56 protein-coding genes (2 of these 56 running past the window's edge) are annotated in these 56,922 nt (G+C 56.9%); 12 read left to right on the top strand and 44 right to left on the bottom strand.

The window, feature by feature from the left end; all coding sequences use genetic code 11:
- Positions 1-542, top strand: the end of a protein-coding gene (locus AC5JQH_RS13775; RefSeq protein WP_092032933.1) for a glycosyltransferase family 4 protein. Its footprint begins 574 nt before the window's first position; 542 of the gene's 1,116 nt are visible here — the last part of the coding sequence; the start codon falls outside the window, past its left edge; the stop codon is at positions 540-542.
- On the top strand, positions 539-1,594 hold the full coding sequence (locus AC5JQH_RS13770; RefSeq protein WP_092032930.1) for a glycosyltransferase: 1,056 nt from the start codon (positions 539-541) through the stop codon (positions 1,592-1,594). The genes AC5JQH_RS13775 and AC5JQH_RS13770 overlap by 4 nt, the downstream gene beginning before the upstream one ends.
- A gap of 23 nt (positions 1,595-1,617) precedes the next feature.
- Here the strand turns inward: AC5JQH_RS13770 and AC5JQH_RS13765 are convergent, their stop codons facing one another.
- The gene (locus tag AC5JQH_RS13765) at positions 1,618-2,412 is read right to left on the bottom strand and encodes a glycosyltransferase family 2 protein (RefSeq protein ID WP_008170849.1); all 795 of its coding nucleotides are present in this window, start codon (positions 2,410-2,412) and stop codon (positions 1,618-1,620) included.
- Between the two features lie 131 nt (positions 2,413-2,543).
- Between AC5JQH_RS13765 and AC5JQH_RS13760 the strand changes: the two genes are divergently transcribed.
- The 3 genes from AC5JQH_RS13760 to AC5JQH_RS13750 are packed head-to-tail and all read left to right on the top strand — an operon-like array spanning position 2,544 to position 6,870.
- Complete coding sequence (locus tag AC5JQH_RS13760) at positions 2,544-3,965, top strand: mannose-1-phosphate guanylyltransferase/mannose-6-phosphate isomerase (protein ID WP_053114337.1); 1,422 nt, start codon at positions 2,544-2,546, stop codon at positions 3,963-3,965.
- Positions 3,962-4,867, top strand: a complete 906-nt coding sequence (locus tag AC5JQH_RS13755) for a lysophospholipid acyltransferase family protein (RefSeq protein ID WP_008170855.1) — start codon at positions 3,962-3,964, stop codon at positions 4,865-4,867. The genes AC5JQH_RS13760 and AC5JQH_RS13755 overlap by 4 nt, the downstream gene beginning before the upstream one ends.
- The gene (locus AC5JQH_RS13750; RefSeq protein ID WP_286803259.1) at positions 4,861-6,870 is read left to right on the top strand and encodes a glycosyltransferase; all 2,010 of its coding nucleotides are present in this window, start codon (positions 4,861-4,863) and stop codon (positions 6,868-6,870) included. Before AC5JQH_RS13755 ends, AC5JQH_RS13750 begins: the two co-directional genes overlap by 7 nt.
- On the opposite strand, the gene AC5JQH_RS13745 is transcribed toward AC5JQH_RS13750, so the two are convergent.
- The 5 genes from AC5JQH_RS13745 to AC5JQH_RS13725 all read right to left on the bottom strand — a co-directional run bounded on the left by AC5JQH_RS13745 (position 6,829) and on the right by AC5JQH_RS13725 (position 10,822).
- Complete coding sequence (locus tag AC5JQH_RS13745; protein WP_493791487.1) at positions 6,829-7,218, bottom strand: hypothetical protein; 390 nt, start codon at positions 7,216-7,218, stop codon at positions 6,829-6,831. The two genes, AC5JQH_RS13750 and AC5JQH_RS13745, sit on opposite strands and share 42 nt — an antisense overlap.
- Positions 7,219-7,327: 109 nt before the next feature.
- Positions 7,328-7,876: a hypothetical protein gene (locus AC5JQH_RS13740; RefSeq protein ID WP_493791488.1), complete on the bottom strand. Its 549-nt coding sequence runs from the start codon at positions 7,874-7,876 to the stop codon at positions 7,328-7,330.
- 34 nt (positions 7,877-7,910) lie between these two features.
- Positions 7,911-8,990 carry a CDP-glycerol glycerophosphotransferase family protein gene (locus tag AC5JQH_RS13735; protein ID WP_493805687.1) on the bottom strand — a complete coding sequence of 360 codons (1,080 nt, stop codon included), beginning with the start codon at positions 8,988-8,990 and terminating at the stop codon, positions 7,911-7,913.
- Positions 8,991-10,109 carry a glycosyltransferase family 4 protein gene (locus AC5JQH_RS13730; protein WP_493805686.1) on the bottom strand — a complete coding sequence of 373 codons (1,119 nt, stop codon included), beginning with the start codon at positions 10,107-10,109 and terminating at the stop codon, positions 8,991-8,993.
- Entirely contained in the window at positions 10,106-10,822 is a 717-nt protein-coding gene (locus AC5JQH_RS13725; protein ID WP_092032920.1) for a 3-deoxy-D-manno-octulosonic acid kinase, read from the bottom strand. The genes AC5JQH_RS13730 and AC5JQH_RS13725 overlap by 4 nt, the downstream gene beginning before the upstream one ends.
- Positions 10,823-10,979: 157 nt before the next feature.
- On the opposite strand from AC5JQH_RS13725, the gene AC5JQH_RS13720 reads away from it, so the two are divergent.
- The gene (locus AC5JQH_RS13720) at positions 10,980-12,038 is read left to right on the top strand and encodes a glycosyltransferase family 9 protein (protein WP_288367199.1); all 1,059 of its coding nucleotides are present in this window, start codon (positions 10,980-10,982) and stop codon (positions 12,036-12,038) included.
- 23 nt (positions 12,039-12,061) lie between these two features.
- Here AC5JQH_RS13720 and AC5JQH_RS13715 read toward each other — a convergent pair whose 3' ends face one another.
- The 3 genes from AC5JQH_RS13715 to glnE all read right to left on the bottom strand — a co-directional run bounded on the left by AC5JQH_RS13715 (position 12,062) and on the right by glnE (position 16,467).
- Positions 12,062-12,469, bottom strand: a complete 408-nt coding sequence (locus tag AC5JQH_RS13715) for a DUF6165 family protein (RefSeq protein ID WP_008170872.1) — start codon at positions 12,467-12,469, stop codon at positions 12,062-12,064.
- Positions 12,470-12,556: 87 nt separating this feature from the next.
- On the bottom strand, positions 12,557-13,483 hold the full coding sequence (locus AC5JQH_RS13710; protein WP_008170880.1) for a branched-chain amino acid transaminase: 927 nt from the start codon (positions 13,481-13,483) through the stop codon (positions 12,557-12,559).
- A gap of 77 nt (positions 13,484-13,560) precedes the next feature.
- Complete coding sequence (glnE, locus tag AC5JQH_RS13705; RefSeq protein ID WP_008170882.1) at positions 13,561-16,467, bottom strand: bifunctional [glutamate--ammonia ligase]-adenylyl-L-tyrosine phosphorylase/[glutamate--ammonia-ligase] adenylyltransferase; 2,907 nt, start codon at positions 16,465-16,467, stop codon at positions 13,561-13,563.
- Positions 16,468-16,547: 80 nt separating this feature from the next.
- Between glnE and AC5JQH_RS13700 the strand changes: the two genes are divergently transcribed.
- Positions 16,548-17,699 (top strand): ion channel, encoded by a 1,152-nt coding sequence (locus AC5JQH_RS13700; protein ID WP_008170884.1) that lies wholly within the window; start codon positions 16,548-16,550, stop codon positions 17,697-17,699.
- Here the strand turns inward: AC5JQH_RS13700 and AC5JQH_RS13695 are convergent.
- The 6 genes from AC5JQH_RS13695 to typA form a co-directional block, all read right to left on the bottom strand.
- Complete coding sequence (locus AC5JQH_RS13695) at positions 17,693-18,556, bottom strand: CYTH domain-containing protein (RefSeq protein WP_008170885.1); 864 nt, start codon at positions 18,554-18,556, stop codon at positions 17,693-17,695. The genes AC5JQH_RS13700 and AC5JQH_RS13695 overlap by 7 nt on opposite strands.
- 93 nt (positions 18,557-18,649) lie before the next feature.
- Positions 18,650-18,919, bottom strand: a complete 270-nt coding sequence (locus tag AC5JQH_RS13690; RefSeq protein ID WP_008170887.1) for a hypothetical protein — start codon at positions 18,917-18,919, stop codon at positions 18,650-18,652.
- A 25-nt stretch (positions 18,920-18,944) separates the two neighbouring features.
- A complete protein-coding gene (locus AC5JQH_RS13685) occupies positions 18,945-19,067 on the bottom strand; it encodes a hypothetical protein (RefSeq protein WP_008170889.1) in 123 nt (40 codons plus the stop codon).
- A 498-nt stretch (positions 19,068-19,565) separates the two neighbouring features.
- Positions 19,566-20,012 carry a D-aminoacyl-tRNA deacylase gene (gene dtd, locus AC5JQH_RS13680; protein WP_039881843.1) on the bottom strand — a complete coding sequence of 149 codons (447 nt, stop codon included), beginning with the start codon at positions 20,010-20,012 and terminating at the stop codon, positions 19,566-19,568.
- 92 nt (positions 20,013-20,104) lie between these two features.
- Complete coding sequence (gene pip / locus AC5JQH_RS13675) at positions 20,105-21,067, bottom strand: prolyl aminopeptidase (RefSeq protein WP_008170892.1); 963 nt, start codon at positions 21,065-21,067, stop codon at positions 20,105-20,107.
- Between the two features lie 112 nt (positions 21,068-21,179).
- Positions 21,180-22,991: a translational GTPase TypA gene (gene typA / locus AC5JQH_RS13670; protein ID WP_008170894.1), complete on the bottom strand. Its 1,812-nt coding sequence runs from the start codon at positions 22,989-22,991 to the stop codon at positions 21,180-21,182.
- A 560-nt stretch (positions 22,992-23,551) separates the two neighbouring features.
- On the opposite strand from typA, the gene glnA reads away from it, so the two are divergent.
- The 4 genes from glnA to ntrC all read left to right on the top strand — a co-directional run bounded on the left by glnA (position 23,552) and on the right by ntrC (position 28,427).
- A complete protein-coding gene (gene glnA / locus AC5JQH_RS13665; RefSeq protein ID WP_104271624.1) occupies positions 23,552-24,955 on the top strand; it encodes a glutamate--ammonia ligase in 1,404 nt (467 codons plus the stop codon).
- Positions 24,956-25,129: 174 nt separating this feature from the next.
- Positions 25,130-25,654 (top strand): DUF4124 domain-containing protein, encoded by a 525-nt coding sequence (locus tag AC5JQH_RS13660; protein ID WP_493805685.1) that lies wholly within the window; start codon positions 25,130-25,132, stop codon positions 25,652-25,654.
- 254 nt (positions 25,655-25,908) lie between these two features.
- Complete coding sequence (glnL, locus tag AC5JQH_RS13655) at positions 25,909-27,003, top strand: nitrogen regulation protein NR(II) (RefSeq protein WP_493805981.1); 1,095 nt, start codon at positions 25,909-25,911, stop codon at positions 27,001-27,003.
- A complete protein-coding gene (ntrC, locus tag AC5JQH_RS13650) occupies positions 27,000-28,427 on the top strand; it encodes a nitrogen regulation protein NR(I) (RefSeq protein ID WP_008170898.1) in 1,428 nt (475 codons plus the stop codon). The genes glnL and ntrC overlap by 4 nt, the downstream gene beginning before the upstream one ends.
- 61 nt (positions 28,428-28,488) lie before the next feature.
- On the opposite strand, the gene AC5JQH_RS13645 is transcribed toward ntrC, so the two are convergent.
- The 19 genes from AC5JQH_RS13645 to AC5JQH_RS13555 form a co-directional block, all read right to left on the bottom strand.
- Positions 28,489-33,171 carry a LamG-like jellyroll fold domain-containing protein gene (locus AC5JQH_RS13645; RefSeq protein WP_493805684.1) on the bottom strand — a complete coding sequence of 1,561 codons (4,683 nt, stop codon included), beginning with the start codon at positions 33,169-33,171 and terminating at the stop codon, positions 28,489-28,491.
- Positions 33,168-33,581 (bottom strand): hypothetical protein, encoded by a 414-nt coding sequence (locus AC5JQH_RS13640; protein ID WP_008170901.1) that lies wholly within the window; start codon positions 33,579-33,581, stop codon positions 33,168-33,170. The genes AC5JQH_RS13645 and AC5JQH_RS13640 overlap by 4 nt, the downstream gene beginning before the upstream one ends.
- Entirely contained in the window at positions 33,571-34,347 is a 777-nt protein-coding gene (locus tag AC5JQH_RS13635; RefSeq protein WP_008170903.1) for a prepilin-type N-terminal cleavage/methylation domain-containing protein, read from the bottom strand. The genes AC5JQH_RS13640 and AC5JQH_RS13635 overlap by 11 nt, the downstream gene beginning before the upstream one ends.
- Positions 34,347-34,838 carry a type IV pilus modification PilV family protein gene (locus tag AC5JQH_RS13630; RefSeq protein ID WP_008170905.1) on the bottom strand — a complete coding sequence of 164 codons (492 nt, stop codon included), beginning with the start codon at positions 34,836-34,838 and terminating at the stop codon, positions 34,347-34,349. The genes AC5JQH_RS13635 and AC5JQH_RS13630 overlap by 1 nt, the downstream gene beginning before the upstream one ends.
- Positions 34,835-35,299: a type II secretion system protein gene (locus AC5JQH_RS13625; protein ID WP_286811377.1), complete on the bottom strand. Its 465-nt coding sequence runs from the start codon at positions 35,297-35,299 to the stop codon at positions 34,835-34,837. The genes AC5JQH_RS13630 and AC5JQH_RS13625 overlap by 4 nt, the downstream gene beginning before the upstream one ends.
- A gap of 74 nt (positions 35,300-35,373) precedes the next feature.
- Entirely contained in the window at positions 35,374-35,862 is a 489-nt protein-coding gene (locus tag AC5JQH_RS13620; protein WP_286811378.1) for a pilus assembly FimT family protein, read from the bottom strand.
- A 42-nt stretch (positions 35,863-35,904) separates the two neighbouring features.
- Entirely contained in the window at positions 35,905-36,438 is a 534-nt protein-coding gene (locus tag AC5JQH_RS13615) for a type II secretion system protein (RefSeq protein ID WP_286811379.1), read from the bottom strand.
- 36 nt (positions 36,439-36,474) lie between these two features.
- Positions 36,475-37,056, bottom strand: a complete 582-nt coding sequence (locus AC5JQH_RS13610) for a hypothetical protein (protein ID WP_493805683.1) — start codon at positions 37,054-37,056, stop codon at positions 36,475-36,477.
- On the bottom strand, positions 37,057-38,286 hold the full coding sequence (locus AC5JQH_RS13605) for a type II secretion system F family protein (protein WP_273157613.1): 1,230 nt from the start codon (positions 38,284-38,286) through the stop codon (positions 37,057-37,059).
- On the bottom strand, positions 38,286-40,055 hold the full coding sequence (locus tag AC5JQH_RS13600) for a GspE/PulE family protein (RefSeq protein ID WP_273157612.1): 1,770 nt from the start codon (positions 40,053-40,055) through the stop codon (positions 38,286-38,288). Before AC5JQH_RS13600 ends, AC5JQH_RS13605 begins: the two co-directional genes overlap by 1 nt.
- The gene (locus tag AC5JQH_RS13595) at positions 40,055-41,197 is read right to left on the bottom strand and encodes a tetratricopeptide repeat protein (RefSeq protein WP_288367181.1); all 1,143 of its coding nucleotides are present in this window, start codon (positions 41,195-41,197) and stop codon (positions 40,055-40,057) included. The genes AC5JQH_RS13600 and AC5JQH_RS13595 overlap by 1 nt, the downstream gene beginning before the upstream one ends.
- Positions 41,194-42,033 (bottom strand): ExeA family protein, encoded by an 840-nt coding sequence (locus tag AC5JQH_RS13590; protein ID WP_493805682.1) that lies wholly within the window; start codon positions 42,031-42,033, stop codon positions 41,194-41,196. Before AC5JQH_RS13590 ends, AC5JQH_RS13595 begins: the two co-directional genes overlap by 4 nt.
- A 1-nt stretch (position 42,034) precedes the next feature.
- Complete coding sequence (mshL, locus tag AC5JQH_RS13585; RefSeq protein WP_136630014.1) at positions 42,035-43,747, bottom strand: pilus (MSHA type) biogenesis protein MshL; 1,713 nt, start codon at positions 43,745-43,747, stop codon at positions 42,035-42,037.
- A 17-nt stretch (positions 43,748-43,764) separates the two neighbouring features.
- Positions 43,765-44,112, bottom strand: a complete 348-nt coding sequence (locus tag AC5JQH_RS13580) for a hypothetical protein (RefSeq protein ID WP_136630015.1) — start codon at positions 44,110-44,112, stop codon at positions 43,765-43,767.
- A 1-nt stretch (position 44,113) separates the two neighbouring features.
- Entirely contained in the window at positions 44,114-44,794 is a 681-nt protein-coding gene (locus AC5JQH_RS13575; protein WP_136630016.1) for a type II secretion system protein GspM, read from the bottom strand.
- Positions 44,794-45,399, bottom strand: a complete 606-nt coding sequence (locus tag AC5JQH_RS13570) for a PilN domain-containing protein (RefSeq protein WP_273157606.1) — start codon at positions 45,397-45,399, stop codon at positions 44,794-44,796. The genes AC5JQH_RS13575 and AC5JQH_RS13570 overlap by 1 nt, the downstream gene beginning before the upstream one ends.
- Positions 45,396-46,328 carry a type IV pilus biogenesis protein PilM gene (locus tag AC5JQH_RS13565; protein ID WP_227549388.1) on the bottom strand — a complete coding sequence of 311 codons (933 nt, stop codon included), beginning with the start codon at positions 46,326-46,328 and terminating at the stop codon, positions 45,396-45,398. The genes AC5JQH_RS13570 and AC5JQH_RS13565 overlap by 4 nt, the downstream gene beginning before the upstream one ends.
- A 234-nt stretch (positions 46,329-46,562) precedes the next feature.
- Positions 46,563-47,087 carry a single-stranded DNA-binding protein gene (ssb, locus tag AC5JQH_RS13560; protein WP_008174919.1) on the bottom strand — a complete coding sequence of 175 codons (525 nt, stop codon included), beginning with the start codon at positions 47,085-47,087 and terminating at the stop codon, positions 46,563-46,565.
- Positions 47,088-47,144: 57 nt separating this feature from the next.
- Positions 47,145-48,515: an MFS transporter gene (locus AC5JQH_RS13555; protein WP_273157603.1), complete on the bottom strand. Its 1,371-nt coding sequence runs from the start codon at positions 48,513-48,515 to the stop codon at positions 47,145-47,147.
- Positions 48,516-48,700: 185 nt separating this feature from the next.
- On the opposite strand from AC5JQH_RS13555, the gene uvrA reads away from it, so the two are divergent.
- Positions 48,701-51,523 (top strand): excinuclease ABC subunit UvrA, encoded by a 2,823-nt coding sequence (gene uvrA, locus AC5JQH_RS13550; RefSeq protein WP_493791497.1) that lies wholly within the window; start codon positions 48,701-48,703, stop codon positions 51,521-51,523.
- 221 nt (positions 51,524-51,744) lie between these two features.
- Here the strand turns inward: uvrA and rplQ are convergent, their stop codons facing one another.
- The 10 genes from rplQ to rpsE form a co-directional block, all read right to left on the bottom strand.
- The gene (rplQ, locus tag AC5JQH_RS13545; protein ID WP_008174913.1) at positions 51,745-52,143 is read right to left on the bottom strand and encodes a 50S ribosomal protein L17; all 399 of its coding nucleotides are present in this window, start codon (positions 52,141-52,143) and stop codon (positions 51,745-51,747) included.
- 33 nt (positions 52,144-52,176) lie between these two features.
- Positions 52,177-53,181, bottom strand: a complete 1,005-nt coding sequence (locus AC5JQH_RS13540; RefSeq protein ID WP_008174911.1) for a DNA-directed RNA polymerase subunit alpha — start codon at positions 53,179-53,181, stop codon at positions 52,177-52,179.
- 35 nt (positions 53,182-53,216) lie between these two features.
- On the bottom strand, positions 53,217-53,837 hold the full coding sequence (gene rpsD / locus AC5JQH_RS13535) for a 30S ribosomal protein S4 (protein ID WP_053114301.1): 621 nt from the start codon (positions 53,835-53,837) through the stop codon (positions 53,217-53,219).
- Positions 53,838-53,855: 18 nt separating this feature from the next.
- Positions 53,856-54,245 carry a 30S ribosomal protein S11 gene (gene rpsK, locus AC5JQH_RS13530; RefSeq protein WP_007153992.1) on the bottom strand — a complete coding sequence of 130 codons (390 nt, stop codon included), beginning with the start codon at positions 54,243-54,245 and terminating at the stop codon, positions 53,856-53,858.
- A 13-nt stretch (positions 54,246-54,258) separates the two neighbouring features.
- Positions 54,259-54,615, bottom strand: a complete 357-nt coding sequence (rpsM, locus tag AC5JQH_RS13525; RefSeq protein ID WP_008174904.1) for a 30S ribosomal protein S13 — start codon at positions 54,613-54,615, stop codon at positions 54,259-54,261.
- A 140-nt stretch (positions 54,616-54,755) separates the two neighbouring features.
- The gene (rpmJ, locus tag AC5JQH_RS13520) at positions 54,756-54,869 is read right to left on the bottom strand and encodes a 50S ribosomal protein L36 (RefSeq protein ID WP_008174902.1); all 114 of its coding nucleotides are present in this window, start codon (positions 54,867-54,869) and stop codon (positions 54,756-54,758) included.
- A 30-nt stretch (positions 54,870-54,899) separates the two neighbouring features.
- Positions 54,900-56,222: a preprotein translocase subunit SecY gene (secY, locus tag AC5JQH_RS13515; RefSeq protein ID WP_008174899.1), complete on the bottom strand. Its 1,323-nt coding sequence runs from the start codon at positions 56,220-56,222 to the stop codon at positions 54,900-54,902.
- A 17-nt stretch (positions 56,223-56,239) separates the two neighbouring features.
- Entirely contained in the window at positions 56,240-56,674 is a 435-nt protein-coding gene (gene rplO / locus AC5JQH_RS13510; protein ID WP_014575962.1) for a 50S ribosomal protein L15, read from the bottom strand.
- Between the two features lies 1 nt (position 56,675).
- Complete coding sequence (rpmD, locus tag AC5JQH_RS13505; protein WP_012139786.1) at positions 56,676-56,864, bottom strand: 50S ribosomal protein L30; 189 nt, start codon at positions 56,862-56,864, stop codon at positions 56,676-56,678.
- A gap of 4 nt (positions 56,865-56,868) precedes the next feature.
- Positions 56,869-56,922: the final stretch of a 30S ribosomal protein S5 gene (gene rpsE / locus AC5JQH_RS13500; RefSeq protein ID WP_008174892.1), read on the bottom strand. 447 nt of this gene lie beyond the right edge of the window; the window shows 54 of its 501 coding nt (coding positions 448-501); the start codon falls outside the window, past its right edge; the stop codon is at positions 56,869-56,871.

Below are 56,922 nucleotides of genomic sequence, written 5' to 3'. Positions count from 1 at the left end.
TCATCATGATGCCCGGACGGATTTCCCGCTGGAAAGGCCAACTGGATTTCCTGGCCATGATGGCGAAACTGGTGCGGGAGCGGCCCGATTGCCACGGTATTATTGTGGGTGGTGCGGAGCCCGGCAAAGAGCATTTCCTGGATGAACTGGAGAAGGAGCGGTCTCGCCTGGACCTGACCGAAAAGGTCAGCTTCCTGGGCCAGCGAAATGACATGACCAACCTGTATCTGCTCTCCGACGTGGTCTGTCACATGAGCACCAAACCCGAGCCCTTTGGCCGGACAGTGACCGAAGCCCTCGCTTCGGGAACACCGGTCGTGGCCTATAATCGTGGCGGGGCGGCGGAAACACTGCAGGCGTGCTTCCGGGAAGGCCTGGTGGCGCCGGATAACGTGGATGAGTTCGCACAGGCCGTTTCCCGGATGTTGGATGCCGGGCCTCCGGCCATTGAGATCCCCTACCGATTCCGCCTGGAGGCACAGACAGAAGCGAGCCTGGCCGTTTACGAAACGGTGCTGCAGAATACCGCAGGCCGATCATGACCTCACCGCCCCGGTTAACGATCGCCCTTCTGATTGCCACGCCCGGCACAACCTGGGGCGGCATGGAAAAACACACCGCCGATCTGGCGGCCGATCTGGCCAGACGGGGGCATTGCGTCCATGTAGTGGCTCACAAAGACTACCGGGATAAATTCCATTCCGGCATCCACTTTCATGCGCTGCCCGTTCAACTGGGGCGACGGAACCTCTGGCTCCAACTTGCCCTCCGCCGGCGACTTCGAGAAATAGCACCTGATATTCTGCACGCCCAGGGCAACAAGGCTGCGCAGCTCGCGGCGAAAACCGGAAGCCTTGCCCGGGTGCGAATCGGCACGGTGCACGGCACCAAGTCCAGCCATAAGGCCTTTGATCGCCTCGACGAGATCATTGCCGTAAGCCCCAGGATTCTGGCTACTCTGCGACACCCCCGAAAACACCTTATCTACAACGGCGTGGATTCCGGGAGCGAACGAACAACAACAGACGACGGCCCGGAGCTACCGCCGGGAGTCACCAATGTAATCGCCGTCGGACGACTCGAATCCGTCAAAGGTTTTGATGCGCTGATCAGAGCCTGGGCCATGCTCGGCGATTCGGCACATCGCTACCATCTGACCATTTTTGGCGAAGGCAGCCAGCGATCACGGCTTGAGCACTTGATTCGCCAGTTGAAACTGGAAACCTCGGTAACCCTCGCAGGGTTCCGGGAGAATCTGGCGCCCATCTACGACAGGGCCGAATTGACGGTGATCAGCTCCGAACGGGAAGGCTTTCCCTACGTACTGGCGGAGTCCCTTCTCAATGGTTGCCCCGTGGTCTCCACTCCGGTGTCCGGACCGCGGGATATTCTTCCAGAAACGTCTCTCAGTGCAGGCCACCGGGATCAGGACCTTGCCGAACTGATAGCGCGAGCGCTCGCTGATCTGGAGACACTGAAACAGAGTGAGCAGCCCGCAATAGCATTTGCCCGTAAAACTCTCACGATCAACGCCATGGCGGAGCAAACGGAAGCGCTATACCTGAGGGCAATGGGCGAGCAACGAGGCACCTGATGTCCGCTGTATTGGGCTGAGAGCTAGCGTGTATTTTCCCTCTCAAATTCGGATAGCATCTGCATCTCGCGAGCCTTGGCCAGGCGCATGAAATTCCTGTTGGCTGCGGTAATGGCAACGCTCAGACCAAACCAACCGTTCAGGATCTGGCGGTGAAGCAGGTAATATTTCAGGAACTTCAAGGGAAACTCGGCAAACAGGCGGGGGCTGGAAATTCGCCGTCCCTTTGCGGCGATAAAGCGGGCCTGCTCCGTCGACAACTGGCAGTACTTGCGCTCCATCTGCTCCAGAGAAATCAGCGTGCGGTGCAACACATCGCCCTTTAAATCCACAACCCGGCCAGCCTTCACCTGCGGCCGGTCATTGTTGCTGTCTTTTTCGGGCTCAATCACTGCCTTGTTACGATTGTAGAGCCTGAGGATCTTCTTCGATTTATCATGGCGGAACGGATGCCGGGGATCCGGCTGGGACAGCACCCAGCGCATCCGGAATCCCGCAATGGCCGGGTCAATCGGCTTTGAAAACAGGTCCTGGATGTTGGCCACAAGCTCGTCCGACAGCACCTCATCCGCATCCAGGTCCAGCACCCAGTCATTACGACAAAGGCTTGCAGCAAAGGCTTTCTGGCAGGCAAACCCCTGCCAGTCGTTATGAACAAAACGGGCACCCGCCGCTTCAACAATGTCACGGGTTCGGTCAATACTTCCGGAATCGACTACGATAATCTCATCAACCCAGCCGGAAACCTTTGCAAGGGATTCCGGCAATCGCAGTTCTTCATCCTGGGTGATGTAATAAACGGATAACGGTAGCTTCATCAAAATTCCTGGTATCGGACAATCAGTTTACGGACTGGTCAAAACAATATCATGGTTGCCTTATGATAAGATGGCTCGCCTGATTTTGATGTTTTTCTTGGCATTCTTTAACTCAAGCCCGGAGTGTACAGATGATTCACCCCGTCATTATGGCTGGCGGTACCGGCTCACGCCTTTGGCCGATGTCGCGCCAGCTGAATCCGAAGCAGTTCCTGAAACTGACCAACGGCCCCCTGTCGATGTTGCAGGCCACCGTTGCGCGGCTTGAGGGCATGGACGCAGCAAACCCTCTTCTGATCTGCAACGAGGAACACCGGTTCCTGGCTGCGGAACAAATGCGGCAATCCGGCCACGAGGATACGCGGATCATTCTGGAGCCCTGTGGCCGGAATACGGCGCCGGCGATTGCCTTGGCAGCGCTGCAGCTGACCGAGGCTGCAGAAAACGGTGCCGATGATCCCCTGATGCTGGTGCTGGCAGCCGACCACCTGATCAAGGACGTCACCGCCTTTCAGGAAGGGGTGAAGAAAGCCATTCCGCTGGCGCGGGAAGGGAAGCTGGTCACCTTCGGCATTGTCCCGAACCATCCTGAAACTGGCTACGGCTACATTCATCGTGGCACCGAGCTGGGCCCTGACAGCTACCTGGTGGACAAGTTTGTCGAAAAGCCGGACCAGGCGACCGCCAATGGTTACCTCGATTCCGGAGAGTACCTCTGGAACAGCGGAATGTTCCTGTTTGGTGCCCGTCAGTACCTCGAGGAGCTGGAAGCCCATCGCCCTGATATCCTGGCCGCGTGCCGTGCCGCCATCGCAGACACCGCCGATGACCTGCACTTCACGCGAATCAACGCCGAACGCTTCGCCGAATGCCCGTCAGACTCGGTGGACTACGCCGTCATGGAGAAGACCGACAAGGCCGCCGTGGTTTCCCTGGATGCCGGCTGGAGCGATATTGGCTCCTGGTCCGCGCTATGGGAAGTCAGTGACAAGGACGCGGCCGGCAACAGCCTGACCGGCGACGTGATCACCCATAACACCGCCAACACGCTGATCCGTGCCGATAGCCGGCTGGTGGCCACCGTTGGTGTGGACAACCTGGTGGTTATCGAAACCAAGGATGCCCTGCTGGTCGCCCATAAAGACAGTGTTCAGGACGTCAAAACCGTGGTGGAACGGATAAAAACCGATGGCCGCCACGAACACATGAACCATCGGGAAGTCTACCGCCCCTGGGGCGTCTACGATTCCATCGACAACGGTGCCCGCTATCAGGTCAAACGCATCACTGTGAAACCCGGCGCCAAGCTCTCCGTGCAGATGCATCACCATCGCGCCGAGCACTGGATCGTGGTAAGCGGCACGGCCCGGGTCACCAACGGCGAGAAAACCTACCTGGTCACCGAGAACCAGTCCACCTACATTCCGGTTGGTCAGGTGCACTCGTTGGAGAATCCGGGCGTCATCGACCTGGAACTGATCGAAGTTCAGTCCGGCTCTTACCTGGGTGAAGACGACATTGTTCGTTACGAGGATCGGTACGGTAGGAAATGAGCAAGCTCAAGTATTTCATCATCGCCGGGCTGCTCAGGATTGCCGGCTGGCTATCCCTTGCCGGTGCCCAGAGGGTAGGTCGTTTCGTCGGTTATCTGGTATGGCGATTGCCCACCAAATCTCGCCAGGTAACCGACATTAACCTGTCCATTTGCTTCCCCGAACTTTCAGACACCGAACGCGCGGTTATGTCAAAGAGATCCCTGGCCCAGACCGGCATGACCATGCTCGAGGTGCCCTTGATGTGGGAGTGGCCGGTGGAGAAATGCCTTGGCCTGATCCGGGAAACCGAAGGCCTGGATCTTATCGACGAGGCCATGGCCGGCGACAAAGGCCTGATTCTCCTGGCGCCGCACCTCGGTAACTGGGAGCTGGCCGGGTTGTTCTTTTCCTCACGCTACAAAATGGCAGCGCTCTATAGTCCGCCGAATATGCCCGAGTTCGAGGACTACATGATCAAGGTACGCGGGCGACTTGGCTCGGAGCTGGTCCGGGGCGACCGCCGCGGCCTGGCCAGGCTCGCCTCGATTCTTCGGGAAGGCGGGGTTGCCGGAATCCTGCCGGACCAGTCGCCCCGCGGAAAGGGCAACGCCTTTGCGCCTTTCTTCGGCATGGAAGTGAAAACCATGACTCTCGTATCCAAGCTGATTCAGCGCACCGGTGCCAACGTGCTGATTACTTATGCCGAGCGCCTGCCCGACGCTTCCGGGTTCCGGATCGTTGTACGTGAGACCGGCCCGGGCCTCGGTGACAAGGATCCTGTTGCCGCGACCAGTGCCATGAATCAGGCGATTGAGCAATGCGTGCGAGAGATCCCCGAGCAGTATCAATGGGAATACAAGCGTATGCGCCATCGGCCGCCCGGCGAAATCAACCCCTATAATCCGGACCGAGTATGTTGAACCCCAGACTCGCCTTTCATGCGCTGCTGATCATCGGGCTCGGCGGCGCGCTCCTGTCCTCAAGCATCCTGGCCGGCGCGACTCTCTTGCTTGCGATTGCCGGAATGGTGCTCAGTGCCCGCAAATCTTTGTATAAAGACGGCTGGGACAAACCCAAAGAGCTCAGGCTGCTTCACTTTTCCTTCTGGTTCTTCGTGCTGGTGAGTTTTCTGTCCTGGGCCCTTGAAGGGTTTGATTACGAGGGTGGAAAAACCCTTGGCACGCACGCCCGGTTCATCCTGTTCTGGCCCCTGATTGTTGCCATCAGCTATGCAAGGATTGGCGCCCGCACGACTTTCGCCGCCATCGGACTGGTGGCCGTGTCTATCATCGGGATTTTTCTGGTGACCATTGCTGCCCGCCAGGGCGCGCTTGGTCAGGTCTTGAATTCCCGTTTTGGCGGTGGAATCAACCCTATCAGCTTTGGCAATCTCGCCCTCCTGGGGGGCATGTTGACGATCGTCGCTGCCATGTTTTTTGTCCGGGAAAAACGGGGGGGCCTGGCGGTACTGTTTTTTATCGGTGGAACGGCGGCCGTTCTCATTTCCATGTTGTCGGAAACCCGCAGCAATCTGGTCGCTCTACCCTTCCTTCTGATTGCTTTGACACCGCTAGTCGGTAAAAGACTTCGAATTGCCGGATTGATTGTTGTGCCAATGCTCGTCGCCGGCGCGATTATTACCAGCGACCGCATGTCCAGCTCGCTCAATGGACTGCTGCATGATGGCCAACTGGACTCCGGCATGGAAATTCGCCTGGAGGTCTGGGGGCAGGCGCTGAATATGCTCAGAGAAAGCCCCTGGTCGGGCGCTGGCCTTGGTGGCTATACCCACCGCATAGAATCGGAAGTTGCCGCGGGCAATCTGCCAGAGCATTTCCTGGACTGTTGCACGGGGCATGCGCATAACGATCTGCTGAACAATGCCGCAACAAGCGGTATTCCCGGCATTCTCAGCTGGGCCCTGCTTATTTTCATTCCGCTGGCCATCTTTGGCAGAAACCTGTCCAGCCCCCACGCAGCCACGGCGCACCTTGCGGCGGCTGGCTGCATGGTATCCCTTGGATACTTTTTCTTTGGCCTGACCGAAGCCACCTTCAATCGGACTTTGTTCCTCACCTTCTATCTGCTGGCTGTTAGCTCCATCGCCTCGGCCATGTTTACAGAGTTGAGTGCGTCCTATGTTCGAAACAGGGCCCGCAAGGTGTCTGCCACTATCATCACGAAAAACGAAGAAGACCACATCACCGACTGCTTGAAGTCCGCAAGGCTGGTTGCCGACGAAATTATCGTTCTGGATAGCGGCAGTACTGACAGAACGGTGGAACTGGCCAGAGAGCTGGCAGATGTTGTCGAAGTCACAGACTGGCCTGGCTTTGGCATCCAGAAACAGCGAGCTCTCGAGAAAGCGACAGGAGAGTGGGTGCTGTCACTGGATGCCGATGAGCGTGTCACACCGGAGCTGGCAAGGGAGATCAACGATCACCTGGCCGATCCCGACGCGGACGCCTACAAGCTTCCCTGGGCAGTAACGATTTACGGCAGCCGCCTGGATTTCGGACGCAGCGGCCGAGCCCCGCTCCGGCTGTTCCGTCGCGAGGGAGTAAGCTTTTCGGACGCCCTCGTACACGAGCGGATACTGATTCCGTCCGGACGCAAGATCAAAACCCTGAGGGGCCGCCTGACACACTATACACACAGGGATTTCGGCCACTCGCTGGAAAAAAGCGCCAAGTACGCCTGGCTTGGCTCACTGGAGAAACATCGCAAAGGCAAGAAGACCCGCACCATGATCTACCCCACCCTGCGGGGCCTGATGACGTTCGTGCAGGTGTACTTTATTCGGTTCGGGTTTCTGGACGGTGCTGTGGGCTATCTTACCGCTGTGACGTACGCACAGGTGACTTTCAACAAGTATGCCGGGTTATGGACTCTGGACCGGCCGGCCCGCTTTGAAAAGTCGTGACCCCCGAAGGAGCGTCGTTTCCACGCCGACGCTCCCGAACATACGCCTTAATTCGTCATAGTAAGGGAGCCGGGCGCCCAGAGCGGCATCATCGATCTGGAACACCCGGATTTCCGGGAATATCTTTTTCAGGGTAAACAGAGCGGTTGAAGCAAAGCTGTAGAAAGCGAGATAGATTTCCCCGGACAGAGCCACTTCGACCTCGATCGGACGACCGGCCTGCCGTATCTCGAGCGGAAATTCTGCCAGCAAAGCCTCCAACTCTTCCCGGCTTTCCTTTCGGTGCATGAAGTACACCACGCGGCTATTAGGATGACGTTCCACCACGTGCTGAATCTGCAGTGTCAATTGCTGAGGCCGATCCTCACCACCAAAGGGCTGTCCAAGAAAACCGACCACAGGGGCCTGAGTATTATCACGGTCAGAGGTTTTGAAGGTGCTGCGAAACACCGGAAAATCATGAACCTGTACCTGAACAAGCTCTGAGCTCGGTAGCGGAAAAAAACTTGAAGAAAGCGATCACCTCCGGAACCACGCGATGAATCCGGATTCCCATGGTTCTCAGAAGCCGTTTTTTTGCTGGTGAAATCCGGGAGGCAATACCCTCGTCGTGAATGGCATGGTAGTACGTCACTGTCGCCAGGCCGTCATCCACGAAAATCAGCTGCTCGCTATCGAACCCCCGATAAAATACTTCGTGGATCCAACTGGATTTGTTCCCGATAAATAGCCGTTCAATGTGGCGTCGTGAAAGGCTCTTGGCAACCGCACCCAGACGAAGGTAAAAGGAACTTTTTTTCAGATAGATAGTTTCAATGCCTTGCCAGCCAAGAGCCTCGGCCAGGAAGGCCATCTGTTCCTCGGTCTCCCGGTTATCAGGCCTGGCAATGACAAGAAGTGTTGTTTCAGCGCTGCAGCCATAGAGGTAACGAGCCTCGGAGCAATTGATCAGTTGCAGGGGCGTACTCGCAACAAAGACATTGGTTGGGCTTGCGGCGCTGATCAAATCGTTCGCTTCCTAGTCGGGATCTTCACTTGGTCTACCCTGAGCTTTCCGGTGCCATGCGTGCAAGTTCCTTCCGCAACCGGCGCCGGACTTTCAGTTTGCGCAACAGGTTTATCGGCTTTGGCTTGAGTTGGCTACGCTTGTTGATCAGGAAATCCTCGACCGCATCAAGAACCCGCTTGCTGGAACGACCATCCCGGAAACTGTGCAACTGGTCGCAAAGAGCTCGCGTTTCTGTCATCAGCGGATCGGGATACTGCACCGCCTCTTCCAGAGCTTTCTCAACGCCCGCCACTTCCTGGACATCGATCAGATAAGGCCCCGGCATTTTGGTTCTGAATGTGACCACCGGGCGATCCAGGAACATGAACTCGAACATGATGGACGAGGTGTCGCAGAGCATCACATCAGCCTGCGGCAGCAGAGGCAGCAGATCTTCATCGCTTTCGACAAAGCGAAGGTTCTCGCCGCTCAGATTGCGATACTGATCCACAACCGCCGGATCCATCTTCGGATGAAGCGTTACAATGAACTTCCAGCGACCACTTCTGGAGAGCTCGCCGATCTTCTCCACCAGATCCGGAGCTGACGTAACGGACCGGCTGAACGTTGAAGCGTAAAAAACAACCGGCAACTCATTTTCCAGGCGGTTTCTCTTCCCGATTTCATTCCGCGACAGCAATGAATCGAGCTTTGGCCAGCCTGTGTGAGCAACCCCGAAATGCTGGTACCGCTCGGCCAGTTCACGGAACTTTTCCGTGTCTTTAAGGGCATGCGTACAGTAAAGATCAAACCATCCCCGAATTCGGTAATGGTCGCTTTCATCTTCGCTGCTATGGCCCCGTTTGTTGCGCGCCATGCCATGGAATACCTCAACCTTGATTCCGGGAAAAAAGTAAGGCACCCAATCACCGGGAACGAAGGTCGCATCCGCGTTGTAGTCCATGACCTCTTTTACGGAAACGAGACGGCGCTCATCGGCCTGAAGTGGAGCCGTTGAGCACCCGGCGACGAACCAGGCAGCCTCATCGCCCCGGCGCCGTATCTCTTCCTGCAGCGGTCGCAGTATTGAATAGGAATAGGGTTGGTTTACAAAAAACAGGTACCGGCGCATTCAAGCCCTGCCCGTCAGCGATTTGTATAGCTCACCCGTCTCAGTGACGGTCTGTGAGGTGTGAAAATTCCGGGCTATCCGTTGCCTCGCAGCCTGCCCAAGAGAGGCCGCCAATTCACGATCGCGGTAAAGCCGCTCAATAGCCGCTGAAAGCCCGGGAGCATTTTTCGGTTCAACCACAATACCGCTGACGCCATCTTCCACCAGCTCCGGCATACCGCCAACACTGGTCACTACCGGCGTCACTCCGTAGACCATCGCCTCGATGACGGCACGGGGCAGTCCTTCCCTTTCCTTCGAGGGAAGCACAAACACATCACTGGCCGCCGCTATGGCCGGCGCATCGTTGCGGTAACCTGTAAAGTGAATCCGCTCGGGGTGAGAAGTGGCAGCGGCCTGCGCCTGAATCTCTTCGTTATCAATAACGTCTCCCACCAGCAGCAAATGTATATCTACATCCTCAGGCAGATTATCGATCGCTTCAATCAGGTCATCGAAGCCTTTTCTCGGGGTATTTCTCCCGGTGCAGCACACCACGAAGGCATCTTCCGGAACACCAAACTGTGTCAGGTCGGCCTTGGGCGATTGATACCAGTCCAGGTCGTGCCCTTTGTAGATTCTCTGAAGCTTCCGTTCAGGAATGTGCATCCACAGAAACCGGAGGCTGGCCAGGTAATCCTTGATGGCATCAGCGACACAGACAATCTTGCTGACGCGAGGATGCAGGAAGGTAATCCAGGATTCCGGATTGAGAAAACTGATGTTACCGATCACACCACGATAGGCGACGATCTTGATATCCGTGCCCCGGGAAGCCCGTAATCCGCAGGCCAGGGCCCGGGGATTATAGGCATGTATGACCTCGTAGTTTTTCTTGGCCAGTTGTTGGCGGATGGACTCGGTGCCCTCTTTGTCAAAGCGGTTCTTCAAGGCCATGGGGCAGGCAACCATGCCCTCGTCGACAAGACGCTGATAGTTCCGGCCCTTGGGGTTACACATGACGTCGACGTCGAACCCGGCCTTTCTGAGCCCGATAAAGAGTTCAGTCTCCGGACGATCACAGGCATCCGTAAGACAAAGTATCGACGGAAGCGATCCGCCCTGTTGTGGATTGGTCAAGTGGCCATTCCCCTGTTGTATCCGTTCATGAAATAACTCCAGGCTTTTGCCCGTGCGTCTTCTCCGGCCACCTTTACCAGCGACCGCGAGAAGCGATCAAGATTGGCCTCTTTCCAGCGCGCCGGGGCACTGCCAGTCATCAACCTGCTCTTGTCGAAATCAATCAGAAAGTATTCGTTGCCCCGGACCAGTACATTGAAGCAGTTCAGGTCCGCATGCATGACGCCGGCGTCGTGAAATCGACGAATGGTTTCTCCAATGGACGTCCACGCCTCATTGTCCAGCTCCGAGATAAGGTCAGCCAGGGGCGTGGTATTCTCCAACCGTTCAATGATGATGGCGGCCCGGTACTGAATTGGCGACAGTTTGCGATACCAGGCCGCAACAGGACAGGGTACGGGAAGCCCCTGGCTAACCAGTTTGTTGAGCAACCGGAACTCTGCAAAGGACCGCACATGCTCCTCGCCGGTGAAGGCATAGGCGTATCGCGCAAATTTCGCCATCAACCCGCCCCGGCGATATTCTCGAAGCACCAGTCTGTCCTCTCCGGCCTGCAAAAACCAGGCGCCGCCGCGGCCCCCGCTGCTTACCGGGCGGGCTTGATTGCCCCAAGAGGCGGAATTGAACCAGTCCTCGGTAACCCTGCCCTCGTAATCCGGGTGAATCAGCATTGCCGAAGACCTTTCCCGGATACAGATTTCAGACTCCACCATGCTGGGTCCCCGGTCACCGAAATTGAAAGAAGGCACGTACTACCCACTCACGCCGGGACGGAAACGCGCGAGTAAGTTAGAATGGCGGCCAGTTTACCAATGATTGCCGACAAAGCTCCACAGCACCAGGCCACAACCTGAACCGGATCAATATCTGATGAACTCCATCTGCATTCTTCGCCTGTCCGCCATCGGCGACGTGACTCACGTAACACCTGTCGTGCTGAGCCTCCAGGAGCAGCTTCCCGGCGTGAAGATCACCTGGGTTATCGGCAAGATCGAAGCCAAGCTGGTTGGCGATCTGCCCGGCGTTGAATTCATTATTTTCGACAAAAAGGCCGGTCGCAAAGGCTACGCTGAGCTTCGCAGACAAATGACGGGGCGCAAGTTTGACGCGCTGCTTCACATGCAGGTGGCTTTCCGAGCCAACCTCGCCGCTGCCTGCATTCCGGCCAGAGTCAGGATTGGCTATGACAAGGCCCGCAGCAAGGATCTTCACAGCCTGTTTATCAACCACCGGATCAAACCGGCACCGAAGCAGCACGTGCGAGACTGCCTTGCCAGCTTCCTCGAACCTTTGGACCTCAAGGCCGCGCCGCCGCGCTGGCAGATTCCGTTGAAGGATTCAGACCATGAGTTTGCGCGTGAGCAACTGGCTAATGACCGCAAAAACCTTGTAATAAGTCCGTGTGCCAGCCACACACTGCGTAACTGGCCCGCTGAGCGTTACGCACAGCTGGCCGATCACGCAATTCAGAAGCACGGCATGAAGGTGATTCTGGTGGGCAGCCCCGCCCCGTTCGAGGCAGAGTACTGCGCCGCCATCGAAGCCGCAATGAAGGAAAAAGCGCACAACATCTGCGGCAAGGACACCCTGAAGCAACTGACAGCGTTAATGACCCATGCCGACCTCGTGGTAGCGCCCGATACTGGGCCGGCACATATCGCCAGTGCGGTGGGCACCGATGTCCTTGGGTTGTTTGCCGCAAGCAATCCTTACCGCTCCGGGCCCTATAATTCTCTGGACTGGTGTGTGAACCGGTATCCTGAAGCACTGGAGAAGTTTACCGGCAAAACGGTGGAACAGGCCCGGTGGGGGGCGAAAGCAGAGTTCGAGGGGGCGATGGACCTGATCACGGTTGCAGATGCCACGAATATGCTGGATCGTTGGGTTGAAGTGAACCCGGTGGCCAAAGCTGAAAGCGGGGTCAGATGAAAGCGTTCATCTGACCCAAAATTTCACTTCCGTGCGGTGTAGTCCTGGTAGGACTTCTCTTCCACGAAACGAGACCCCAGGGCCAGGTTGACCTCTTTTTTGATCGCAGCGCGCTTGTCATTGGTGACGTATACAGCGCGTGCCAGCTCAATAAATCTCGCGCCAAAGTCCTGGGCGGCTTCCTGATCCCGAATATCGTCTTCAATCACCCACAGCTCTTCGTTGACCGCTTTCAGCTGCTTGCGGAGATCGGCGATTTCAGCAGCCTTGTCCTTTACTGCCTCGTCCCAGGTAGCGCTCAGCTCATCAAGCTCAAGCCGGACATTCTTGACCTTGGTTTCATCCTTGATGCGCTCGGACTTGATTTCGAGAATGGTGATTTTGTCCAGCACCTCGCCAAAAGATACCGGTACCTTGATAACGTCTGCCATTTGCTCGTCCCGCCAGTAAACAGGGTGTGTTAAACAACAAAGCCGCCGGGCTGAAACAGCAAACGGCGGCCTGCGATTATTCTGGAATCAGCCTTTTACGTGGGTCAGCCAACCGCTGTGCTCAGCCAGCTTACCCTTGACTGCATCAAAGTACATAGCCTGGAGCTTCTCGGTCACCGGGCCACGCTTGCCGGCACCGATCACACGGCCATCCAGTTCGCGGATCGGCAGCACCTCGGCCGCTGTGCCTGTGAAGAAGGCTTCATCGGCGATGTAGACCTCATCGCGGGTAATCCGGCGCTCCTTGATCGGAATGTTGAGCTCACGCGCAAAATCCATGATCGTGGCACGGGTAATACCCTCCAGGCAGGAGGTGAGTTCAGGCGTATGCAGCACACCATCACGCATGATGAAAATGTTTTCTCCGGAGCCTTCGGCAACGTAACCTTCGTTGTCCAGCAGCAGGGCTTCCTCGGCACCACCGGAAATGGCCTCGTTCAGGGCCAGCATCGAGTTAATGTAGTTGCCGTTCGCCTTGGCCTTGCACATGGTGATATTGACGTGGTGGCGCGTGTAGGAGGACGTGCGCACCTTGATCCCCATTTCCTTCGCTTCCGGTGACATGTAGGAAGGCCAGCTCCAGGCCGCAACCATTACGTGCACCTTTAGGTTATCAGCCCTGAGCCCCATACCCTCGGAACCGAGAAACGCCATTGGGCGGAGGTAGGCTTCGTCAAGATTGTTTTCCCGAACCGCCGCACGCTGGGCCTCGTTGATCTCGTCCTTGCTGAACGGCATTTTCATGTTCAGAATGTGGGCGGAACGGAAAAGACGATCCGTGTGCTCTTTCAGGCGGAAAATGGCCGGGCCATTCGCGGTGTTGTAGGCCCGCACACCTTCAAAACAGCCCAGGCCGTAATGCAGGGTGTGAGTAAGGACGTGGGTCTTGGCATCCCGCCAGGGAACCATCTCACCATCCATCCAGATAACGCCATCGCGATCAGCCATCGACATTCTTCATTGCTCCTAAAAAAGCGTTTTTCGAGGGAACCGGCATTCTAGCAGGAAAATCTGCCGGAATTGAATTTGCCTCAGGCCTCAATCATCACTTTTTTCCACATGGCACGGATGTAGTCACGCTCCTCTGTGAAGGCATCGCCATCGACCTGGCTATTGAGGTTCTGGAGCGCCCGTCGGTGGATGGTGGAGCGAAGGGCGATGAAGGTTTCCCTGAGTTTTTCGGCATCTTCCACAGCCATCACCCCGGCGCGCCCCAGCTCCTCCATCTGGCGAATGTTATCGGACCACTGGGTCAGCTCCGGGTGCTCAGCGGACCACGCCAGCATCAGGTACTGGACGATAAACTCGATATCAACGATGCCGCCGGTATCATGCTTGATATGAAACACCTCGTCCTGCCGGCTTTCCGGCGTGGCCAGACTGGCCCGCATCTTCTCCCGCATTTCGACCACTTCGTTCCGGAGTTTCTCACGGTCACGGGGCTGACAAAGGATCTCGTGGCGTATGGATTCAAAAGCTTCAAGGGTCTCCGTGCATCCGGCAACACCCCGGGCCCGGGCAAGCGCCTGATGCTCCCAGGTCCAGGCGTCCTCGCGCTGATATTTTTCGAAGGCCTGCAGAGTACTGACCAGCAGCCCGGAGTTACCGGACGGCCTCAAGCGCATATCAACCTCATAAAGCTGCCCCGAGGGCGTCTGGGTGTTGAGGATGTGGACGATCCTTTGCCCAAGCCGCGTGTAAAAAACCGCATTGTCGATGGGCTTTTCACCGTCGGTGGCCAGCTCCGGATCAGCTTTGTGCACAAACACCAGGTCAAGATCGGAGGTATAGCCCAGTTCGATCCCGCCCAGCTTGCCATAGCCAATGATGGCAAAATCGGTTTCACAGGCGGAGCCATCTTCCCGGCGCGGATAGCCGTGGCGGCTGACCAGGTTGGCGAAGGCTACGTCCACCACATGATCCAGAACAACCTCGGCGATCCAGGTGAGGTAGTCACTGACCTTCATCAACGGCAGAGTACCTTTGAGCTCCGACGCCGCTACCCGCAGGATATGGGCTTTCTTGAAATGCCGCAGTGACTCCATCTGCTCTTCCAGATCCTCAAACGGAATCCGAAGCATCTGCTGGCGCAAATCATCCTGCAATTCTGCTTTCGCGGGTGGGCTGTACAGGCTCTCGGCGTTCAACAGCTCATCCAGCAGGAGCGGTGTTTCCGCCAGCTGCCTGGCAATCCAGGGGCTCTCACTGCACAACCGCACCAGTTGGGTACAGGCGCCCGGATTTTCCAGCAGCAACACCATGTAGGCCGTGCGACGCAGTATGGCTTCCACCAGCTGCAACACCCTGGACAGGGTCTCGGACGGGTTATCAACCTGGGTGAGCGCCTCAAGCAGCATGGGCATGAACTGATTGAGTCGCCGGCGCCCCTGGGTCTGTAGATTCTGAACAGTCCTGTTTTCACGAAGTTCAGCCAGCTCCGCCAACGTAGCACCGGGGTCTTCATAGCCCCGTGATTTGAGCCAGTCGGCGGCGGCCGCCTCTTCCATTTCGGAAAGCCAGAGCTCGAACCACCCTTCTTCGAGGGCCCCCTGCCCCTCATCTTCGTCATCTTCCGTGGTAATAATGTTGGAAAAATGCGTGGCGACCCGCTCCCGGTGTTCTCTGAGGCACTGTTCGCACGCCTGCCAGTTCTCGAAATCCATAATTGTGGCGACCCGTGCCCGGGACAGCTCATCTTCCGGCAGCAACTGGGTTTGCTTGTCTTCCATACCCTGGAGCGCATGCTCCAGGTTTCTGAGAAACACATAGGCGTCGCGAAGCTCACCAACCACCGGCGACGGCAACAGCTCGAGCTCTTCCAGCTCTTTCAGGATGACCAGCAGCTCCCGCTGCTGAAGCTCCCTGTCCCGGCCACCGCGAATGAGCTGGAATGCCTGAACCACAAACTCGATCTCTCGGATACCGCCGCTACCCAGCTTGATATTGTTTTCGAGCCCCTTTCTGCGCACCTCCCGGCCAATCATGGCCTTCATGCTACGCAGGGACTCGAACGCGCTGAAATCGATGTACTTGCGGTACACGAAGGGGCGCAGCGTCTCCATGAGCACCTGACCCGCCCTTTGATCGCCCGCCACCACCCGGGCCTTGACCATGGCGTACCGCTCCCAATCCCGCCCCTGGTCCTGATAGTAGGTTTCCAGAGCAGCAAAACTCAGCGCCAGCGCGCCACTCTGGCCATAAGGCCGGAGACGCATGTCCACCCGGAACACAAAACCATCTGCCGTAATCTGGTCCAGAGCCTGGATCAGCCGCTGGCCAAGGCGAACGAAGAACTGCTGATTATCCAGTGAGCGCCGCCCGCCAACGGTTTCCCCCTTGCTCGGAAAGGCAAAGATAAGATCAATGTCCGAGGAGACGTTCAGCTCCCGACCACCCAGCTTACCCATACCCAGAACCACCATTTTCTGGTCGGTTTCCTGGCCGGTTACCGGGTCAGCCCCTCGAGGCGTACCGTATTGCTCGCAGGCGTCCTGGTATAGCCAGCTGAGCGCTCCATCAATACAGATATCGGCAAATACACTCGTCGCCGACATGGTCTCAGCCAGGTCTGCCCATCGCATCAGATCCCGCCATATAATCCGGAACTGGGTCTCCATGCGGAATTGTCTGAGGGCCGAGTGCAGGCCAGGCTCACCATCAACTTCAGAGAGATACTCTTGCCATCGACTTTCCAGATAATCCGGAGTGGTTGGCTCAGACAACGAACGAGAGGCCATCAATGCCTCTACCTGATCGGCATGGCGTTCCAGAGTCTGGCGAAGGAACAAACTGCGGGAGATCGCCGTAGCCACTAAGGTGTCATCCATACCCTCCGGTGAGGTCAACCAGGCCGGAACCCCTTCCGGGAACACTGATTCCCAGCACCCGGCGACATCATCCGCCAGCGGTTTCGGAAGGCTGTGCCATGGCTCGGACATAATGCAAACCCCTGTCTCTCTGTTATATTTCGGGTACTGTATAACGAACTTACCCGCAACTGAACAGGCCGCAGACACGGATGCAACGAAACCGCCGCCCACTGAATCCGGAGCATCAGCAAACTCACCTGCCCATGGGCGGGATGATTCGGAGCCGGATGAAGCGCCTCTTTGCGATCCTGGGAACACTGCTATTGGTGCAGGTCCTGATCATCTGGGCGGTCGAGGACCTGGAACTATTCGAAGCCGCCTGGCTGACCATGACCACGCTGGTAACGGTCGGCTATGGCGATTACGCACCCCAGACGATGATCGGGCGGTTCAGCACCATTGTGCTGATGTTTATCTCCTCAATTACGCTGCTGACACTGATCGTCAGCGACTATATCGAATACCGGTTCTACCGCCGGGAACGTATTTTGTCGGGAAGGTGGATCTATAAAATGAATAACCACATCATCATCATTAACACGCCCCAGCACGGCGGCGACCAGTATTTTATGAGATTTGCTTCCCAGATTCGGGAGATTCCAGGGTACGAAACCATTCCAATCATGATTCTGACCCGGAAGTTTCCAATGGGGCTACCCACCGAGCTCTCGGACATCGGGGTGGTGCATCACCACGGAGCAGGCTTTGATCCAGAGGCGCTGAAGGCCGTCCATGCAGGCAGCGCGAGGCATATCATTGTGCTGGCCGCAGACGAAGCGGACCCATTTTCAGACAGCCTGACGTTCGATATTGCCCACCGCCTCACAGAAATCAATCTGGGCCATCGCACCATTGTCGAGTGTGTAAACGACCAGAACCGTGGGCGCTTCAAATCCCTCGGAGTGCGCATTGTGCTCCGCCCAGTGAGAACATACCCGGAGATTATGGTTCGTTCTGTGGTTGCACCCGGTTCCGAGAAAGTGCTGGAAGATATGTTCAACTACGAGCATGACCACCCTCATCGTTATGACTTGCAGCTGGACGACCTGAATTGGGCCGACATCGTAAGCGCTCTGGTACGCCATGGCATTGGCACCGCTCTCGCCTACATTGATGAAGATGACGAGGTTATCTGTCATCCGCCAACCAACGAAGAAATCGAAGGCAAGGGGCTGATAGTACTGGTTAAATCTTCTGAAACACCGGAGGTCTCTGTGGTGCAGGAAGCACTGGAGCGGTACCGGGCATTCCTGAAGCAGTGGCGCGCCCATTCCGCGGATCAGGAAACCGGCGATTACTGACCGGCAGTGGCAAGCTGTAACTGGAGGACACCCAACGTCGTGGAGCCTTCAGCGAGATCACGAATTGCAGCGCCCGTGGCCAGATCAGACATCACACACTCCCAGAGTTCACCGCACCCTGCGGCGCCAGCCGCATTTGCGACGCGCGACAGGTCGTATTCCTGTGCAGGAAACGGCTGATCCAGCAACCAACAGACACTCAAGGCCTGAAGGAATTCGGTAATGGAAAGCGCCTCGCTTTTACGCGCCGGCTCCGGGTGATACAGGCCCGCCAGAAAATAGCCCTGCTCGGCCTTACTGACCAGATTCAGGAAAACCGGCACTTCCCTGGCCAGCTCGAGCGCCCAAGCCACCAGCTTGCTGTCGTCCCCACTCTTGAGCTCAAACTCCACCTCGTGGAGCGGCCACCTGGCATCATTGCCGGCCACAGTGCCGGAATCGACTGCTATCTCAATGGAAGTCTGCCCTTCTTCCAGCCAGAGCACCTGGCGCTGAAAGTTGGTTTCAAACACAATCTGGAGCCGGCTGAGGTCCAACCCGGCATTCAGCGGTGTGTCTTCCAGTAACGACAAAGCCAGTTCAGGACTGGATACAGGCCACTCCCACTCCTCGCGTCGGTGGGCGCCATCAACGAATTCGCCCCGGGTTTTCAGGGTCTGGATATAGTCATCACCTGCTTTGCGAACCCTCAGCGCAGCTTTGGCTCGATTCAGATCGGCATTGGGCGTGTCGAAATAGTGATTGATCAGGGATTTGGTTTTTCCAGCTCGGACTTCAGGAAGTGAGGAAAGCCACTTTAAAGCCTGTGCCTGTGCGGCCTCAGAAACACTGAGCTTGATTTCCAGTTCGGTTGCCATGCCAATGCCTTATTTTTCGGGATTCATAAACGCAAAAAACCGGCGACCCTGAGGTCGCCGGTTTTCATACTACAGGATTAGCCGATTGGCTGATCAGAAGTAGTAAACACCACCAACGGAAGCGATAGAACGCTCGCTTTCGTCAGCAACGCCGTATACACCGTCGTCACCGCCACCGAGGTAGCCTTCGAAGTACACATACATGTGGTCAGACAGGTTGTGCAGAGCCTGGAAGGTTACGGTAGAAGTTTCAGTGTCGTTGGCGTCGTCAGCCAGGGGCGAATTCGTGGTCGTGCTAAACACCGATGGTGGAACCGTTGTCAGCGTGCTCAACTTCAGAGCTTCCGCCTTTGACGCTGTCATGGTACAGAACGTACTGGATGTTACCTTACACGGTCGGCATGGAATCCATTTTGGCTGCCAGCTCGGAAGCAGACATGGTTTCCTGGGCCAGCGCGGAGCCAGAGAACGTTGCGACTGCGATAGCAGATGCGAGGAGCGTTTTTTTCATGTTGCGCCTTCCTTTTTGAGTTAACTCAGGTTTTAGCGACGGGTTCTTATCCCGATTTTGTAAGGCTTCACCAGTCAGGCTGGATGAGGCCGATTCTGCATCACCCTATGTCAGTTTTATGACAAAGGAGTAACTTTTCTTCTTTTTCGAATAAATCTTGCAGATTCCAGATCTATACAGCTCAATCACTTATCGAACTTTCTTAAAGTTCTGGATGATGAAAATGCTTTAATACAATCATTCTCATTTTGCAAATTAACTGCAGTGCGTTTTTAGCTCTTTTGGCACCAGAAACGCAATCATTTATGCAATTTTGTGCTCGTGAGCTGCGTTACAGTTGCATATCAAATCCGAGGCCAGATTTTAACAAACCCCTTATCAACAAAACTTAGACTGAAAAAACCCTTGGATCGCAACGACTCCGAGGACATTTCCGCACCATTAAAGGCCGGCATGACCACCCGCGCACTACAATAGCGCAAATACTTATACACTCTGTTATCGAGTCTCGAGCATGAACGTGACGGGCCCGTCATTCACCAACCCGACCTTCATATCTGCGCCAAATCTGCCCTCACCCACCTTTTCCGGCCCCAAACCGGAACGTGCTTCTACCACAAACCGTTCATACAGCGTGTTGGCGGCATCCGGCCCCGCTGCAAGAGAGAAGCCCGGCCTGGTTCCGGAGGACGTATCCGCCGCCAAAGTAAACTGGGAAACAACAAGAAGGGAACCACCGATATCCAGCAGGCTACGATTCATCCGGCCAGTCTCATCGGGAAACACACGATAAGTGAGGATTTTTCGGCAAAGCTCCCTTGCCTCGTGCTCGCTATCTCCCTTTTCCACACCCAGCAACAGCAAAAGGCCTGTGTCGATCGAGGCTATCTGCTCACCGTCCACGGTAACACTGGCTTGCGACACTCGCTGGATCAATCCTTTCATTCACTGCCTTGAGGACGTTTGAACAGGCGAACATTAAGATCGGGCAAGAGTGTATCCGTGGCCATTACGGGCCGCAACCCTGAAAACGGGATTCAGCCAGCACTTTTTTCAGTTTTCGCGACAACGGACTCAACACCGCGAATGAGGGCATCAACAATCGCCGGCTCGGAAGCCGAGTGGCCGGCGTCGCGAATGATCTGGAATTCCGCTTCCGGCCAGGCCTTGCTGAGTGCCAGCGCATTCTCCAGAGGGCAGACCATATCGTATCTGCCGTGGACGATTATTCCGGGAATGTCCGCCAGGCGGCCTGCATCGCGAATGATCTGGTCCGGCTCGAGAAAGGCCGAATTCATGAAATAGTGGCATTCAATGCGGGCCAGGGCGATGGCCACATGAGGATGGCCAAAGTGCTCAACGACCCTCGGGTTCGGGTGCAGCGTCGCACACCTGCCCTCCCAGACCGACCAGGCCTTGGCCGCCTGGATCTGCTCCAGCTCGTTGGAACTGGTCAGCTTGCGATAGTAGGCCGAAACCATGTCAGCCCGGTCGGCTTCCGGAATCTGCGCCTCGAAGTCAGACCAGTAATCCGGGAACACCCGGCTCGCCCCCTCCTGATAAAACCAGTGAATATCCCGCGGCCGACAGAGAAAAATCCCACGAAGAACCAGTCCCGACACCCTTTCCGGATGGGCCTCGGCGTATACCAGGCTGAGAGTCGCCCCCCAACTGCCACCAAATAGAAGCCACTTGTCGATACCGAGAAACGAACGTACCACTTCCATGTCTTCAACCAGCTTGTCCGTGCTGTTGCCTTCGAGCTCTGCCAGGGGGCTGGACCGCCCGGCGCCGCGCTGATCCATCAGAATGATCCGGAATCTCTCAGCGTCGAAAAAGCGCCGATGGTAGTCTTCACAGCCGCCACCGGGGCCGCCGTGGACCACCAGGACAGGTATCCCGTCCGGGTTCCCGCTTTCCTCAACGTAGAGTTCATGGGGAGGATCAACGGCTATGCGATGCTGGGCATTGGGCTTGATTTCCGGGTAGAGGGTGAGCATGAAACGCTCCGCGTGAAGGATTTAACCGGAGTTTAGCTTAACACCATAAAAAAAGGGCCAGATGAAAGATTCATCCAGCCCTTGTTACCCATGCTCGATAAGAGCCGGGCGGTTACTTCTTGTTGGCGCGCTTGCGCTCGTTTTCGGTCAGAAGTTTCTTGCGCAGCCGGATGGACTTCGGCGTTACCTCAACCAGCTCGTCGTCATCAATAAACTCAAGCGCCTGCTCAAGGGTGAACTTGATCGGCGGCACGAGACCAATGACTTCATCCTTGCCAGAGGCCCGCATGTTGTCGAGCTTTTTGGCCTTGGTGGGGTTGACCACCAGGTCGTTGTCCCGGCTGTGAATACCACACAACTGCCCTTCATAAATTTCCTGCCCCGGATCCAGGAACAGCTTGCCACGGCTCTGCAGGGTTTCCAGAGAGTAGGTAAAAGCGGTACCCGTAGCCATAGAAACGATGACACCGTTCTGGCGACTGGTTACATCGCCAACTTTGATCGGGCCGTAGTGGCTGAAAGTCGAAGTCAGAATGCCAGTGCCTGAAGTCATGGTAAGGAAGGTGTTCCGGAAACCAATCAGGCCCCGGGCTGGAATGGTATAGTCCAAACGCATCCGGCCCTTGCCATCCGGAACCATATTGGTCAGGTCGCCTTTACGCAGCCCCATTTGCTCCATGACGGCACCCTGATGCTGCTCCTCGATATCAACAATGACGTTCTCGTAAGGCTCCTGCTTCACGCCGTCAACTTCGCGGATAACAACTTCCGGACGACCAACCGCCAGCTCAAAGTTCTCGCGACGCATGTTTTCAATCAGTACAGACAGATGCAACTCGCCACGACCGGATACCTTGAACTTGTCCGCGGAGTCGCCCTCTTCAACACGCAGCGCCACATTGTGCAGCAGCTCCTTTTCAAGGCGCTCCTTGATGTTCCGGCTGGTGACGTACTTGCCTTCCTTGCCGGCAAAAGGCGAATCGTTGACCTGGAAGGTCATGGACACGGTCGGCTCATCCACCGTCAGTGCCGGCAGAGCTTCAACGTTGGCCTGATCACAAAGAGTGTCAGAGATAAACAGCTCGTCCATGCCACTGACACAGACGATGTCGCCAGCCTGAGCTTCTTCGACTTCAACACGCTGAAGACCGGAATGTCCCATGATCTTGAGGATACGGCCGTTACGCTTCTTGCCGTTGGCGCCAATGGCGGTTACCGGCGAATTGGTCTTGACCTTACCGCGCATGATACGACCAATACCGATCACACCGAGGAAGCTGTTGTAGTCCAGCTGGGAGATCTGCATCTGGAACGGGCCATCCGGATCCACGTTCGGCGCCGGCACGTGGTCAACAATCGCCTGGAACACGGCATCCATGTTGTCATCCAGGTTTTCGTGATCCATCCCGGCAATGCCGTTCAGAGCGCTGGCAAACACAATCGGGAAGTCCAGCTGCTCATCAGTGGCTCCCAGGTTGTCAAACAGGTCGAATACCTGGTCCACGACCCAGTCTGGACGAGCGCCGGGACGGTCAATCTTGTTAACCACGACGATCGGGCGCAGGCCCGCGGCAAATGCCTTCTGGGTAACAAACCGGGTCTGAGGCATGGGGCCGTCAATGGAATCAACCACCAGCAGCACGCAATCGACCATGCTCATGACTCGCTCAACCTCACCGCCGAAATCAGCGTGGCCCGGGGTGTCCACAATATTGATATCGTAGTCGTTCCATTTCAGGGCCGTGTTCTTGGCCAGAATGGTAATGCCCCGTTCTTTTTCCTGATCGTTGGAATCCATGACCCGCTCGCTATCGAGCTCCTTCCGATCCAGGGTGCCGGATTGGCGCAAGAGCTGGTCTACGAGGGTAGTCTTACCATGGTCAACGTGGGCGATGATGGCGATATTACGAAGTTTTTCAATCACAAAAATATTCCTGCGGCATGCACTCAATGACCTGAGAAGGTCTATCGCAGGGAGAATCCCAGCACATGCCGTCTCAAATCCGTAAAATGAACTCATTCACCGGAGCTGGCTGCCCGGCACCCTGCATGGTGCTTTCCGATCCACGATCAAGAAATGACAGGGTAAAAAATGAAGCGGCGCGCAGTATAGCGAAAAGTCGGTGTCGTTAATATGAAGAAAAACGCCTATTCTATATTCGGAACGGATGCACCTGATCAGGGCAAAAATCCAATAAACGCACCAACAAGGTGCACCATTTGAGTGCAGGTTTTCGCCACAGGGCGAGCATTCTCGTTCCAATATGCCCCAAACCCTTGCAGTTGCGCTGTTCTGGAGCATGCCCTAAAAATTGGCAAGCGCCTTGCTTTATCGAAATCAGCCGAAATTTACAGGTAAGACGCAACAGCATTTGCTAAGCTGCGCGAACCTGAGAAACAGATCGGAACCCGTTAGCCCGGGCGATCCGGCGCCACGAACATGAATACAGCCGCCTGTGCGGTATAACTTACGGAGCATGCACAATGTCCAAGACAGTTGATTTGATCAAAGAACACGAAGTCAAATGGGTTGACCTGCGCTTCACTGACAGCCGCGGTAAAGAGCAGCACGTAACACTGCCTGCCACCGAAGTAGATGAAGACTTTTTCGCAGACGGCAAAATGTTTGACGGCTCCTCTATTGCGGGCTGGAAAGGCATCAACGAATCCGACATGATCCTGATGCCGGACGACGAGACCTCTGTACTCGATCCGTTCACCGAAGAAACCACCGTGAACATCACCTGCAACATCGTAGAGCCCTCTACCATGCAGGGTTACGAGCGTGATCCGCGCTCTGTCGCCCGTCGTGCAGAAGAATACCTCAAGTCCACCGGCATCGCCGACGGCGCGCTGTTCGGCCCGGAGCCGGAATTCTTCGTGTTTGACTCCGTAAAGTGGAACGTAGACATGCAGGGCGCGATGTACCACATCCACTCTGAAGAAGCTGCCTGGGTTTCCGGCGAAGATTTCGACCGCAACAACATCGGTCACCGCCCGGGCGTAAAAGGCGGCTACTTCCCGGTTCCCCCGGTTGATAGCCTGCACGACCTGCGTGGCGCCATGTGTGCCGCCATGGAATCCATGGGCCTGGACATCGAAGTACACCACCACGAAGTCGGCACCGCCGGCCAGTGTGAAATCGGTGTTGGCGCCAACACGCTGACCAAAAAGGCTGACGAAGTTCAGATCCTCAAGTACTGCGTGCACAACGTTGCCCATGCCTATGGCAAGACTGCCACCTTCATGCCCAAGCCGGTTGTCGGCGACAACGGTTCCGGCATGCATGTTCACATGTCCCTGAGCAAAGACGGCAAGAACCTGTTCGCCGGTGACAGCTACGCTGGCCTGAGCGAAGCCGCTCTGTACTACATTGGTGGTGTTATCAAGCACGCCAAGGCCATCAACGCCTTCACCAACAGCTCCACCAACTCATACAAGCGTCTGGTTCCGGGCTTCGAAGCGCCGGTTATGCTGGCCTACTCTGCTCGTAACCGCTCAGCCTCTATCCGGATCCCGTACGTGAACAGCCCGAAGGCGCGTCGTATCGAAGTTCGCTTCCCTGACCCCTCTGCCAACCCGTACCTGGCCTTCGCAGCGCTTATGATGGCCGGCCTGGACGGCATCCAGAACAAGATCCACCCTGGCGATGCCATGGACAAGGATCTGTACGACCTGCCGAAGGAAGAGGCCCTGAGCATCCCGACGGTTGCCGAGACTCTGTCCGAAGCTCTGGACTGCCTGGAAGCAGATCACGAGTTCCTGACTCGCGGCGGCGTATTCACCGAAGACATGATCGCGGGCTATGTAGATCTGAAGCGCGGTGAAGTCGAAAAACTGAATATGACCACTCACCCGGTTGAGTTCGACCTGTACTACTCCTGCTAATAACCTCTTCCCAGAGGACCAGCAGACAAGCCCCGCCCCTGTGCGGGGCTTTTTTGTGAGCGAAAGCACAGTGCCTGCAGCCCTTAACGATATGTAACCAACATCCGGGCGACAGGCGTTGAAAACACCCCGGGCCCCGCCGATAATCGGGGAAACCCAATAACAGGTGAGCTTATGAATCCAAAGTCTGGATTGTGTGCCGGCCTTCTGTTTTTTCTGGTAACTCCGGTCTATGCCGAGGTTTACCGCAATGTCGATTCCTACGGCAACGTGACCTACTCAGACGAGCCCAGCGAAGGCTCTGAAACGATTGAGGTCAAGCCGGTCACCACAATCACCCTGCCCAAGCCAGAGGTGGTACAGGAAACCGACAAGCTCCGGGAAGAAGTTCAGCGGGAAGGCGCTGCCTACGAAAGCGTTTCTTTCGCCTATCCGGATAACAACCAGGCGTTCCACAGTGGCAGCGGCGATGTTCAGTTCGAAGTTCGCAGCACCCCTGGCCTGCAGCCAGGCCACAAATACGAGGTGACCCTCGACGGCCAACCTGTCGGTCAGAGCTCCTCCGGCTCGATTACCGTCAACAACGTGTTCCGTGGAACCCATGAAGCTCGCGCACACATTGTGGATGAAAACGGGGTTCAGGTGAAAACCGGCTCCCCGATCACATTTACTGTTCACCGCCCTTCCGCTTTGAACTGACCCTGCCACCCCAGCTTAGCGCACTATTATGGTGCGCGCGCACCAGAAAAAAGCCATACTCTGATCAGCAACGGGGCGAATATTCCGGACTGTTCAGAGACATTTAGCCGATTTGCACCAGCTTACGGCACTTTTCAGCGCCAATAGGCCCCTCTGCCCGCACTTTGCCCACTCATTTGTGAACCTGGTTCAAAGTGGTTCGCTTTTTGCAAAACTCCGGAAGTCACTTTATGTCGAACCAACGGGATTCACGCATGGCACTGCCCTCGGCCCATCAAACGGGATACAAGAGCATTCTCGACAGCCTCACCACGGCTGTTTTGGTGCTCGAGGATAGCCTGGCTATCCAGTACCTCAACCCGGCCTCAGAAAGCCTGTTCGAAACCAGCATGACCCGCAGCCAGGGCCAGCCTTTCCAGGATATTCTGGTCGAATCCGAAGACGCCCTGAAAACCCTTTTCGCCGCCGTTCGGAACGGGCAATCCTACACTCGCAGAGAAGCTGAGTTTCTGCTCACGAGCGGTTCACGGCTTACGGTGGACTATTCCGTAACGCCTATTAGCCTGGAGCCGACTGAACTGCTGATCGAAATCCAGCCCAGGGACAGGCTGATGCGGATCAGCCGTGAGGAAGACATCATCTCCCAGCAGGAGACCACCCGTATCCTGGTGCGGGGCATGGCCCACGAGATCAAGAATCCGCTGGGCGGCATCCGTGGCGCGGCCCAGCTGCTTGATCGTGAACTCAGCAGTGAAGACCAGCGGGAATACACCCGGGTCATCATTGACGAGGCAGACCGCCTCAGAAGCCTTGTTGACCGGATGCTGGGCCCCAACAAGGCACTGAAGCTGGCGCCGACCAACATCCATGAAATACTGGAAAGAGTTGGCACCCTGCTCGAGGCTGAGAGCAAAGGGCGACTGAATTTCAAACGGGATTACGACCCCAGCATTCCGGAGTTCAAGGGTGACAAGGAACAACTGATCCAGGCGTTTCTAAACATCGCCCGGAACGCAATGGAAGCGGCCTTCGAAAACCAGGCGGGGCATAGTTCCGAGGAACCGCCGACTATTACCTTCCGCACCCGCACCCTGCGTCAGTTCACCATTGGCAACCGCCGCCACAAACTGGTGTGTCGGGTCGACGTGATCGACAACGGACCCGGAATTCCGCCGGAGCTGGTGCAGAACATTTTCTATCCGATGATCAGTGGCCGTGCCAGTGGCACCGGTCTGGGGCTTTCCATCACCCAGAGCATCATCGGTCAACACCGCGGACTGGTTGAATGCGAAAGCGAACCAGGCCGAACCGACTTCATCATCTTCCTGCCTCTGGAGGACACCCCATGAGCCAACCGGCGAACGTCTGGATCATAGACGACGACCGCAGTATTCGCTGGGTGCTGGAGCGCGCCCTTAACCAGGCCGGTATGCAGCCCCGAGTTTTTGACAGTGGTGAAAGCATCATGATGCGGCTGGAGCACGAACAGCCGGATGCCATCGTCAGCGATATCCGCATGCCCGGCGTTGACGGCATCACCCTGCTTTCCCAGATTGTGGACGTTCACCCGGACGTGCCCGTGATCATAATGACCGCCCACTCGGACCTCGAGAGCGCGGTGACCAGCTACCAGACCGGCGCGTTTGAATACCTTCCCAAGCCCTTCGATGTGGATGACGCCGTGGCACTGGTCAAACGCGCTGTGGCCCATAGCCACGAGAAGCGGGCCAGTGGTGAGCCTCAGGCCGAGATGGCCCAGCGAAACGCCGAAATTATTGGTGAAGCACCGGCCATGCAGGAAGTTTTCCGCGCCATTGGCAGGCTGTCCCACTCCAATATTACCGTGCTGATCAACGGCGAGAGCGGCACAGGCAAGGAGCTGGTGGCTCAGGCACTGCATAACCACAGCCCCAGGGCCAACCACCCGTTCATTGCCCTGAACATGGCCGCCATCCCCAAAGATCTGATTGAATCCGAACTGTTTGGCCACGAAAAAGGTGCCTTTACCGGTGCCGGCGCCGCCCGCCAGGGTCGTTTTGAACAGGCCAACGGCGGCACCCTTTTCCTCGATGAAATCGGCGACATGCCCGCGGACACCCAGACCCGACTATTGCGGGTTCTGGCCGATGGCGAGTTCTACCGCGTCGGTGGCACCACCCCGATAAAGGTGGATGTGCGCATCATCGCGGCAACGCACCAGGATCTGGAAAAGCTGGTCCAGGCGGGCACCTTCCGTGAAGACCTCTTCCACCGCCTGAACGTTATTCGCGTGCATCTGCCCAAGCTGGCCGAGCGGAGGGAAGACATCCCCCGCCTGATGCAGCACTTCCTGAAACGGGCCGCAAAAGAGCTGGCCGTAGAGCCGAAGATCCTGCGTGAAGAAGCGGAAGAATACCTGACCACCCTGCCCTGGCCGGGCAACGTCCGCCAGTTGGAGAACACCTGCCGCTGGCTGACCGTCATGGCCAGCGGTCGCGAGATCCATATCGATGACCTGCCCCCGGAATTGCTGCACCAGGCAGAGGCTCCAACCACCGGCACAACCTGGCAAGAGGGCCTGAAAAACTGGGCCGAGCAAGAACTCAAGCGGGGCAAGAAAGGCATTCTCGATACGGCCGTGCCCGAGTTCGAGAAAATAATGATCGAGACTGCCCTGAAGCACACCGGCGGCAGACGCCGTGATGCGTCAATACTGCTGGGCTGGGGACGGAATACGCTGACCCGGAAGATCAACGAACTGGGGATGGATCATCCGGAACACGAAGACGACTGACGATTGGCGAGCCGCCGGGGTTCGTTGATGTTTTGGGGCAGGACTCAGGTCCTGCCCTTTTTTATCGTTCCTGCCAGTAGATCACTCTGTCGTGGCCCCGATAGACGCCGAATGTCGCGGTTGCTTGCGGATTTTCCTCAACACCGTCGCCGTCGAAGTCAGACTGCCAATATAGAGGCACGGGATATTCAACCTGAACATTACCGGTGTTACCTTCTCCCGGCGCAGTGAGACGGATCGGCGCTCCAGCGGCAGGCCGACCGCTATTGATTGTCCCTGAATTGGCATCCACGGAGGTGTTCGGAGGTATGTCCGTTATCACCGCATCAGCGGTATTGTAAGCCCAGCAAATTTCATCACTGTGCAGCTCAAAATCAGTCCCGTTCCAGATCTGGACTTCAAACGGCATCGCCAGATCGAGGGTTTCAGGGCCATAAGCGTTCTCTAAAACCATTCGACCATAACGAATTGAAGCGCCAGAAGAAGACAACGTCGGCAACTCCGCCGTCGGCATTGATACCCCGTCTGAATCGGAAATATTCGTGAATGCAGTCTCGAGTCTGGCATCAAACGGGCCAATCAGGGAATTTGCATTGCGATCATAGGTAAAGGTATCTGCGCCCGCCTGATAAACCAGCGTGCCATCGCCATTCCCTATAAGCGTTGGTGTTCCGGCAACAGTTGTCACACCAGGGGCAGTGCCCTGCGCGCCAATTTCATCCGCGTCTGCGGCAGGATCAGTCCGCCCAATATCCGCGACCGTCAGCTTCTGCCAACTGTCCCGATAGTTTCGCGTCACAGGCCCGACACCACTCACACTGTATGCTCTTGCCGAAAAGATAAACTCTGGCGAAAGACCGTATCCGAAGCTCTGACCGGTGTAATTGAAACCATTGCACATGGCATCAAGCACTCCGTCCATCTGGCTATCGAGAGAGAACCTCTCCGGGTGGAACCTGCCGACTGGCCCTGAATCTCCGACCACCGTAACAGCGCGCCCGAGGAAAGCGCCGTTGATTCCAGTCGCGACCTCTATCGCACCAACCTCGTTAAAGGCCGCTGAACCGGACGCCGATCCAGAGCTGAAGCCGCTTAATCCACTCAAGCCTGCGAGTCCCGGATCAGCCGCGCCTGCGGGCCCCGCAATCAGATAACCGGCGACACTAACGGCCGCGTCAAAGCTGTCCACGGATGCGTTATCAGTGAGATCGGTGTTATTGGAGGCATCAGCATCCCCATGACCATCCGGTTGACCGTCTGCGTCTGCATCGTCAGCACTGTCGTACTGCACGGCCCGAACCGACACGTCGAATGGTCGCCCCGCCGCACTGAAGGCAGTTCCACTGGGTGCATCAGTCGCCGGGTTGCCGGCTACGGTCACTGCAAAAGCAAAGGGCCTGGCCGTTAATTCCGGTCCGGTACCTGCGATGGCGATGGGATTGTCATTCTCGTCCAAAATGAGACCGGATTCGGAGTCTTCCAGCTCCAGTGCATAGTGACCAACATCGGTAGCAATGAGCCCCAGGTTTGCAAGGCCACGGTCAAAGTCAACTGTCAGATTGGAAGTCGCTGGTCGTGACGAGGGCAACGATATACTCCCCGCACCGGCATCAAGCCCGGGCGCAGAGCCAGCTGGATCGTCTGTTTCCCGATTCAGCCAGGCCCTGAGATCCACTGCACCATCATAGGCTTCAACACGACCACACTCACCACTGGAGGGATCTCGCCTCAATACCTCGGCCTGCAAGCCGTGTGGTCGCCCGGCAATGACATCATTACCCAGGCTATCAGCCAGACCGATGACCAGCGCGTTCTCACGAAATTCGACCACATTGGAAACCCCGAACTGCCCACCGGTTATGTCCTCGGCACGGATGGTCAGTCGATCGGCGCGGGTATTTTCCAGTCCCAGAGTGATTTCCCCGTTGTCTGCAGCAACGAACTCGTATAAGGCCTGACCATCATCGACATCTGGACTCGGCGACAGGGGGCCCGACGCTGCAACCTTCTGCCAGTTGCCATGGCCGGCACTTGTCGTGATCCGCATGGTACCTTGATAACCCGTGAGCACGTTGTCGCCGGCATCCTCTGCCTGAATTCTGACATCGACGGGCGCACAAACGCTGGCGGTCGCAGGCACAGTTATGCGGAAATGATCGAGAACCTGGGCACAGGGACGACTGCGATTCGCTTCGCGAAGAATGGCCGCATCGGATAGCGCTCGGGCGTATAGGCGCACCTCATCGATCTGGCCTTCAAACTCTCGGCCGCCAAACCCCTGATCGGCGCCTATCTGAAATGGATCAGCATTCAGGAGCAACGACTCACCTGCAAACGACTGCCTCGCCCGTTCCACACCGTCAATAACGATGCGCTGTACCCCATCTCGTTTCGAGTAGGTGATGGCTGTGTGGACCCAGGTGTTCAATGGCAGTTGATAGCCCGAGGCAAAGGATCGCGAAACACCGGATTCGTTCGTCCACCACCAGTAAATCTCGCGGTTGCTGTCAACGTGGTACTCATAGTTTTCGTCTTTCGACACGATGGTTTTGATGCCACCGCCAGTTGGGAAAGCATCGACATTTATCCAGGCCATGACGGTAAGCTCATCGGTGCCGGACAAGTCATCATCATGGGGGATGTCTATGAACGAGCCGCTCGACAGGGTGGCGCCATAGCAGACTTTGGCTGGTTCCGCCGTCGCTCCATTGACGGCTCGCCCGTCCAACCCCGTTCCACGAAGCTCGACAACCTCCCCGGGATCACCTTGCCACCGAGGCCCCTCGAGGCCATAGACTGCGCGCAGAGAGAAGTCGACAACAAAATCACCGGAAAATGCCAGAAACCCTGCTTGCTCGGTGGTGTGGCTCAGATCCCGATCATTCGCCCAGTCCTCCTCGATCTTCAGCTCAACGGCATCGTTGGATACCGAGCAGCGGCGCAGCCAACCACCGTCGCCACCATCGCGGGTCAACTGAGAACCGACAACGCGGGGCGGAGAGGGGTACGATTGCAAAAAGGGTGCGCTGTCACAGCTGTTCGTTCCAGAAATGTTGTCCGGGGTAATTTGGGCCTCAGACAGAACTGTTCTACCGTCGTTATCGACAAAACTACCGATGACGCCCGGTTCAATTGCCAGATATGCGATCGTCTCTGGTCGCACAACAGAACCCGAGGTTGTCTCAGCTCGCTCAATAGCAAGATCTATTCCCGAAGCTCCCAGGCGATCGTGCGCCATCGTCAACCAGGGAACCGATCGTTCACCGGGAGACGACGTTTCGTTCTCCAGGGTTTGAATGTTGCTGATGAAAACCGGTGTTCCACCAAATCCGGTGAGAAAGTTCAGGCGCGACCAGTCCGAACCCGAAATAAACCGCCCCTGTTCCGATTGAAGCGGAACCTGGCCAACCTCAAGCCTCGTTCCATCCGGAAACGTATGTTCTCCATAGGTCACCGCAAGATAATGCACCGTCGTGTTCTGATCGCCTACATCACTGTAGCGTGTGGGCGGCTCCAACGGCACGACATCGAAGCCGTCCTCACTGATCTGGCGAATGCGAACTGCTGATGGTTCCGGATTATTGTCGTCGCTCAGAACAAACACTGCCGGGGGTGACGGATAAACCTGCTGGAAAGAAATCCGGGTAACGGCACCAGGGTTCACAGTCACTGAGCGGGATTCCATCATCAGGGGTTCAGGCTCAGGCGGCCGGACCTCGGAGTCGTAGGCAAAAGGCTCAGAGAAAGCGACCAGCCCGACACTCTCAACGACATGATTGCGCTCGGAGTCCTGGGCGGTGTCCTCGTCGATAAGCAATCCGATGCTGGAGTTGGAAATCTGGCATTGCCGAAGCCAGCCGCCGTCTTCCTCCAGCCGGCTGGTTTTGCTGGCGACCGCGATGGGCGCCGAACCATAGGAGTTGTTGAACACGAAATTGCTGCAACCGTCATCCCACCCACGCGGACCGTTCAAAATACTCTGGGACTCGAACAAAACGTTTATATTTCCAATCGCTCTGAAACTGGCCGTCGCAGGCGAAATGGCAATGAACCCGATTTGTTCGATGTTGTCCAGGTCGTAGAATTTGTTCCCACCGGAGCCGTCAAAAGCCTCACTTAACTCCAAAGCGTAATTGAACCCTGACGATGTCACTGCATCGAACACTGTTGTAAACCAAGGTTGCGAAACTTCATCCGGAACACCCGCATTCGTTTCGTTGGTCATCGTCTGAACGTCACCAATGACCACGGGCGTAGTTGAAAAACTGGTAGAAAAGTTGAAGCTTCCCCAGTTTTTCTGCCCTTGTTGTGAGTTACCGCCAAACTGGACGAAATCCTTGTTGTTGCTCCCGGATCCGCTCTCCCGGGTGCTTAGCAGACCAGCTTCAATGCGAGTGCCATCGGGCAATTGGTGCACGCCAGGCTCGACGGCCACGTAACTTACCGTCATATTGGTGTGCGGGCCATCCTCGGAGAAAGGCTCTACCTGCGCTATCTCAAACCCCGTTGAAGTGACGTTTCTGATCCGTAAAGCGGAAGCGTTAGGGCCATCATCCGTTGGCAAGGCCACAACGATGGGCGGGGAGGCATAGGTTTGCTTGAAGCTGAAAGAGAACAGCTCATTTTCACCCGATGTGGCCGGGAGATCCAAAGTGCCAGCTTCCATCTTCCAGGCATGGGCCAGGCACGGGGCCAGCAGAATCACAACCAGGATAGACCTTATCAGCGCCGTGAACTGCCTCATCGCACTCTTACCTCAATCGTTCGGGACGCAACTTCAGGCCCGCTGCCACACTGACCATTGCTGAGCAACGTAAACACGGTTTCGGGTGCCGGACTACCGTCTATATCGGCTTGCACCGAAGTACAGGTTATACCTGCGGAGCAGTTTGAGAGGCCGCCGTTGGAAAAAGTGATCGAAGAAGAAACAGAGCCACAACTGCTTCCTGACAGCGCTTCCGCCACGGCAACCTGCGCACCACTCTCCGCTGCATAAAAGGCCCTCTGGGAGAGAATCTGCTGGCTGACCGAAGCGCCCGAGCTCTCCTGCTGTTGCGCCATGCTGGTAACAATGAGTGCTAATACCGTGATGATGAACAGCGCTACCGGAAGCCCCGCCCCTATTTGCTGTTTGATGCCTCGTTCAGGGTACATTTCGGATTTGCACCTCCTGGCTGACAGTCGTTGCCTCCGAACCATCCTCGCTGGTCAAAGTGAAAGCGAATTGAACAACCGCCGCCCGCTGGAGAGTTGCCGGCAAATACCGGAAATCCACATTCCCGGCCAGATTGGCGGCCAACACCTCTCTGTCCCCCGTTGGCGGTGAAGGCTGGGTGGAGCTGGGCGAATAATCGTTATACCGATAAAGAAAGCGACCACTCCGACACAAACTGACGGGCTGACCCACCACGAACAAACGGCGCGCGGGTGATGTGGAGGTAAACCGATGGCCAGAGGAGAGCTCGATGCTCGCTGGCGACCCTGTGTTGTCAATTGACGAAATCAAAGGAGAGACGGGACCGGGATTGGTGCCATTATAAAGATCGGCAGTAGTTGTCCCATACCCGTAAACCACGGCGCGGGTAGTTCCCACTGAGGGAAGGTTCGCAAAGGCGGCGACATCAATCTGGTCAAATGCCGGGCCTCGGGTAAGCCTGACGTAGTTGGTACCCGCCTCCAGAGGCAACCACTCAATGCAATCACCTGAAGTCCGAACCGACAGAGCGAACGCCTCCCTCAGCTCACGGGTGATTTGCTCTGATACAACCACTCCCTGAAAGGCTCGGAGCTGGCGGGCGCTGACATCCAGCGCACCCTGAGTTGAAAGGCTCACAAACCGGACCGACACCGTGGCAACAATGCCAAGCAATACAATGACCATCAGCAACTCGATCAGGGTAAAACCGGCTCGCTGGTGCATCAGAAATTCGCCCTGTAGACGGAAAAACTGTAGCCCTGACCACCCGGATCGGTGATTGTCAGGTCGACTCGCTTGGCGTCCGCCGGAGCCAGACCCACTTCCCCACCTGCACACTCCACGGTGATTGAAACCCGGAAGCCAGAGTAATCCGCTGCCAGTGGGGTGCCTTCGGCATTTTCGGGCGCAGCGTCGGCGATGGCGTTGTAATCGTCGACATCATCATAGTCAGCCCGACTAGCTTCCTCCGTGTTGATTGTACAGCCGGATTGCTTCGGAACGCCCCCGACGGGCGTGTTGTCATCGTACTTTCGGCTGAGAATTTCATCCATATAGAGCTGCGCAAGCGCCACGGCGCGGGTCTGGTTCAACGGATCGGCGCTGCGGCCTGCGATCAGGGAGAAAGCCCCCACCACTCCGGCTATGGCAACACCAATGATCACGATCGTGATCACCAGCTCCACAAGTGTTGCGCCACCATGACGTGCTCTCATGACTGGCAACTTCCGGCGTAGACGGCGCCCAAAGAGCTCAGGCAGGTTTGAAAAGTGCTTTCACCGGAAAACGAGAACTGCATGTTATTGCCAGCAGAAGGTGCGCCTTTAGTATTGAATGTCACCGTCAATGGAAGAGTGTTGCCGGCAACAGCCAAAGTGGCACCCTCGTGGGCGACCTCAAAAGTCCGCTCGTTACCGGTGCCACTACCAACCACAAACCGGAAAACATTTGAATCGCGCTCGATTGTGAGCGTGTTGGCAGGATTCCCCGCCAGCGCTGCCTGCTGGGCAAGCAGCGTGGCGGAGGCAAGTTGCTGGGTGGCCAGCAGGGGGGAGAAGGCCGAGCGGCTGGCGAACAGGCCTATGCCCAGAGCGGAGAGCACTCCGATCAGGATGATGACCATGACCAGCTCGACCAGGGTGAACCCTTTCAATTTAAGGGCGCCAATAGTTTCCACGCGCCTCTCCCGAAGTACAGTTTTGTACTCAAACGCAGTGTTTATATATCAACACCGACCATAGCGACTTTTTTCTAGTCGCAAGAGTCCACGGCCGCGTTCATTGTGCTTACCGCTCCAACTGTCGCCGGTACGTTTACTCCTGTTGACCCGGTAAAATTAAAGCATGGGCTGTCCTCGACCGGCGAAGAGATAGTCACGTATCCATTAGGGGTGGCAGTGTCATCAACAGTGAAGTCTTCCAACTGAGCAGCATCGCTCAGCGATTCAACCGCCAAGTAACCATTCAGCAGCGCAATATCTGTTCCTTCCAGTGAAATGGCATCCGCCTGAGTTGTATCACCATTCCCTGTAGCTAAAGCAGTGGATCGGACAATTCCCAAAGCAGACTTTACGCTACCACGGGCGCCTTCAATGGAAGCGGTTTCAGCTTCTCCCCCAAGATCCGCAAACCGCGGCAAAGCAAACGCCGCCAGGATGCCCAGAATTACAATCACCATAACCAGTTCGATCAGGGTGAAGCCTTTTTCTTTTCTTGCCGCAATGGCTGTCATCGCTTTCATGTTAATACTCCATTTTCGATTGTCTGTTGGTATTAAGGTTTATCAGTTGATGGTTGTTGTCACTTCACCTGTATCAGCGTCGTACTCAATTGAGCTACCCAAACCATCCAGTTCATAGGTAAATACACAATCGTCGCCGCCACCAACACCATCGGCGTCGCCTTGCACCGAAGTCGTGTAGTCCGTAGTACCATTCTCACTAACACTCGGCGCATTCGCCTGCATCACGCCCTCCCAGACCTGGATACAGCGGGCTGGAACCATATTCGGATCGTTACTACCACCTGTAGCGGTAGGCCAGCCCTCGGAGCTCACGTCAACCAATCCATTACCAAAATCTTCAACATCATCCTGATCAGACGCGTTTCCGTTGGACACCCACTGCGTTTTCGCGAGTGCCACTCCAGCCGCAAGCGCACCGGCTGTTCCTTTTATGCTTGAACGATGCGCCTGCTCCGAAAGCTGCGCAAACCGCGGCAACGCAAACGCTGCCAATATCCCCAGGATGGCAATCACCACCACCAGCTCAATAAGAGTAAAACCTTTCTGTTTTTGCCTGCTGTCGTACTCCATCATTCGTCGGCCTCTTTCAGATTGTGTCTGTCCGTCTGCTCAGCGTTGCGCATCCTGTGTTTGCGCTGCTTCTTCTGTCAACGACACCGGGGCCAGTTTTAACCCCGTCAGCCGTTCTTCCTGCTCCCGCGCACCATTCCCGTTGCGGTCTGCAAATTCCGTTGTCACTGCCCAGGCCAGAGGCTGTTCTTCATTGGCTTGCCGACCATCTATGGTTATTGGCTGCCCTGGTTTATAAATTAACCAGCCTTTGGGCCCGTATTCTGTTTCTTTTTGTTCGCTTACCCGGAAACACCAGGTTGCCGGCGCCAGTTTTTCGCCCTGGCATCGCCCAGCGTAATTACCCCACTGGTGCTCCACCAGCTCAAAGGGGTTGATGCCCCGGTGCTCAGCAAGGCGGCCGTTACGGCTCAGCATCACTTCTGCGCCCTTGATCACCAGGGCCGATCTAAGCTGGCTGATCACCATGTTGGCGGCCCGCTCTTCGGCATTTCGGGTTTCCCGTTCCAGCACGCCAAGCAAGAACCACCAAAGCACACCGAGAATCATCAGCACCACCGCAAAACGAAACTTGCGGGAAAGCGCAAGCCCGCTGGCGCCCGACGTCCTTGCCGTTAGCACTCAGCCCCGCCCCATGGCGGCGGCCCCCAGGTCCCAGATCGGGAGAAACACACCCAGTGCCAGAATCAAAACCAAAATGCCCATGGCCACAATCAATATCGGTTCAATCGACTCCGCCAGCCGTTTCAGGCCGTAGTCCACATCCTCATCGTAAAAATCCGCCACGTTGTTGAGCATGTCGTCCACGGAACCGGTTTCCTCCCCCACGGCAATCATCTGCAGAATCAGCGGGGTGAACATTTCGCTGTGCCTGGCTGTTCTGAGCAGGCTCTCGCCCCGCTCGATGCCGGCGCGCATGTCCTTAATATGAGTCGAGATCCAGGCGTTATCGGTTGTGTCAGCCACCACGGTTAACGCGGTTGTTACGGGCATGCCGGCGGACAGCATGGTAGCAAAGTTCCTCGCGAACCGACTGAGCGTGATCAATTCCAGCAGCGGTCCGATAATCGGCAACCGGAGTTTGTAACGATCCCAGGTCAGCCGGCCCTGTTCGGTCTGTTTCCACTGCCGCACCAAGAGCCCGCCAGCGGCAACGACGAACAGCATCACGTACCAGTAGGCCAGGAGGAAATTGGAGGTGCCAACCAATACCTGGGTCAGAAACGGCAAGTCTGCCCCCAGCTTGTTGAACACCGATGCGAATTTGGGGATAACCAGAAAGTTCACGATCATCAGAGCCGATAACAGGGCAATGATGACAAACATCGGATAACGCATGGCCTGCTTCAGGCGCCGCTTTGTATCCCGCTCCAGCTCGAGAATTTCTGACAGGCGCCGGAAAGCGTCGTCCAGCATCCCGGTGTTCTCGCCTACGTGGATCATGGCAATGAACAGCTCCGAGAAGACTTTGGGATGCGCCTGCATGGCCGTCGCCATGGTGGTGCCGCCTTCAAGACGGGTGGTCACATCCTCAAGCACTTCCGCCAACACCGGCGAGCGCGTGGTCTCTGCCAGGCCACGCATGGTTCGGATCAGGGGGATGCCAGCCTTGGTCAGCGCATGCATCTGGCGGCAGAACACAATCAGCTCATCGAGGGTGACCTTCTTCCGGAAGATCGGCAGACGATTCAATCGATCAATGACCGATTCCGTTTCCTGCACCTCCCGGATGGCGAGCGGAGTTATACCCCGTCGCATCAGTTCGGTGGCAGCAGCATCGGCATTCGGAGCGCCCAGCAAACCCTGCTGGACACCGCCACGATCATCCTTGCCCCGGTAGCTGAACTGCATCAGGCGCCTCCCCCGATCGGTTCATCCGGCAGGGGAATGTCATCCTCGGGCGAGAACTCGCCCTCGGATGTGGCGGCCACCCGCGCCACCTCTTCCAGTGTCGTCGTGCCCTGCAGTGCAAAGTCCATGGCGCACTGCCCCAGCGGCCGGTACAGGGGGCTCAAGCGGGCCGCTTTGGTGAACTCCGAGACATTCTGGCGGCGCAGGGCATCCAGCATGGCTTCGTTCATTTCCAGCATCTCGTAAACGCCGATCCGACCCTTATAGCCGGTGTTGCTGCACTGGTAGCAACCACGGCCATGAACGAATCCGGCTTCCATATCCAGGGGATCCAGATCAAAACTGCGCAGCCAGACCAGCTCCTGTTCCGTGGGCGTGTAGGCCTCGGCACAGTTGTCACAGACCCGCCGCACCAAGCGCTGGGCGACAACACCAAGCAGGGAGCTGGCCACCAGAAAGGGTTCCGCGCCCATATCGATCAGCCGCATGGCGCTGCTGATGGAGTCGTTGGTGTGCAGGGTGGAGAGCACCAGGTGGCCGGTCATGGCCGCTCGCAGGCCGATCTCCACGGTCTCGCGATCCCGCATCTCGCCCACCAGGATCACGTCCGGGTCCTGTCGCAGGGCGGCCCGAAGTACATTGGCGAACTCCAGACCGATCTTCGGGTTCACCTGTACCTGGGTAATCCGGGGCAGACGGTATTCCACCGGATCCTCGGCAGTGATGATTTTCACTTCCGGGCGGTTGAGCTCGGTCAAAGCACCATAGAGCGTCGTCGTTTTACCGCTACCGGTGGGACCGGTCACCAGGATCATGCCATGGGGTTTTTTGATCATTCGGCGGAACCGTTCCAGCAACTGAGCTGGCATCCCCGTTCCGTCGAGGTTCAACATGCCCTGACTCTGGTCCAGCAAACGCATCACCACGGATTCGCCGTACTGAACGGGCATGGTGGAGACCCGCACGTCGATACTGCGGCCCTTCACCCGAACGTTGAAGCGCCCGTCCTGGGGCATCCGCTTCTCGGAGATGTTCAGGCCTGCCATCAGCTTCAGGCGCAATACCAGCGCGGCATTGACCCGCTTTTCCTTCATCACCTGTTCCTGCAGCACACCGTCCACCCGCTGCCGGATGCGGACCACCGTCTCGTCCGGCTCGATGTGGATGTCCGAACTGCGCGCTTGAACAGCATCCTCGAACAGCGTTTGCAGCAGTTTGACCACCGGCGCTTCAGCGCTTTCGGACTCGGCGGAAAGATCCGCCAGGTCGAAGGCATCGTCGCCCAGTTCGTCTTCCAGCTCTTCCGCCAGCGACGCAATCTCATCGGTACGCCGGTACACCAGGTCCAGAGTGTTCAGCAGCTCGCTTTCCCGCACTACGGCCTGTTTGATGGGCTGCTTCAGAATGCGGACCAGCTCATCGTAGGCAAAGATGTCCAGAGGATCCGCCATGCCCACGAGCAGTTCGCCACCATGCTCCGCCAGCACGATACTGCGGAACCTACGAGCCATGGCTTCCGGAAGTTTCTTTACCAGCTCATTGTTGAACTGGTAGTGGCGCAGCTGAACAAAAGGTACATCGAGCTGACGGGACAGGATATTGAGCAGGCTGTCTTCGTCCACATAGCCAAGATCCGTCAGCGTCTTGCCAAGCTTGCGACCGGTACTCTTCTGCTCGCGCAGGGCCGTCGTCAGCTGCTGCTCAGTGATAACGTCATTCTGAACCAGCAGGTCGCCTAACCGGACTTTCTTTTTTGGCTCTGTCGTCATCATCCCGCCTGCAAAGATTTCAGTCGTTCACGAACATAATCCGCCAGGGAAGGCGAAAGCCCGGGTAACTGGACGGCCTCGCTGTACGCCCGAACCGCACTATTGATCTCGCCGCCCGTCTCCAGGGCAATCGCAAGGCCCACCCACCAGGCCGCGCGGCTGTCATCCTCGGCAATCAGGGCCGACCAGTGTCGGGCTGCCTCGGTATTGCGGCCTGCCTGCTGCAGCAAGGTTGCCAGGGTTACCCGATATTCCACGTTCTGGCGCACAGCGGGCACACTGAGCTCAAGGGCAGTGATTGCGTCAGGCAACCTGCCCTTGGCGTGAAGCGCCCGGGCCCTGAGAAGCCGCAGACCGGCATCACCGTTGGTCACCGATTCCGGAAGCCATGCCAGTGCCCTGTCCGGCATTTCCTGAACCAACATCTGACGCGCGAATACTTCCCGGCTGGCAATCGCCGCCTGAGTCGCGGCCAGTTCCTGCAATTTTTGCTCGGCTTCCAGGGTATCCCCACTTCTGAGTAAAGACGCCAGTTCGCGGCTAACCCGGCGATCGATAGCTTCGGGCGTCTCACGGACCTGCTTCACCGACGGCGTTGGTGCCTCTGTCTCCTGGGCAGACTTGCTCTCTGCCACCACGGGCTCACTGACAGCGTCTTCAGGATTGGAAGTCTGGCGTCTAACCGGTTCGGGCGCTGGCTCTGACACGACCGTCTCGGCTGCTTCCATGGCTTTGGGTTCAGGCTGTACCACGGCAGAGGGCTCAGGAGCTGGTGGCAGCTGGCTGACCGGCTCATTCTCGTTCCCGGACACAGCTGGCTCGATGGTTTCTTGCCCACCATCGACAGACTGAGAATCAGTTGAACTCTTTTCGGTTACGGCATCCTGATCAATTGGCGGCGCCATGATGGTTTTCGGCGCTGGCGAGGCGATCACCTCAACAGGCCTCTCTTCACTGCCGGTCCGAGTCATGAACCAGAAGACAGACGCGCCAACCAAGCCCGCGGCGAAGAGCAATACGACGGCCCAGAATCCGGAACGTGGGCGGCCCCGGGATTGCGACTGCCCGGCATAGGCCGCGGCCACCTCCGGTCGGTGCTGACGTTGTTCTGCAGCACGCAGGGCATCGTTCAGGAGGCTCATAACCACCTCCCGATCAGGCCCGGCACCCGAACGCTTTCGGTGTCGCGAATGGCCTGTATGGCATGGCCCCGCTCGATGAGGCGGTCGCCCCGGCCCCATGCCGCCAACATGGACTTGTGAGCAAGAATATTAACCAGCCTTGGGATACCACCGGAGGCCCGGGTTATCAGCCGAAGCGCACCCGGCGCAAAGAGATCGGCGCCGTTATAGCCGGCCTGCGACAGGCGATGACGCAGATACTGGGCAACCGAGTTCCGGTCCAGTGGCGTCAGGCGGTAGTGAAAGGTGATGCGTTGATTCAGTTGGCGCAGGCTCTGCTTTTTCAGCAGTACATCAAGTTCCGGCTGGCCAAACAGAACCACCTGAAGCAGCCGGACACTCTCGGTTTCCAGGTTCGTTAACAGACGCAACGCCTCGATGGTTTCCTCCGGCATGGCCTGGGCCTCGTCAATCACCAACACGACCGGCTTCTGCTCCATGGCATGACTGATCAACTTTTCGTTGATGGCCTTGAGCACCTGGTGGACATTGGCGCATCCGGACATATCCACACCCAGTTCTTCGGCTACCGCCTCGTAAAGGGTATCCGGGGTAAGCTGCGGGTTGGGGATATACGCAGTGTGGGCAATAGGCTCGAGTTCGTTAAGCAGCAGCCGGCACAGCAGGGTCTTGCCAGTGCCGACTTCTCCGGAGATCTTGATGAAGCCCTCACGCTCTTTCAGAGCCACCAACAACAGTTCCAGCGCATCGCCATGGCTGGGCGCCCGCAGAAAATAGCGGGTATTGGGCGTCAATGCGAACGGTGCTTCCTGCAGTCCGAAATGGGCTTCGTACATGCTATCGAACGGCTTTCTCCGGTTCCGGTGTGACGGATTCAGATGACTGCAGCAACTCGCGCAGCACATTCATGCGCTCCCGGCTGGCGGACACGTCCGCGTTCATCTCCGGCGTTCCGGCCACAACCGGTCGCAGAAGGATGACCAGCTCACTCTTGCGCGACTGAAATCTCCGCTGCTTGAACAATTCACCCACCAGCGGGATCTCGCTGAAGAAGGGAACCGCGGAATTGTTGTCCTCACTGGAGTTCTGGATCAGACCACCGATCACAACGATCTGGCCACTCTCGGCGCGGATCACGCTGTCGGTTTCACGAACGGTGCTGCTGGCCAGGGGCAGCGTGACGTCCCGCTCGCCAATGGTGATCACCTTTTCCTGATCGGTCACCTCACTCACGGAGGGGTGTACATGCAGGGTGATCACGCCGCTTTCAGAAATCTGGGGAGTGACATCCAGCGAAATGCCCGAGAAGAAGGGGGTCAACTCCACGGAGGTTGATGTTGAATCTGTGGCTGTAACGGCGGAGTTGTTGTCATCAAAATCAATGTCCGTCACGAAGAACTCGTCGGTACCCACCTTGATCACGGCTTTCTGATTGTTCACCGTTGAGATTCGGGGGCTGGAGAGAATCTGCACATTGCCCTGTTCTCCCAGCAGTTCAATCAACCCGGTGAAATCACCGGCGCGCACGCTGGCAGAAAACAGGCCTCCGATATCGGATGTCTGAATGACCTGGCCAGCCAAAGCCTGCGCGGTGAAATCCTCCGGCAAACCATCCGAGGCGGTAATGCTGGACGCGCTCTGGATATCCGACCAGTTGATGCCCTGCTGGTACCCCTGGTTAAGCGCGATCTCCAGAATCTTGGCTTCCAGGATCACCTGACGCTGCATAATCAACTCAGTGCGGCGCAGGTACTCCTCAACCATGCGCAAATCCTCGGAACCGGCCCGGACCATAACCAGGCCGGCACCCGGATTCACGATCACCTGTTGGCCGTCGCCGCCACCGACAATCATGCTCAGGGCGCTTTGAATGTCTTTCCAGAAATCCGACGCCGTTTCCGTGGAAATGGTGGTTCCCACCAGGTTGCGGGTCTCGCCGGAACCAGTGCTGTCGCCATTGCTATTGGAGTTACCGGAACTGCCACTGCGCGCGCCCGTCACCTGCCCGGAACTTACGCGGGTCTTGGAGCCGCCCTTGCGTTTGAAATGCAGGTAATCAATGGGGAACATCCGCGTCTGGACCTGATCCGCCTGAACACGGAACAGCCGGCCATTGCGGCGGATATCCAGGCCATACAGGTCACCGGCTATATCCATAACTTCCGGTACGGTGACATCACCCAACCGGAGATCGATGCTGGTAGTGACATCGGGATGGATTACCACGTTGTAGCGGGTCCCATCGACCAGCGATTCAAAAAAGCTTGCGGCAGGTACGCCCCGGGCATTGACGTCAAAACGTTCGTCCAGGTCCGCGCCGCCGGACAGCGACGGCAGCAATGCTGCGCTTACGTCCGCAGGTAAAGGTGCTGAAGCCTCGGTGGATGCTGGCGCCGCCGGTTCTGGTTGCGTGGCCTCCTCAAGGCTTTGGTCAATAGCGTCCGCAGCATCGGTTGAGGTAGCCGTTGCCGACCGCATCAACGGGTTGTTACTACACGCCGTCAACACCAGGCTCAACGCCAGTGCACCTGTGATTTTAATGGTTGTCATGAGTATCCGATTGTCTGTCATTGAGTTCCCCGAACCTGCGGAAGTCTCTCCAGGTACAACACCCGTTCACGGCCGTTATCCGTTACCAGAACCCGATTGGCGTAGATCCGGATAACCCGCACGTTGTCAAAACCCTGGCCTTCCCTGAGGGCCTCACCTTCGATTACGGCGACTCGCCTGTCCTTGCTGAAAAGAATGGAATCCAGAGCCAGCGACCGCTCGGGCGACGGCTGGGCAACTGTGGCCTGAGGACCCGGCGGCCGGGTCGGATCCTGCAGTGCATGGGCCGGGCCCGCACAAAAAAACACAGAGCCGAGCGCCAAGCCCAACCACCGACTTGCTGTCTGATTCAAGCGTCTGCTCATCTCATACCCCCAGCCAAGCCTGATCCAGGCTTAGTGTTTGCACCCTGATGACGGCCTCACCCGAGGGCCAGTCTCCCGAGCTGTATTCCAGCCTGATCCAGCCAAGGCGCTCATCCATCGCCTCCAGCCGCTGCAGGTAATTCAATACATCGAGGTAGCTCCCTTTGATCCGGAGCTCGACATCGTGGGCATACAGCAGTGGCTCAGACGCAGCCTGCGGCTCCTGAGACGACTGCTCCGGTGCAAAAACCGGGGTTGGAGTTTGTAGCTCGAGTGCCTGCAACTCCAGCGATTCCTGGGCCGCCAGAATATTCCTGAGCAGTGCAACCATCGCTGTGGGCGCGATCAGTTGCCCCGTGGTATCCGCGATCTGCTGATCGAGCCGTTCCAGTCTCTGTTGCCGGGCGTTTAGCTGATTGCGCAACTCCCGGGAGGGATCGGTCTCGAGCTGTGCATTAAGCGTCTGTTGCTGCGCAAGCAGGTCATCCCGACTGGTGGACAGCATCTGGAGGCGATTCTCCAGGTTCTGATGCCGTTGCTGCAACGGCGTAACCGCAAGCTCCCAGACGACAACCAGGACAAGCACCAGCGCCGTGAGCAGAATCAGTGCCCGCTCGCGAATCGGGCGCAGGTTATACCACTGCGCCGCTCTTGCCAGGGAGGTGTTGGACGCATCCGCCATCAGTTGGCCTCCCCGTCGAGTTTACTGGACACATGAAAATCGATCCACCGGCCCTCATCCGACCGTGACAATCGGAACGCACCAAAAGTTTTTCCGGCAAAGGCCGCCTCGTCGCCCAGATTTTCAAGGTATCGGGGCACCAGAGCACCATCACGGCTACTCCCCTCAATGGTGACTTTGTCCGGACCCGACTCGAGAATAACGTCGGTTAGCCAGACGTCTTTCGGGATCTGCCGGGCCAGCGCTGACAATTGCGGTGAAAAATTGCGACCTTCCGAGAGCACCAGGCCCTCCACCCGTTCCAGCAAACGCTGGCGACGGGCAAGGGTCTGGGTAACGCGCTCCAGAGCCTCTTCCACTTCCGCATCCGGCTGGCGAGCTTGAACCGCCGCTGAAAGCTCCGCCACGGCTTGCTCAAGCTGCTGATTCTGCCGGTCCAGACGCGAGGCCTTGTTCGCCAGCACGGAGTTCTCGTAAGTCAGGAAACCGGCCACGAACGCCACCAGAAGAAACCCCACGAGCAGAACACCAACCGCCGTCCCCGCCTGAAGCCTCTCCTTGTACGGGCGAAGCTCATCTGTATACAGATTGACCTGCTGGATCATGGGCGACCGTCCTCCGGCATTGGCAAGCATGCGCTCCAGGCAGGCAGGCAACGACTGTCCAGATCGGCCTGAAGGCCCAGGGCGTTCCAGTCGAGGGTTTCGATACCAGCGGCTACATAGGAGGACAACATGGAGGCAAGTGGCAGAACACTGTCGCGGGCGACAAGACGGATCATCGCCGGCGGAACCTGGCCCAGCTGGCTTTCGTAGTAGTCGAGGGAACGCTGCATTTCCAGAGCCAACGACTGAACGGCCGATTCCTGACGGGCCGCATCACGCAGGTCTTCGGAGGTCACATCCAGTTTGCGCGACAGATACAGGGTATTGTCTCTGCAGATCACCATCTGGCCGTAATTGTCTTTCAGATGAACCAGTGCTGCCCCGCGTCGATTCTCATCCAGCCGGCACACCAGGTTTCGCAATGCCAGCTCGGCGATATCAATGCGCTCAAGCTCCAGGCCCGCCTCCTGAACCAGCCGAACCAGTTCCGAGACCAGAACTTTCCTGGCCGCGACTACGTTAACCAGCTCACCTCGCCCACGGGATGCGTCCCGGGGAAAGGGAAACACATCGGAAACGGCTTCGGACGGACTGAAGTCCAGAAAATCTTTCAACTTCCACTTGAGAGCATCGCCCAGTTCCGATTCATCGATGCCTTCCGGGCGATCCATCTGGAACACCTGATACTGGTCCAGAGGCAGCACAAGCGTCGTCGCTGCGCCGGACCAACCTTCACTTTCCACCAATGCGGCGAGGGTTTCCAGACGTCTGGCAGGCAGACAATCGCTAAAGCCCGATCGCCCTGCTTCAGACCCGGCTGATTCCGCCCAGGCAATGCCGTCCGGACGAATCTCAAGACATACCCGCAGGCGTGCCCCGGAGTGCCTGAATAGGCCGGTCAATTTTCGTAATATCGGTGTCTTTGTCATGGGGTCCGCAAAAAGGATCCGAAGGCCACTCGCCAGCCTCGCGTGACTATTGTATTGCCCAAAAAACCGGCATTTTTCGCAATGGATTACATAATAGATGAGAAAGCGAACGTAACTCCACGTTTTTTTAGCTGATTTCACACCGTTTTTGCAAGTCAGTAACAATAAAGCCCCCGCGATGCGGAGGCTTTATAGAGTTCGGATGCTCAAATACCGTTTGTCTCGTGGGGAGAGTCAGAAGGGAATGTCATCATCAAAGTCGTCAACCGGTTCGGGCATGCTGCCCTGCGAAGGCTGGTTGCTGTAGCCACCGGATTGCGGTGGCGGATTGTTCTGCTGTCCAGCCGGCGCGTTGTAGCCGGACTGCTGAGGCCGTCCTGCCGGCGCACCCTGGCTCATTCCGCCTTCGCCGCCACGGCTGTCCAGCATCTGCATCTGGCCATTGATATCCACCACAACCTCGGTGGTATAGACATCCTGCCCTTCCTTGTTCTGCCATTTGCGGGTCTGAAGCTTGCCCTCAATATAAACCTTTGAGCCCTTTCGCAGGTACTGTCCCGCAACTTCGGCGATCTTGCCGAACATGACAACCCGGTGCCATTCAGTTTTCGGCACCAGCTGACCGGTCTGACGATCCTTGTAGCTTTCGTCTGTTGCAAGGTTCAGGTTTACTACGGCATTGCCGTTGGGTGTGTAGCGGGTATCCGGGTCCTGCCCCAGATTACCGATTAGGATTACCTTGTTTACGCCTCGTGCCATGTTCTGCTCCTGACTCTGTTTTCAGGGACGCCCGCGTTCCGTGCGAGCCTCCGGATTTCAAGAATGGTTAGCCTGCCGGACAAAGGAAAAGTCCGCAAGTAACGCTTCATCAAATTGCTGACGATCCACCTTAAGATAGGCGGTGGCAGCGTCTTCCACAATCACCACATCCTGAACGCCCGGAAGGCGGCGGAGATTGTCATCGATGTCGTCGTACTGGTCGTTCATTACCTGCTGCAACTGTACCACGAAACTTGTGGTGTGACCGGGCGCGGGCATGGTGAGCGCTATCAGCAGCCAGAGGCCCAGCACTACCACCATGAACCAGAGCACGCCCTGCAGCCCGGCTACCTCCAGGAGGTAGCCGCCGAATGCGCCCCCCAGAAACGCACCCATGAACTGGGAGGTGGAGTAAACCCCCATCGCCGTGCCTTTGCTTGCAGCCGGCGCCTCCTTGCTGATCAATGACGGCAGGCTGGCCTCGAGCAGGTTGAAGGCCATGAAGAAGAAAAACAGCACAGCCCAGGCCGCAACCAGGCTGCTGGAAACACCGGTAAACCCGGCAGTGGCCAATGTCAGCAAGGCAATCGCCCCGCAAAGCACCGGTTTCATCCTGCGCTTTTTCTCGCCAATGATGATGAACGGCACCATGGCGAAGAAAGACGTGACCATCACGCTCAGGTAAAACCACCAGTGTGAACTGCTGGCAAGGCCAAACTGCTCCTGAAGCATGGAGGGAAACACCAGAAACAGGGCGGTCAGCACCAGATGCAGTGCGAAGATACCGAAATCCAGCCTGAGCAGGCGCCCGTCTGAAAGCACGCGCCCCAGCATCTCCCGGGCAGGATGCGTGTCGGGGCTGGTCTTGTGCTGATGGGGCGTCGGAACCGCGCGGTTGACGATCACCAGAGCCACCACGGCCAGTGCTGCCGTGGCGTAGAAGATCCCGGAGAGCCCCCACCAGGCTCCGAGAAGGGGCCCAAGAACCAGCGATACCGAAAACGACAGGCCGATGGTGATCCCTACCGTTGCCATGGCCTTGGTCCGCTCTTCCTCGCGAGTCAGGTCACTGAGCAGCGCCATCAGCACACTGGCGATCGCACCGGCGCCCTGAAGAATCCGACCGGCAATTACAACGTATATGGAGTCCGTGGCTCCGGCCAGCAAACTGCCTGCGGCAAAAAGTACCAGCCCGATATAGATCATGCGCTTTCGGCCAACCCGATCAGACAGCATGCCGAAGGGAATCTGCAACAGGGCCTGACTGAGTCCGTAGGCGCCTATAGCGAAACCCAGCAGTGCGGGAGTTGCATCCTTGAGATCTTCGCCCAGCAACATGAATACCGGCAGCACCATGAACAGTCCGAGCATGCGCATGGCGTAAACAGACGCCAGGGCGAATACGGAGCGTTTTTCCAGCGCATTCATGGCAATTACGTACCTCAGCCGGGGTTGAAAGCGGTCAGATTGAGGGCAGATACCCATCGCAGGCGGCGCATTGTAACAGAAGGGGCGCTGACGGGGGACAACCCGCGTGATGCTGGCCCCGGTATCATTTTCGCCGCAGCGGGCCCAACGCGGTATAATTTTCGTTTTTATCCGAGCGAGGTGTTATGGACCATATCCAGATCAAAGGGGCACGAACCCACAACCTGAAGAACATCGACCTGGATATGCCAAGGGACAAACTGATCGTGATTACCGGCCTCTCCGGTTCCGGTAAATCGTCCCTTGCGTTCGATACGCTCTATGCTGAAGGGCAGCGACGTTATGTGGAGTCGCTGTCTACCTACGCCCGCCAGTTTCTCTCGATGATGGAGAAGCCGGATGTGGACCATATCGAAGGCCTGTCGCCAGCGATATCCATAGAGCAGAAGTCCACTTCCCACAACCCTCGCTCCACCGTTGGCACCATCACGGAAATCTACGATTACCTGCGCCTGCTCTTCGCCCGCGCCGGGGAGCCCCGGTGCCCTGACCATGGCCAACCTCTGGAAGCGCAGACCATCAGCCAGATGGTAGACCAGGTGGTGGCCATGCCAGAGGACAGCAAACTCATGATCCTGGCACCGGTAATCCGGGATCGGAAAGGCGAACATCTGCAGGTTATCGAAACCATGCGCAGCCAGGGCTTTATCCGCCTGCGCGTGGACGGCACGGTTTATGACATCGACGATGTGCCGGCCCTGGACAAAAAACGCAAACATCAGATTGATGTGGTCGTCGATCGGTTCAAGGTCAAGCCAGGCCTGGAGCAGCGGCTTGCCGAGAGTTTCGAAACCGCCCTGGACCTGGCGGACGGGATTGCCCTTGTGGCGCCCATGAGTGGTGAGGGAGAAGAACAGACCTTCTCCGCCCGTTATGCCTGCACCCAGTGCGGCTATGCCCTGAGCGAGCTCGAGCCGAAACTGTTTTCCTTTAACAACCCGGCGGGTGCCTGCCCTACCTGCGACGGACTGGGTGTTAAACAGTTCTTTGATCCCGAAAAAATTGTCCAGCACCCGGAAGCCACTTTGGCATCCGGCGCCATCAAGGGCTGGGATCGCCGGGCCGTCTATTACTTCCAGATGCTGGGCAGCGTGGCAGATCACTACGGCATCAATCTGGAAACGCCCTGGGCGGATCTCCCCGAGGATTTTCGCAACGTGCTGCTGTTCGGCTCGGGCGATGAGGATATCCCATTCCGTTATGTGAATTCACGTGGCCATATCATGGAGAAGGCACATCCATTCGAGGGCATTCTGCCAAACCTTGAACGGCGCTACCGCGAGACCGATTCACAGAGCATGCGTGAGGAGCTCGCCCGCAATCTGAGCACCCAGCCGTGCAAAGAATGCGGCGGCTCACGACTGCGCCGCAGCGCCCGCCACGTCTTTATCGAAGAGCACAATATTTCCGATGTCACCCATCTCCCGGTGGGTGACGCACATGATTACTTCGAAACCCTCGCGCTACCGGGTCGAAAAGGTGAGATAGCCGAAAAAATTCTGAAGGAAGTGCGGCAGCGCCTTCAGTTCCTGGTGAACGTCGGGCTGGAATACCTCACGCTTGAACGAAGTGCCGATACACTCTCCGGGGGTGAGGCGCAGCGTATTCGCCTGGCAAGCCAGATCGGCGCCGGGCTGGTAGGCGTCATGTACATTCTTGACGAACCCTCCATCGGCTTGCATCAACGGGACAATGACCGGCTTTTGGCCACCCTCACCCATCTCCGGGATCTGGGCAATACCGTGATTGTTGTCGAACACGATGAGGATGCTATCCGCGCTGCAGATCATGTCATTGATATCGGACCGGGTGCTGGCGTTCATGGCGGCAAGGTTATCGGCCAGGGCACACCGCAACAGATCATCGACAACCCCGATTCACTTACCGGGCAATACCTCAACGGCACCCGGGAAATCGCCATTCCCAAACAGCGCAACAAAGGCAGCGGAAAAACTCTGACACTGTCAGGTGCTACTGGCAACAACCTGAAAGACGTTACGCTCGATTTGCCCCTGGGCATCATGACCTGCGTCACCGGTGTATCCGGGTCTGGCAAGTCCACGCTGATCAACAGCACCCTTTATCCGGTGGCTGCCGCCAAACTCAACAAGGCCACCAGCCTCAACCATGCTCCCTACCAGTCGCTCAAAGGACTGGACCACCTGGACAAGGTCATCGACATTGACCAGAGCCCCATCGGCCGTACGCCCCGCTCGAACCCGGCCACCTACACCGGCCTGTTCACTCCCATCCGTGAACTCTTTGCCGGAACACAGGAGGCACGTTCCCGGGGTTACAAACCTGGCCGATTCTCTTTCAACGTCAAAGGTGGTCGATGCGAGGCATGCCAGGGCGACGGCGTGATCAAGGTAGAGATGCATTTCTTGCCGGATGTCTACGTGCCCTGCGACGTCTGCAAGGGCAAGCGCTACAACCGGGAAACTCTGGAAGTCCGCTACAAGGGCAAGAATATCAACGAAGTACTTGAAATGACCGTTGAGGAAGGGCGCGAGTTCTTCGATGCCGTGCCTTTCCTGGCCCGCAAACTACAGACATTGATGGATGTCGGCCTCTCATACATCCGACTGGGGCAGAGCGCGGTCACCCTCTCTGGTGGCGAAGCCCAGCGGGTTAAACTGGCCAAAGAGCTCTCCAAGCGGGATACAGGCAAGACACTCTACATTCTTGACGAGCCAACCACCGGCCTGCACTTCTACGACATCCAGCAACTGCTCAACGTTCTGGAGAGGCTGCGGGACCATGGCAACACCATCGTGGTCATCGAACACAATCTGGACGTGATCAAGACCGCCGACTGGATTGTCGACCTGGGCCCCGAAGGCGGCTCTGGCGGCGGCCAGATCATTGCCGAGGGAACGCCGGAGGAAGTCGCCGAGAACCCCGCTTCTCACACAGGCCGCTATCTGAAGCCAATGTTGACGAAGTAACTGGCGGGCAAGGAATAGCTCTGTCGGCGAGGGGGTGGAGGTTTATTTTCTGCCGGAAAAAGATGTCTGAGCGCAGCGAGTTATTTTTCCAAAGAAAATAAACCTCCACCCCCTTGCCAGCCCCCATACTTCCAGGCTAGGAGTTATCTACAACCGAGGCACAAAAAAACCGGGAACCTCACGGAACCCGGTTTTTTTGTGGTTGGCCAAAGCCGAAGAAATTAATCCTCGTCTTCGTCCACCTCTTCCGCTTCGATATCCAGCGGACGACCGACCAGCTCAACGAATGCCATAGGGGCATTGTCGCCAGCACGGAAGCCGCACTTCAGGATACGAAGGTATCCACCCGGACGCTCGTTGTAGCGAGGACCAAGCTCGTCAAACAGCTTGGCAACCGCTGCATCGTCACGCAGGCGTGAGAACGCCAGACGACGATTCGCGACCGAATCATTCTTGGAAAGCGTGATCAAAGGCTCAGCTACCCGACGAAGCTCTTTGGCTTTCGGCAGCGTTGTTTTGATCAGCTCGTGTTCAACCAGTGACGCAGTCATGTTACGGAACATGGCCTTGCGATGCGCACTGGTCCTGCTGAACTTACGACCACTCTTACGATGACGCATTGCTCTGATTCCTTACCTTAAACTAATCGGCGATTAACCGCCCAGAACCCGGTCGTCGCCACGAAGGCTAGCCGGCGGCCAGTTATCAAGACGCATGCCCAGTGACAGACCACGGGACGCCAGAACGTCCTTGATCTCGGTCAGCGACTTTTTACCAAGGTTAGGCGTCTTCAACAGCTCAACTTCTGTGCGCTGGATAAGATCGCCGATGTAGTAAATGTTCTCAGCCTTCAAGCAGTTAGCTGAACGCACTGTCAATTCCAGATCATCAACCGGACGCAGCAGGATAGGATCGATTTCTTCCTCTTCCTCAACACGCTCGGGCTCTTTCTCATGATCGAAATCAACAAACACCGCCAGTTGCTGCTGGAGGATGGTCGCCGCCCGGCGAATTGCTTCTTCCGGGTCGATGGTGCCATTGGTCTCCAGGTCGATAACCAGCTTGTCCAGGTCGGTCCGTTGCTCTACCCGTGCACTTTCCACGGCGTAAGCCACACGACGAACCGGGCTGAATGTTGCATCCAGCTGCAGGCGTCCGATGGCGCGAGTTTCGTCCTCGTCAAGACCACGCTGGTCTGCCGGCTCATAGCCGCGACCGCGAGCAACACGGAGACGCATGTTCACTTCACCATTCTCGCTAAGGTGACAGATCACGTGCTCCGGGTTGGCAATCTCGACGTCATGATCCAGCTTGATATCACCGGCTGTCACAACGCCCGGGCCTTTCTTGCTGAGCGTGAGCTCGGCATCGTCCCGACCGTTCATTTTTACGGCAACGCCTTTGAGATTCAGCAGAATCTCGATGACGTCTTCCTGGACACCCTCAATGGCGCTGTACTCGTGCAGGACACCGTCAATCTGCGCTTCAGTCACGGCGCAGCCCGGCATCGAAGACAAGAGAATCCGGCGCAGTGCACTGCCCAGGGTATGACCAAAGCCCCTTTCCAGAGGCTCAAGCGTAACCTTGGCACGTGTGGCGCTTGATTCCTTCACGTCAATGGTACGAGGTGTCAATAACTCATGTACTGAACGCTGCATAGACGCCCCTATCTGCTATCGTTGCTAACTGGGCTTTACTTGGAGTAAAGCTCGACGATGAGGTTCTCGTTGATGTCGGCCGGCAGCTCAGTACGCTCAGGTACTGACTTGTAAACGCCGGACATCTTGTTGGCGTCGACCTCTACCCAGCTCACCGGTGCACGGCTTGCAGACAGATCCAGTGCGCCTTTAACACGCAGCTGGTTCTTCGCCTTTTCACGCACGCTCACAACATCACCCGGCCGGACCTGGTAGGACGGAATATTAACCGTCTTGTCGTTGACCAGGATCGCCTTATGAGAGACGAGCTGACGGGCTTCTGCACGGGTAGAACCAAAGCCCATGCGGTATACAACGTTATCGAGACGACCTTCCAGCAGTTGCAGCAGGTTTTCACCAGTTGCACCTTTGCCTCGGGCGGCCTCTTTGTAATAGTTGCGGAACTGCTTCTCCAGAACGCCGTAGATACGACGAACTTTCTGTTTCTCACGAAGCTGTACGCCGTACTCGGACAGACGACCGCGACGCGCGCCGTGCATACCCGGCGGAGTCTCGATGTTGCACTTGGAATCGAGCGCGCGAACACCGCTCTTCAGAAAAAGATCTGTCCCTTCACGACGAGACAGCTTGCACTTCGGGCCTATATAACGAGCCATAATTCACTGTCTCCTGTGTTAGACGCGGCGCTTCTTGGGCGGACGACAGCCGTTGTGGGGAATCGGCGTCACATCTGTGATGTTGGTGATCTTGTAGCCACACGCATTCAGCGCGCGAACTGCAGACTCACGTCCGGGCCCAGGACCCTTAACCTCTACGTCCAGGTTTTTAAGGCCGTATTCAGCAGCCGCATTACCGGCTCTTTCAGCTGCTACCTGCGCAGCAAAAGGTGTACTCTTGCGTGACCCACGGAAACCGGAACCACCAGAAGTGGCCCAGGACAGGACGTTGCCCTGACGGTCAGAAATGGTCACGATAGTGTTGTTGAAGGACGCGTGAATGTGCGCGACGCCATCAACAACCGTCTTTTTCACCTTTTTACGGGTACGTGTACCTGGCTTTGCCATGTTTGCCTACCTGTTACTTACGAATAGGTTTGCGTGGACCTTTACGGGTGCGTGCGTTGGTCTTGGTGCGCTGGCCACGGACCGGAAGTCCATGACGATGACGCAGACCACGGTGGCATCCGAGATCCTTCAAACGCTTGATGTTCATCTGTACTTCACGACGCAGATCACCTTCGACAGACACCTTGCCCACTTCAGTACGAAGTGCTTCAAGCTGCTCGTCGCTAAGGTCTTTGACCTTAAGGTCCGGCTTGACGCCGGTTGCATCGCAAAGCTTCTGGGCTGTGGTCTTGCCAACACCAAAGATGTAGGTCAGCGAGACAACAGCATGTTTGTGATCGGGTATATTGACACCGGCTATACGTGCCATCCAAATTACTCCGCGTTCAAAGCTTTGCTGTGTGAATTTTCCGCCACAAAAAGGGCGCGAAATAATAGCGCCTGACCCCGCATGGAGTCAAGCGCCATCATTCCGAAACCCTACAATGTCAGGAACGATTCCTCTCGGAATCAACCCTGGCGTTGCTTGTGACGAGGCTCCGAGCAAATGACTCGTACCGAGCCATTGCGACGAATTACTTTGCAGTTACGGCAAATTTTCTTTACCGAAGCGCGTACTTTCATTGTCGACTCCAGTTTTCAAGGGGAACGGGATTAACCGTTCCGACCATAGCCCTTGAGATTGGACTTCTTCATCAGCGATTCATACTGATGGGACATCAGGTGCGACTGAACCTGCGCCATGAAATCCATCACCACGACTACAACAATCAGCAGAGAGGTACCACCCAGATAGAACGGTACATTCCCGGCCACCATCAGGAACTGAGGGAACAGGGAAACTGCTGCAATGTACATTGCACCGAACAGCGTCAGACGGGTCAGAACACCATCGATATACTTGGCAGTCTGATCACCAGGACGAATGCCCGGAATAAACGCTCCAGAGCGCTTGAGGTTATCCGCAACTTCCTTCGGGTTGTACATCAGGGCTGTATAGAAGAAGCAGAAGAAAACCACTGCTGCTGCAAACAGGATAATGTACAACGGCTGGCTCGGCGCCAGAGCCTGGGATACATCGCTCAGCCATTCCATACCCTCACCCTGACCAAACCACTGCCCCAGCGATGCCGGGAAGAGCAGAATGGAAGACGCAAAGATGGGCGGAATAACACCGGCCATATTTACCTTCAGGGGAAGGTGACTGGACTGCTGGGCGAACACCCGGCGACCCTGTTGCCGCTTGGCGTAATTGATTGTCAGCCTGCGCTGCCCGCGCTCCATGAAGACCACGAAGCCGATAACAGCAACCGCAAGAACACCAATACCGAGAACGACCAGCAGGCTCATCTCACCATTTCGGGCCTGCTCGAGCGTCTGACCGATCGCACCGGGAAGCCCGGCGACGATACCGGCGAAGATCAGCAGGGAGATGCCGTTACCAACACCCCGCTCGGTGATCTGCTCGCCAAGCCACATCATGAACACAGCACCACTCACAAATGACACAACCGCCACAAAGTGGAAGCTGAAGCTGTCATTGAAAGTGACACCCTGAGATGCCAGACCGACAGAAATACCAAAACCCTGAACCAGGGCCAGGATAACCGTACCATACCGTGTGTACTGGCTGATCTTTCGACGGCCAGCCTCGCCTTCTTTCTTCAGCTGCTCAAGCTGCGGACTAACCGCAGTCATGAGCTGCATGATGATAGAGGCCGAAATGTACGGCATGATACCGAGAGCGAAGATACTCATGCGCTCAAGCGCACCACCGGAAAACATGTTGAACATGCTCAGGATTGTGCCCTGGTTCTGTTCAAACAGTGCCGCCAGACGGTCGGGGTTGATACCCGGCACCGGAATGTGGGCACCAATCCGGTACACCAGCAATGCCAGGAAGACAAACCAGAGCCGCGATCGCAGCTCTGCCAGCCCTTTACCCGCGCCCGCAGGCAATGATGCGTTCTTGGCCATTTAGTCCTCGACTCGCCTTAGTCTTCGACTTTACCACCCGCGGCAGAAATTGCCTCGCGCGCGCCTTTGGTTACCCGAAGTCCCTTCACAGTTACCGCGCGGCTCAGTTCGCCGGACATGATAACCTTGGCTTCGCGAATCTCTCCGCGAATAATGTCTGCCTTTTTCAGGGCTTCCAGATCCACCACATCGCCTTCAACCTTCGCCAACTCGTTCAGGCGAATTTCAGCAACGTAGCGCTGCTGACGGGAGGTGAAGCCAAACTTCGGCAGACGACGGGCCAACGGCTGCTGACCACCCTCGAAACCGGGCGCTACACTGCCACCAGAGCGGGCTTTCAGACCCTTGTGACCACGACCGCCGGTTTTACCGAGACCGCTACCGATACCACGACCGACCCGCTTGGGGGCCTGGCGTGAACCGGGTTCCGGACTAAGTTCGTTCAGACGCATCTTAGTTCTCCTCAACCCGAACCAGGTAATCAACCCGGTTGATCATGCCGCGGATGGAAGGGGTATCTTCCACTTCCACGGTGTGACCGATTTTACGAAGACCCAGGCCCTTCACACACAACTTGTGCTTGGGCTGGCAGCCGATGGGGCTGCGGGTCAGAGTTACTTTGATCGTTTTTGCGTTCGCCATGACTTCAACCCAGAATCTCTTCCACGGTCTTACCGCGCTTGGCTGCAATATCTTCAGG

It is taken from the genome of Marinobacter sp. H13 (assembly GCF_059072335.1).
The sequence above is the reverse complement of the archived record's forward strand: the minus strand, read 5'-3'. Positions and strand labels throughout refer to the sequence as shown.

Excerpts from the sequence above, each read along its gene's own strand:
- AC5JQH_RS13770 (WP_092032930.1), top strand. The coding sequence starts at position 539 with ATGACCTCACCGCCCCGGTTAACGATCGCCCTTCTGATTGCCACGCCC.
- AC5JQH_RS13765 (WP_008170849.1), bottom strand. The coding sequence starts at position 2,412 with ATGAAGCTACCGTTATCCGTTTATTACATCACCCAGGATGAAGAACTG.
- AC5JQH_RS13760 (WP_053114337.1), top strand. The coding sequence starts at position 2,544 with ATGATTCACCCCGTCATTATGGCTGGCGGTACCGGCTCACGCCTTTGG.
- AC5JQH_RS13755 (WP_008170855.1), top strand. The coding sequence starts at position 3,962 with ATGAGCAAGCTCAAGTATTTCATCATCGCCGGGCTGCTCAGGATTGCC.
- AC5JQH_RS13750 (WP_286803259.1), top strand. The coding sequence starts at position 4,861 with ATGTTGAACCCCAGACTCGCCTTTCATGCGCTGCTGATCATCGGGCTC.
- AC5JQH_RS13735 (WP_493805687.1), bottom strand. The coding sequence starts at position 8,990 with ATGCGCCGGTACCTGTTTTTTGTAAACCAACCCTATTCCTATTCAATA.
- AC5JQH_RS13725 (WP_092032920.1), bottom strand. The coding sequence starts at position 10,822 with ATGGTGGAGTCTGAAATCTGTATCCGGGAAAGGTCTTCGGCAATGCTG.
- AC5JQH_RS13720 (WP_288367199.1), top strand. The coding sequence starts at position 10,980 with ATGAACTCCATCTGCATTCTTCGCCTGTCCGCCATCGGCGACGTGACT.
- AC5JQH_RS13715 (WP_008170872.1), bottom strand. The coding sequence starts at position 12,469 with ATGGCAGACGTTATCAAGGTACCGGTATCTTTTGGCGAGGTGCTGGAC.
- AC5JQH_RS13710 (WP_008170880.1), bottom strand. The coding sequence starts at position 13,483 with ATGTCGATGGCTGATCGCGATGGCGTTATCTGGATGGATGGTGAGATG.
- glnE (WP_008170882.1), bottom strand. The coding sequence starts at position 16,467 with ATGTCCGAGCCATGGCACAGCCTTCCGAAACCGCTGGCGGATGATGTC.
- AC5JQH_RS13700 (WP_008170884.1), top strand. The coding sequence starts at position 16,548 with ATGCAACGAAACCGCCGCCCACTGAATCCGGAGCATCAGCAAACTCAC.
- AC5JQH_RS13695 (WP_008170885.1), bottom strand. The coding sequence starts at position 18,556 with ATGGCAACCGAACTGGAAATCAAGCTCAGTGTTTCTGAGGCCGCACAG.
- AC5JQH_RS13690 (WP_008170887.1), bottom strand. The coding sequence starts at position 18,919 with ATGACAGCGTCAAAGGCGGAAGCTCTGAAGTTGAGCACGCTGACAACG.
- AC5JQH_RS13685 (WP_008170889.1), bottom strand. The coding sequence starts at position 19,067 with ATGAAAAAAACGCTCCTCGCATCTGCTATCGCAGTCGCAACGTTCTCT.
- dtd (WP_039881843.1), bottom strand. The coding sequence starts at position 20,012 with ATGAAAGGATTGATCCAGCGAGTGTCGCAAGCCAGTGTTACCGTGGAC.
- pip (WP_008170892.1), bottom strand. The coding sequence starts at position 21,067 with ATGCTCACCCTCTACCCGGAAATCAAGCCCAATGCCCAGCATCGCATA.
- glnA (WP_104271624.1), top strand. The coding sequence starts at position 23,552 with ATGTCCAAGACAGTTGATTTGATCAAAGAACACGAAGTCAAATGGGTT.
- AC5JQH_RS13660 (WP_493805685.1), top strand. The coding sequence starts at position 25,130 with ATGAATCCAAAGTCTGGATTGTGTGCCGGCCTTCTGTTTTTTCTGGTA.
- glnL (WP_493805981.1), top strand. The coding sequence starts at position 25,909 with ATGGCACTGCCCTCGGCCCATCAAACGGGATACAAGAGCATTCTCGAC.
- ntrC (WP_008170898.1), top strand. The coding sequence starts at position 27,000 with ATGAGCCAACCGGCGAACGTCTGGATCATAGACGACGACCGCAGTATT.
- AC5JQH_RS13645 (WP_493805684.1), bottom strand. The coding sequence starts at position 33,171 with ATGAGGCAGTTCACGGCGCTGATAAGGTCTATCCTGGTTGTGATTCTG.
- AC5JQH_RS13640 (WP_008170901.1), bottom strand. The coding sequence starts at position 33,581 with ATGTACCCTGAACGAGGCATCAAACAGCAAATAGGGGCGGGGCTTCCG.
- AC5JQH_RS13635 (WP_008170903.1), bottom strand. The coding sequence starts at position 34,347 with ATGCACCAGCGAGCCGGTTTTACCCTGATCGAGTTGCTGATGGTCATT.
- AC5JQH_RS13630 (WP_008170905.1), bottom strand. The coding sequence starts at position 34,838 with ATGAGAGCACGTCATGGTGGCGCAACACTTGTGGAGCTGGTGATCACG.
- AC5JQH_RS13620 (WP_286811378.1), bottom strand. The coding sequence starts at position 35,862 with ATGAAAGCGATGACAGCCATTGCGGCAAGAAAAGAAAAAGGCTTCACC.
- AC5JQH_RS13615 (WP_286811379.1), bottom strand. The coding sequence starts at position 36,438 with ATGATGGAGTACGACAGCAGGCAAAAACAGAAAGGTTTTACTCTTATT.
- AC5JQH_RS13605 (WP_273157613.1), bottom strand. The coding sequence starts at position 38,286 with ATGCAGTTCAGCTACCGGGGCAAGGATGATCGTGGCGGTGTCCAGCAG.
- AC5JQH_RS13600 (WP_273157612.1), bottom strand. The coding sequence starts at position 40,055 with ATGACGACAGAGCCAAAAAAGAAAGTCCGGTTAGGCGACCTGCTGGTT.
- AC5JQH_RS13595 (WP_288367181.1), bottom strand. The coding sequence starts at position 41,197 with ATGAGCCTCCTGAACGATGCCCTGCGTGCTGCAGAACAACGTCAGCAC.
- AC5JQH_RS13590 (WP_493805682.1), bottom strand. The coding sequence starts at position 42,033 with ATGTACGAAGCCCATTTCGGACTGCAGGAAGCACCGTTCGCATTGACG.
- mshL (WP_136630014.1), bottom strand. The coding sequence starts at position 43,747 with ATGACAACCATTAAAATCACAGGTGCACTGGCGTTGAGCCTGGTGTTG.
- AC5JQH_RS13580 (WP_136630015.1), bottom strand. The coding sequence starts at position 44,112 with ATGAGCAGACGCTTGAATCAGACAGCAAGTCGGTGGTTGGGCTTGGCG.
- AC5JQH_RS13575 (WP_136630016.1), bottom strand. The coding sequence starts at position 44,794 with ATGGCGGATGCGTCCAACACCTCCCTGGCAAGAGCGGCGCAGTGGTAT.
- AC5JQH_RS13570 (WP_273157606.1), bottom strand. The coding sequence starts at position 45,399 with ATGATCCAGCAGGTCAATCTGTATACAGATGAGCTTCGCCCGTACAAG.
- AC5JQH_RS13565 (WP_227549388.1), bottom strand. The coding sequence starts at position 46,328 with ATGACAAAGACACCGATATTACGAAAATTGACCGGCCTATTCAGGCAC.
- ssb (WP_008174919.1), bottom strand. The coding sequence starts at position 47,087 with ATGGCACGAGGCGTAAACAAGGTAATCCTAATCGGTAATCTGGGGCAG.
- AC5JQH_RS13555 (WP_273157603.1), bottom strand. The coding sequence starts at position 48,515 with ATGAATGCGCTGGAAAAACGCTCCGTATTCGCCCTGGCGTCTGTTTAC.
- uvrA (WP_493791497.1), top strand. The coding sequence starts at position 48,701 with ATGGACCATATCCAGATCAAAGGGGCACGAACCCACAACCTGAAGAAC.
- rplQ (WP_008174913.1), bottom strand. The coding sequence starts at position 52,143 with ATGCGTCATCGTAAGAGTGGTCGTAAGTTCAGCAGGACCAGTGCGCAT.
- AC5JQH_RS13540 (WP_008174911.1), bottom strand. The coding sequence starts at position 53,181 with ATGCAGCGTTCAGTACATGAGTTATTGACACCTCGTACCATTGACGTG.
- rpsD (WP_053114301.1), bottom strand. The coding sequence starts at position 53,837 with ATGGCTCGTTATATAGGCCCGAAGTGCAAGCTGTCTCGTCGTGAAGGG.
- rpsK (WP_007153992.1), bottom strand. The coding sequence starts at position 54,245 with ATGGCAAAGCCAGGTACACGTACCCGTAAAAAGGTGAAAAAGACGGTT.
- rpsM (WP_008174904.1), bottom strand. The coding sequence starts at position 54,615 with ATGGCACGTATAGCCGGTGTCAATATACCCGATCACAAACATGCTGTT.
- rpmJ (WP_008174902.1), bottom strand. The coding sequence starts at position 54,869 with ATGAAAGTACGCGCTTCGGTAAAGAAAATTTGCCGTAACTGCAAAGTA.
- secY (WP_008174899.1), bottom strand. The coding sequence starts at position 56,222 with ATGGCCAAGAACGCATCATTGCCTGCGGGCGCGGGTAAAGGGCTGGCA.
- rplO (WP_014575962.1), bottom strand. The coding sequence starts at position 56,674 with ATGCGTCTGAACGAACTTAGTCCGGAACCCGGTTCACGCCAGGCCCCC.
- rpmD (WP_012139786.1), bottom strand. The coding sequence starts at position 56,864 with ATGGCGAACGCAAAAACGATCAAAGTAACTCTGACCCGCAGCCCCATC.